This window comes from Micromonospora sp. NPDC005299 (assembly GCF_042872345.1).
In the GTDB taxonomy this organism is placed as follows: domain Bacteria; phylum Actinomycetota; class Actinomycetes; order Mycobacteriales; family Micromonosporaceae; genus Micromonospora.
In genome coordinates this window covers 794,065-848,497 of sequence record NZ_JBIAKG010000001.1, presented here as the reverse complement: position 1 = coordinate 848,497, position 54,433 = coordinate 794,065, and the positions used below count along the sequence as shown (strand labels likewise).

Genomic DNA, 54,433 nt, shown 5'->3' with positions numbered 1-54,433 from the left:
GGACGAGCCGGGTGGGCGGGGCGTCGAAGCCGGAGGTGATCGGGCGGGCGCCGGGAATGATCCGGACGGCGATCGGATCCCCGTTGGCGTCCCGGAGGCCGGGTGCGGGGTAACCGCGCAGCAGGTACGGGCGATTGCCGCAGTTGACCAGCTCCAGGCCCATCGCCCGCAGGCCCATGGCGGCGCTCACCCCGAGCTCGGTGATGCGGATTCCCTCGGGCGAGCAGGCCGGCGGGGGCGGTGACGTGCTGGCGGCCGGCGTCGGCCGGGCCGGCGTGACAGGCTGGCCGGACGCGCTCTCGGGCGTCGGCGCGGTGGCGCAGGCGGCGAGCAACGCCACGCCCGTGAGGGCTCCGATCCGTGCCGCCGCCGTCCGCATCCGGCGATCATTCCAGCCCGTGGTCGTCCCGCGCTGCCCGTGACCGGGGGGTCAGGCGCGGGCCGGTGCGGCGAGGACCGCGTCGAGCAGCCCCGGGTAGAGGCGCTCCAGCTCTTCGCGGCGGAGCCGCACGTAGCGGCTGGTGCCGGCGACCCGGGTCCGGGTGAGGCCGGCCTCGCGCAGCACCTTGAGGTGGTGGCTGCGGGTCGCCTTGGACACGCCGAACTCGAAGGTGCCGCAGGCGTACTCGCCGCCCCCGGCCAGGGCGCGCACGATCTGCAGCCGGACGTCGTCGGCCAGGGCGGCCAGCACGGCGGTGACGGGCACCTCGCGCAGCTCGGGTTCGTGCAGCTCCATGTGACCAGCGTAACCCATGTTCGACATCCGTCGAACTACCTCCTAGAGTCGGCTCCGTTGGTTCGACGATACTCGAACATTGGAGCCGCGATGCGTTCCCGTCACGCCGCCTTCCCGCTCTTCGCCGTGTTGAGCTGGGGCGTCATGTTCCCCGTGCTGGCCAGCGCGCTCACCCGGGTGGACGCGCTCAACCTGACCACCGTCCGGTACCTGCTCGCCACCGCCGTGCTGCTCGCCCTGCTGCTGGTCCGCGAGGGCTGGGCCGCCCTGCGGACGCAGCGCCGCGCGACCGAGGTGGTGCTGCTCGGGGTGTTCGGGTTCGCCGGCTTCAACGTGCTGACCAACCTGGCCCTCGGCCACGCCACCCCGCAGCAGATCGCCCTCTTCGCCTCCGGCACCCCGCTGGTCACCCAGCTCGTCCGCTGGGCGCGGGACGGCGTACGGCCGCGGCCGGCGCTGCTCGGCCTCTCCCTGGTCGCCCTGCTCGGTGTCGCGCTGGTGATCACCCGGGGCCGGCTCGACGGGCTGAACCAGTTCGGCGTCGGCGGCCTGCTCATGATCGGCGCGGTGCTCGGCTGGGCCGTCTACACGCACGGCGCGAGCCGGTTCACCGGGTGGTCGCCGCTGCGCTACACCACGCTGACCTCCGTCGCCGGCCTGCTCGCCATGCTCGCCGTCAGCGCCGTCGCCGACCTCACCGGCCTCCAGCACGCGCCAGCCGCCGCCGACCTCGTGGCGGTCGCCCCGCAACTGGCGTACGCCGTGGTGGTCGCCGCCGTCCTCGCGGTGCTCGCCTGGAACACCGGGGTCCGCCGGCTGGGTGTGGCCGACGCGGCGCTGTTCATGAACCTGGTCCCGGTGACCACGTTCGCGGTGCAGATCCTGCGCGGCTACCGGCCCGGCGCGGTGGAACTGGTCGGGGCCGCGCTGACCATCGCCGCCCTGGTGGCCGCGAACCTGGCCACCCGTACCCGGAAGGCGCCCGCCACCTCGGCGGCAGTCGCCGTGACCGACCACCCTGCGGTGATCGAGCCGGTCGCGGTCGTCGCGCGCTGACCCGGGGCAGCGGCTCACACCGTGGGAACCGGGCTCGGCAGCGCCCCGGCGCCCGCATAGACTCGGCGGCACAACTGCATACCTCATCCAGAGGGGCTGAGGGATACGGCCCGATGACGCCCCGGCAACCACCCGCGTGCTCGACGACGAGCGATGCGGGCAGGTGCCAATTCCGTCCCCGCCGCACCCGGCGATGCGGGGAAAGATGAGAGGACACCCTCGACATGACGTCGACGCTCCCCGCCGCCTCCGGCATCGACACCACCCTCAGCCCGGCCCGCGCCCTGGTCTGTCGCGCCTGTTCCGCGCGCTACCCGCTGGCCGCCCAGCACGCCTGCTACGAGTGCTTCGGCCCGCTGGAGGTCGACTACGACACCACCGCCCTGGCCGCCGTCACCCGCGAGCAGATCGAGGCCGGCCCGAAGAACCTGTGGCGGTACGCCGCACTGCTCCCCGCCGGCCAGGACCCGGCCACCCGGGTCACCCTCGACCCGGGGCTGACCCCGCTGGTCGCCGCCCCGCACCTCGCCGCCGAGCTGGGCGTCACCGCCCCGCTCTGGGTCAAGGATGACAGCGGCAACCCGACCCACTCGTTCAAGGACCGGGTGGTGTCGGTGGCGCTGACCGCGGCCCGGGCGCTCGGCTTCACCCGTTACGCCTGCGCCTCCACCGGCAACCTGGCCAACTCGGTGGCCGCCCACGCGGCCCGGGCCGGGGTGCCCTCGGTGGTCTTCATCCCCAGTGACCTGGAGCAGGGCAAGGTCGTGACCACCGCCGTCTACGGCGGTGATCTGGTCGCCATCGACGGCTCGTACGACGACGTGAACCGGCTCTGCGGCGAGCTGGTGGAGACCGACGAGTTCGAGGACACCGCGTTCGTCAACGTGAACGTGCGGCCCTACTACGCGGAGGGCTCGAAGACCCTCGGCTACGAGGTCGCCGAGCAGCTCGGCTGGCGGATCCCGGCCCAGGTGGTGATCCCGATGGCCAGCGGCGAGCTGCTCACGAAGATCGACAAGGCGTTCCAGGAGCTGGTCGAGATCGGGCTCGTCGACGCGCCGGCCGGCGGCTGGAAGGTGTTCGGCGCGCAGTCCGCCGGCTGCAACCCGATCGCCACCGCGCTGCACGCCGACAGCGACACCATCGTCCCGGTCAAGCCGACCGGCATCGCCAAGTCGTTGAACATCGGCGACCCGGCCGCCGGCCTCTACGCGCTGGAGGCGGTGCGCCGCACCGGCGGCTGGATGGAGTACGCCGACGACGACGAGATCCGCGCCGGCATCCGGCTGCTCGCCCGCACCACCGGCGTCTTCGCCGAGACGGCCGGCGGCGTCACCGTGGCGGTGCTGCGCAAGCTGGTCGAGTCCGGCCGGCTCGACCCGGCGGCGGAGACGGTCGTCTTCAACACCGGCGAGGGCCTCAAGACCCTCGACGCGGTCGCCCCCGAGGTCGGGCCCACCCACCGGATCAGGCCCAGCCTCCGCGCCGCCCGCGCCGCCGGCCTGCTGTCCTGACCCCGCCCCCGGACTCATCCGGGCGGGGGATGGCGGATCGCCCGGGCGGGGGATTGGGGTGATCCGTTGGGTAACTGGCTTTTCGCTGTGAGTGTGGAAAACGCGCCGACAAGGACTTGACGGCAGGAATTGGACGGCGCAAGATGCTCCGTGCGGGAGGGCATCCGCCGGAGACTTTTCAAGTTCTTGCGACCCAACGCCGGAGGCGTTGTGCGGACGTCCCTCCCGACCAACGTCCGAAGGGGCCGGCGGAAAACCGCTGGCCCCTTCGCTGTGCCGTGGGCCACGCTCGCGGGCATGGGCATCTCGGTCTCCCCTCTCGATCGCGCCGACCAGGCGACCCTCGACGCGGTGTACCGGACGGCGGTCGCGGCCCAGGCCGTGGACGAACCGGACCTCCCGCCGCTGTGCCGGCGGCGGTTCGAGGCGCCGTTGCGCAACCCGATGCCCGGCGTCGACACGCGCTGGTGGGTGGCGCGCCTCGACGGGGTGCTCGCCGGCTGGCTCCGGCTGCACCTCCACACCCTCGACAACACCGACAACGCCAGCGTGGAGCTGGTGGTGGACCCGGCGTACCGGAGGCGCGGGGTGGGGCGCGCGCTGCACGAGCACGGGCTGCGGCTGCTGCGCGAGCGCGGCGGCAAGCGGCTGGTCGGTTCGACCGTCACGCCGCTGCCGGGGGAGGAGGCCCGGGAACTGCCCGGGGCGGCCTTCGCCGCCGCCGTCGGCGCGAAGCCCGCGCTCGCCGCCGTGCGCCGCCGGCTGGACGTCACCGCGCTCGACCGGCCCCGCCTGGCCGCCCTGCTCGCCGGGGCCCGCACGGCCGCCGCCGGCTACCGCACGGTCCGCTGGTCGAACCACCCGCCGGAGGAGTACGTCGCCGACGTCGCCTACCTGGAGGGGCGGCTGCTGGTGGACGCGCCCCTCGGTGACCTCGTATGGGAGCAGGAGCAGGTCGACGCCGAGCGGATCCGGGGCATCGAGGGGGCGCTCGACGCGCGCGGGGTCCGCCGGTACAGCGTCGGGGCGGTGCGCGAGGCGTCCGGCCGGCTGGTCGCGTGGAGCATGGTCAGCCTTGCCGCCAACACCACCCGGCACGCGTGGCAGCAGATCACCATCGTCGACCCGGCACACCGCGGCCACCGGCTCGGCCTGCTCGCCAAGATCGAGAATCTCGACCACGCCCTGGCGCACGAGCCGGAGCTGCGGGTGATCGACACGTACAACGCGGCCGCGAACACCCACATGATCGCGATCAACGAGCAACTCGGCTACCGACCGGCGGCCGGTTCGACCGACTGGCAGCTGACGATCTGACTTGTGACACGCCACTACTGATCTGGTGGCTCGCTGTTGCATGATGGCGGGCATGACGGAGACCCCGCACCCCCTGTACGACAGGCACGCCGAGACCCTCAACCGGGCGCTGACCGCGATTACGGAGCGCGGGTACTGGTCCGCCTATCCCGAGTCGCCCAGCCCCCGCGTGTACGGCGAGAACGCCGCGGCCGACGGCAAGGCCGCCTTCGAGGCGTACCTGGGCGGCGACTTCCCGCTCGACCAGCCGGGCGACGGCGGCACGGTCGCCACCGAGGTCAGCCCGTTCGGCGTGGCGCTCGACGTGCGCTACCCGCACGCCACCCCCGACCAGCTCGTGGCCGCCGCCACCGCCGCCCTGCCGGCCTGGCGCGACGCCGGCCCGCAGGCCCGGGTTGGGGTCTGCCTGGAGATCCTCGACCGGCTGCACAAGAACGTCTTCGAGCTGGCCAACGCGGTGCAGTTCACCAGCGGCCAGGCCTTCGTGATGGCCTTCCAGGCCGGCGGGGCGCACGCCCTGGACCGGGCGCTGGAGGCGGTCGCCTACGCGTACGCCGAGATGACCCGCCACCCGGGCACGGCCGGCTGGGAGAAGGCCGCCGGCAAGGGCGACCCGCTGCGGATGAGCAAGACCTTCCACGTGGTGCCCCGCGGCGTGGCGCTGGTCATCGGCTGCAACACCTTCCCGACCTGGAACTCGTACCCGGGGCTGTTCGCCTCGCTGGCCACCGGCAACCCGGTGGTCGTCAAGCCGCACCCGCGCGCGGTGCTGCCGCTCGCCATCACCGTGAAGTACGCCCGCCAGGTGCTCGCCGAGGCCGGCTTCGACCCCAACCTGGTGCAGCTCGCCCCCGAGGCGGCCGGCGAGAAGCTCGCCTCGACCCTGGCCCTGCACCCGGCCGTCAAGATCGTCGACTTCACCGGCTCCACCGAGTACGGCGACTGGCTGGAGACGAACGCCCGGCAGGCCGCCGTCTACACCGAGAAGGCCGGCCTGAACACGGTGGTGATCGACTCCACCGACGACTTCGCCGGGCTCTGCCGCAACCTGGGCTTCACGCTCACCCTGTACAGCGGCCAGATGTGCACCACCTCGCAGAACCTGCTGATCCCCCGGGACGGCATCGAGACCGACCAGGGGCACAAGAGCTTCGACGAGGTGGCCGCCGGCATCGCCGGTGCGGTCGCCAAGCTCACCGCCGACCCGGCCCGGGGCGTCGAGCTGACCGGCGCGATCGTCAACGACGGCGTGCTGGAGCGGCTGGAGGAGGTCACCAAGGTCGGCGAGCCGGTGCTGGAGTCGCGGACCGTCGCGCACCCGTCCTTCCCCGACGCGGTGGTGCGGACGCCCACCGTCGTCAAGCTCGACGCGGCCGACACGGCGACCTACTCCCGCGAGTGGTTCGGCCCGATCTCGTTCGCCATCGCGACCGACTCGACCGAGCACAGCCTGGAGATCCTCCGGTCCACCGTCGGCGAGAAGGGCGCCCTGACCGCCGGCGTCTACTCCATCGACGAGGCGGTGCTGGACGCGGCCGAGGCGGCGGCGATCGACGCCGGGGTGCACCTGTCCTGCAACCTGACCGGCGGGGTGTTCGTCAACCAGTCGGCGGCGTTCTCCGACTTCCACGGCTCGGGGGCGAACCCGGCGGCGAACTCGGCGCTGACCGACGGGGCGTACGTGGCGAACCGGTTCCGCATCGTGCAGAGCCGCCGGCACGTCTGAGGCTGGCCGCGTTCGGGTGCGTCTGTCGTTGCCGGCGCGACAACAGGCGCACCCGGACCCGTCAGGCGGGGCGGCGCATCTGGAGTTCGTGGAGGGTGGGGATCCGGGGGTGCGGGACGCGCGCCCCGGTGTCCACGAAGCCCAACTTCTCGTACGCCCGGCAGGCACGGTCGTTGCCGACCACCACCTCCAGCATCAGCTCCGGCCGGCCGCACGCCCGGGACCAGGCGGCCACCTCGTCCACCAGCGCCCCGAGCAGCCCGCTGCCCCGCCAGGCGGGTGTGACGTAGACGGCGTAGATGACGGTCAGCCCCGGCTCGTCCGGGGCGACCGTGCCGCCGGCGTGGCCGACGAGCCGACCGCCCGGGTCGGCCACGAACTGGGCGTTGTGCTCGCCGTGCGAGACCGCGGCGATCCGGGCCGCGTACTCGGCGTGCGGCCGGGCGGCGGCCTCGGCCACGGTCTCCAGGAACGCCAGCGGGGAGTCGGCCAGCATCTCCAGCCGGAGCGCCCGCATCCGGGCGGCGTCCGCCGCGCGGACCCGGCGGACGGTCGTGGTCGTGGTGGGCGCGCTGGTCATCTCGCATGCATACCGGAAGGGCCGCCACCCGCGCCCGGCCGGGCCCGGACTGCGCCCGGAATATGCCCGATTTGTGGTCGTGCGCGGTCGTCACGCCTCGTGTAGCGTGCGATTTCGGTCACTCGATTCAGCGGTCGTCGCCGATCGCCGAACCGGTGGCTCGCCGGTGCCGGTCCGCCGGTTTCCGGGCTCGTGGAACGCCGCGCAGAGTGAGGAAGTGCACCGTGGCACAGGGCACCGTGAAGTGGTTCAACTCCGAAAAGGGCTACGGCTTCATCGCCGTCGACGGCGGGCAGGACGTCTTCGTCCACTTCTCCGCGATCGAGATGGACGGCTACAAGGCGTTGGACGACGGCCAGCGGGTCGAGTTCGAGATCGCCCAGGGCCAGAAGGGTCCGCAGGCCGAGCGGGTCCGCCTCATCGCCTGATCCTCCGTGGCCGCCGCCCGATCGGCGGTCGCGTCACCCTGACGAGGGGGCTGCGGCGCGGGCCCGCGCCGTGGAAGATCATGAGCCGTTCCAGCCATCGCTGCTGAGGAGGGTTCATGTCCGACCTGCCCCCGTCGGGTTCCGCCGAGCCGGTGCCCCCGGCGTCGCCCGGTGTCCCGGTCGACCCGACCCGGCCCACGCCGCCGGCCCCGGCTCCGGGGCATGCGGTCGATTCCACCGCGCCCGGGTCACCCACCCCGACCGGCCCGGCCCGGCCCGCGACCCCGGCTGACCTGATCCGGCCCGCCGCCCCGGCCGGCGCCGCCGTGCCGTCGCAACCCGGCCCCGCCGACGGGCCTACTTCGCCGACGCAGGGCGGCCCGTCCGGCCCTGCCGCTCCGGCGCAACCCGGCCCGGCCACCGATCCCGCCGCGCCCGCCCAGCCCGCCTCACCGGCCAGCCCCGGCGGGTTCGCCGTTCCGGGGCAGCCGGGGCCCGAGGCGTGGGGCGGCTTCGCCGGCCAGCCCGGAGCCGGCGGCCAGCCCTGGGGCCCGTACCCGGCCGGGCCGCCGCAGGGTTGGGCCTGGCCGGCCGGTGGCGCTCCGCTGCCCCGTGCGGCCCACCCCGGCTATCCGCTGCCCGGCCTGCCGTACGGCTGGCACCCGGGTCTCGACCCGCAGGACCCGCTGGTCACCCCGCCGCACGCGGGCGTGGGCGGCTGGCTCAGCCGGTGTGGGGGCGCGCTGCGGCGCGGCTGGCGGCAGCTCCTGCCGATCATGCTGCTCACCCAGACGGTCCCGGCGGCGGTGATCGCGGTCCTCTCCCTCGCCTTCGCTCCGACCGACCAGCCGGTCACCGGCCCGGACGGCGCCCCGGTGCTGCCCAGCGGCTACTTCGAGCACATTTTCGCCTTCTACGGCGTGGTGCTCCTCGCCGCCCTGATCTTCGGCCCGCTGCAGAGCGCCGGCTGGGCCGCCGGCACCTGGGTGGTCGCCCGTCAGGCGGCCGGTGAGCCGGTCGGGGTCGGGGCGGCGCTCCGCTACGGCCTGCGCCGCGCCCTCGGCCTCTGGGGCTGGACCATCGTGGCCTCGCTGCTGATCACGGTCGGCGCCTGCTTCTGCCTGCTGCCCGGCCTCTACGCCGCCTTCGCGTTCGCCCTTTTCGGCCCGATCTACCTGTTCGAGCGGCAGGAGCCGATCGGCCGCGCCTGGCGGATGTTCCACCAGCGGTTCGGCATGGTGCTGGGCCGGGTGGCGCTGGTCATCTGCGCGCTGATCGCCGCCGCGGTGCTGGACGGGGCGCTCGGGCTGGTCAACCAGCTCGTCTTCGGGGTGGACCCGATGGCCGCACCGGGCACCGCCGCCGGCGCCGTGGCGCTGGCCGTGGTGGGCGCGGTGCTGGCCACCCCGGCCTACCTGGCGCAGCTCGTCGGGCTGGTCGCCGCGTACGCCGAGCAGCGGGCGCAGGAAGGCCCGGTGAACTCGGCCCGGCTGGCCGCGGAACTCGGCTGAGCGGGGGCAGCGTGCTTGCACTCGGCTAGGGAGAGTGCTAAACAAGTCATTGGCACTCGCGTACGGTGAGTGCCAATGGTCGGGGCGGTAGGGCCACGGCCGCGCCGGTGCCGAAATGGTGCCGGAGCGGCACGGGGCCGGTCGTCGCGGGCTGTCCGGCCCGACCGAGGAGACGTCGTCGTCGCCAGGTGGCGACGTCCCAAGGTGCGTACACCAGACGGCCCATCCGGGAACCCTCGGGTGGCCCGTGAGTGTCCAGGAGGACAACGCCGTATGGCCAAGATGATCGCGTTCGACGAAGAGGCGCGCCGCGGCCTCGAGCGGGGCATGAACCAGCTCGCCGACGCCGTGAAGGTGACGCTCGGCCCCAAGGGCCGCAACGTCGTGCTCGAGAAGAAGTGGGGTGCCCCCACCATCACCAACGATGGTGTGAGCATCGCCAAGGAGATCGAGCTCGAGGACCCCTACGAGAAGATCGGCGCCGAGCTGGTCAAGGAGGTCGCGAAGAAGACCGACGACGTGGCCGGTGACGGCACGACGACGGCGACCGTCCTGGCCCAGGCCCTGGTCCGTGAGGGCCTGCGCAACGTGGCCGCCGGCGCCAACCCGATGGCCCTGAAGCGGGGCATCGAGGCCGCCGTGGCCAACGTCTCGGAGGAGCTGCTGAAGCTCGCCAAGGACGTGGAGACCAAGGAGCAGATCGCCTCCACCGCCTCCATCTCCGCCGCTGACCCCAGCGTCGGTGAGATCATCGCCGAGGCGATGGACAAGGTCGGCAAGGAAGGCGTCATCACCGTCGAGGAGAGCAACACCTTCGGCCTCGAGCTCGAGCTCACCGAGGGCATGCGCTTCGACAAGGGCTACATCTCCGCCTACTTCATGACCGACCCGGAGCGTATGGAGGCCGTCTTCGACGACCCGTACCTCCTGATCGTCAACAGCAAGATCTCGTCGGTGAAGGACCTGCTCCCGATCCTCGAGAAGGTCATGCAGTCGGGCAAGCCGCTGCTGATCATCTCCGAGGACATCGAGGGCGAGGCCCTGGCGACCCTGGTGGTCAACAAGGTCCGCGGCACCTTCAAGTCGGTCGCCGTCAAGGCGCCGGGCTTCGGTGACCGCCGCAAGGCCATGCTGGCCGACATCGCCATCCTCACCGGTGGTCAGGTCATCAGCGAGGAGGTCGGCCTCAAGCTCGACGCCGTCAGCCTCGACATGCTGGGCCGCGCCCGCAAGGTCGTGGTGACCAAGGACGAGACCACCATCGTCGACGGTGCCGGCGACGCCGACCAGATCCAGGGCCGGGTCAACCAGATCCGGGCCGAGATCGAGAAGAGCGACTCCGACTACGACCGCGAGAAGCTGCAGGAGCGTCTGGCCAAGCTGGCCGGCGGTGTTGCGGTGATCAAGGTCGGCGCGGCCACCGAGGTCGAGCTGAAGGAGCGCAAGCACCGCATCGAGGACGCCGTTCGCAACGCGAAGGCCGCCGTCGAGGAGGGCATCGTCCCGGGTGGTGGCGTCGCGCTGGTGCAGGCCGGCAAGACCGCCTTCGACAAGCTGGACCTGGCCGGCGACGAGGCGACCGGCGCGCAGATCGTCAAGATCGCGCTGGACGCCCCGCTGCGGCAGATCGCCGTCAACGCCGGCCTCGAGGGTGGCGTCGTCGTCGAGCGCGTCCGCAACCTCGACCCGGGTCACGGCCTCAACGCCGCGACCGGCGAGTACGTGGACCTGCTGGCCGCGGGCATCATCGACCCGGCCAAGGTGACGCGTTCCGCGCTGCAGAACGCCGCCTCGATCGCCGCGCTGTTCCTCACCACCGAGGCCGTCGTGGCGGACAAGCCGGAGAAGACCCCGGCCGCCCCGGCTGGCCCGGGTGGCGGGGAGATGGACTTCTGAGTCCAGCTCCATCAGCACGCCGAAAGGGGGCGGGCCGCGTCAGCGGTCCGCCCCCTTTCCGTATGTCTCAGGTCGGCAGTCGACGTTGGTTGCGTCGCTTGTGCGTCCGGTCGTAGGGCGGCGTGAGCCGGATCGGTTCGTCCACCGGTTGCATCGGTTCCTCGGCGGATGGTCCGTCGGCCCCGGTCATCTCCGCGAGCTGTTCGGCGTCGCCGAAGTCGAGCCGGTCGAACGGCAGTTGGCCGGGAAGCTCGCCGACCGGTCGCCAGCTCGCCGGCTGGTCGTCGGTCCGTTCGTCGTCCGTGGTCATGCCCGCCTCCTCTAATTCCCGACCGTAGGGGCCGGTCGATGGCCGAGGAGGCCGAACGGCGTTATTGCCGTCTATGTAACTTTAGTTACTTCTGTCCGTTCAATGCCTTCCGGTACAGGAAGAACACCCGCTCGATCCGTGCGCCCGCCGCCCCCGAGTAGAACGGCACCGGGCCCACCCAGCCGATCTGCGCCGCCTCGAATCCGGCCGCCGCCTGGTCGCGCAGGCAGCGCCGGAGCAGCACCCCGCCGATCCCCGAACCCTCGGCCGCCGGCGCGGTCCCCATCGGCCCGAACCAGCTCGGCCGCGACGACCCGTACGCGGCGAAGCCGAGAATCTCACCGTCCCGCTCGGCCAGGTGCGCGCCCGCGTCCGATCGCCCGACCGAGCCGGCCAGCTCACCGTCCCAGGCGCCGCCGAAGGTGGCCCGGGCGAACTCGGCCAGCGCCGGCAGGTCGGCCGGCTCGGCCCGACGTACCGTCACGCCCCGCCCGGCCAGCCGCCGCTCGGAGGCCTCGGTGGAGCGCAGCGCCGCCGAGCCCTCGGTCAGGTCGGCGGTCATGTTCCAGGCCGTCCGGTCCTGCCGGTAGCCGAGTCGCAGCGCGGCGCAGACCGCCGGGGTGTAGCGCACGTCGATGCCCGGCCACGCGTAGTGCGGCGGGTTCCCGGCCAGCAGCAGCTCGGCCGCGCCGAGCCCGGCGAGCCGGACCTCCGCCTCGGCCAGCAGCGACCCGCCGACCCCCTGGCGGCGCTCCTCCGGCGCCACCGCCACCAGGTCGACGTGACCGAGCCGCGGATCCCGCGCGGACAGCGAGCCGACCAGCACCCCGACCAGCGCGCCGCCGCGGACCGCGCCGAGCCGCAGCACCGGCCGGTCGGCCGCCGCGCGGTCGGCGAGGGTGGCCACGATCGCCGGCGCCTCGGCGGCGTCCTCCGGCAGGTCCAGGGCGCGCCGGCAGAGGTCGATGACCTCGGGCAGGCGGTCCGGGCCCAGCTCGATGATCTCCACGTCCATGGACGCCGACCCTAAGTCATCCGCCGGGCAATGGACAGGGTTGTTAACCGAGGCCGGCCGCCCGCGCGGCGCGGACCGCCCCGTACGCGTCGACCAGGCCGGCGCCGACCAGGTTCCGGACGCCGCCGCAGGGCGCGTCGGTGGGCACCCCGGCCGGGGTGGCCGTCTCGGCCAGGATGCGCCGGGTCCGGTCCAGGTCGCCGACCAGCGCCGGGTTGGCCGACCACATCAGCGCCACCACGCCGGCCACCTGCGGGGTCGCCATCGAGGTGCCGTCCAGGGTGGCGTAACCGCCCCCGGGGTACGCCGACGGCACCCCGGCGCCGGGCGCCACGAGGTCCGGCTTGGCAGCGCCCCCGGCCGCCGGCCCCCGGCTGGAGAACTGGGTGAGCCGGCGGGCCCGGTCGACCGCACCGACCGTGAGCACGTCCGGGTACGGCGCCGGCGGGTCGGCGATGGAGCCGCAGTACGGGCCGGTGTTGCCGGCGGCGGCCACCACCAGGATGCCGGCCGCGGCCAGCGCGGCGGTCGCCGGGCGCAGCGCCCCCGGGTCGCAGCCCTCGACCGGCGGGCAGCCCCACGAGTTGGTCAGCACGTCCGGCGCCCGCTGGGGCCGCCCGTCGGTGAGCGGATCCCCGCCGGGCGGGAACGGGGCCAGCATGAACTGGAGGCAGTCCAGGTAGCGCGCCGGGCTGCCCAGGTTGCGGTCGAGGTTGACGCAGCCGACCCAGCTCGCGCCGGGAGCCACCCCGATCCCGTTCCGGCCCACCGCGCTGCCCACCGTGTGCGTGCCGTGGCCGCCCCGGTCGGCCGGCGTCGAGCGGTGCTCCCAGGGGTCGTACCAGGAGTCGTCGCCGCCCCGGAAGCCGGCGGCCAGGGCCGGGTGTCGGCCGTCCACTCCGGAGTCCGAGCTGCCCACCACCACGCCGGCCCCGGTCACGCCCAGCTCCGACCAGACCCGATCCGCGCCGACCAGCGAGACGTTCCAGGTCGGGCCGGTCGGCGCCGGCACGTCGCCGCGGGTCGGGGGCGCCGCCGCGGGCAGCGGGCGCAGCCGCTGGCTGACCAGCACCCGGGCCACCTCCGGTCGACCGGCCAACCAGGCCCGGACCGCCGGCCCGCCGTCCGTCTCGATGGCGTTGACCAGGTAGTACGGCGTCGGGTGCAGGCGCAGCCGCTTCAGCTCGCGGCGCAGGTCGCCCTGGCTGCGCTCGGCCGTGGCCACCAGCCGCCGGTAGACCTCGGCCGCCCGGGCGTCCCGTCCGGCCCGACCGGGCGCCCCTGCCGGGATGCCGGTCAGGTCGGCCTGCTCGCGGAGCACCACGAGCAGCCGTTCCCCGTGCAGGCCGGGCTGGCCGGGGACGGCGTAGACCACGACGACGGCGGCGAGCAGGGCCGCGGCGGCCAGCCCGGCCAGGCCGCGCCGGGGCGCGCGGGCGCGGGGCCGGGCGAGCAGGACGCCGTACCCGACGGCGAGCAGGACCGCGACGGCGAACGCGGCGCCGGTCGCCACCGCGACCCAGAACGGGACGTCGCGGGTGGTCGCCAGCAGGACGGTGACCTCCTCCGGGTCGGTGAACGCCAGCGGCCCGAGCAGCGCGAGACCGACCAGCCAGCGCACCGGCCTGCGCCCGGCCGGCCCGCCCGCGTGCCGGGCCGCCGCCTCCAGCGCGCCGAGCACGAAGCCGAGCGGCGGCAGCAGGAGCAGTCCCGGCAGCTGCGCCCCGGACTGGCCGGCCCCGGCGCCCAGCAGCGCCAGGGTCACCCCGGCGACCAGCCCGCCGACCAGCACCAGCCGGGCCGGCCGGGGCGGCGTGCCGACCGCGAACGCCGCCCAGAACGCGGGGCCGAGGAGCACCCCGGCGAGCGCGCCGAGCGCGGCGGCGGCGAGCCCGGCGAGCAGGGTCTCCAGCGCGCCACCCAGCGCGCCCACCCAGGCCCACGGCAGCAGCGACGCCAGCCCGGCGGCCACCGCCAGCAGCCGCACCGGCCCGAACCGCCCAACCCGGCCGCCGGGACCGGCACCGTCGCCCGGACCGCCCGGCGCGCCGCCCGGAGCCGGCGGGGCGGACGGGCGACGGCGGGCGAGCTGGTCGAGGGCCAAGGCGAGCAGCGCGGCGGTCCCGGCCAGCGCGGCCAGGTACGCCTCGTGGTGCACCGGCGGCAGCGCCCGGAGCAGGGTCAGCGCGCCGAGCGCGAGCGTGCCGGCCAGCCAGGCGCGGCCGGTCGCCCGGATCGCCGGGGAGCGGGGGAACAGGGCGAGCGCCAACGTGGGCGCGCCCACCAGCAGCACGGTGACCAGCGCGACCACCGGCCAGACGGCCACCCTGCGGTCCAGGCCGGCGACCAGCACCAGCTGATCGACCACCCAGCCGACGAGCTGGGCCGGCACCGTGATCAGCACGGCCCAGACGCCGGTGACCGCCGCGGCGACGACCGGCCAGGCACTGGTGGCGCGAGGGCCGGGAACCGATGGGAAAGGCGGCGGGGGAGGGTCGACCTGCATGCTGAGCACAGTACGAGCCGACGAGGAGTGGTTGACCAGAGAAATGACAACGAAGAGCGCCGAGACCGCAGCGACTTACAATTTAGGTTACTCGTAATCTGTAAGTGCGAGGGTTAGGGTGCACACATGGTCCAGTTCACCCCAGGAGCAGACCTCGTCGAGGCGCGAGAGCGCCTCCGCGCCGTGGTGCACGACGTGGTCGAGAAGCTCCGTTCGGGAATCCTGCCCTCAGCCGCGGAGTGCGAAAAGGTGGACTGCAAGGAGGAGGCCGGACGGCGGGGACGCGGCGGCATTCTCCTCAAGGGTGAGCCGCATAACCAGGAGGCCGCCAGGCAGCTTGCCAACGAGGTGACATGCATGGCCAACACCCCCGGCGGGGGAGCCCTGCTGGTCGGTGTCGAGGACCGGACCGGCCAGCTGCTGGGTGCGGCACTTAGTGTCGACTGGCTGCGTCAACGGGTCTACCAACTCGTCGGCGTCGCTCCCGCCGTCGAGGAGATGCGGGTCGACGGGGTCCGACTGTTGGTGTTGTACGTGGCCGAAGCGCGTGAGCCGGTGGAGAACCTTGACGGCCAGATTCGTTGGCGGACAGGTGGACACTGTGTGGCCGTGGATCGTGCGGAGTGGTGGCTGCATCGGCAGCTGAGTTCCGGACACGACCCGATGGCCCAGGTCACGGAGCGCACTGAGAGCGACGTGTCGCCCGGCGCTCTCGTGGTGGCTCGTCGGTATCTGGCCGCCTGGGAGAAGGAGAGCGGTGCGGCCGAACCGCTGGCCGGCCACAACGCTCGCGAACTGCTGACCTCGCTGGGAGTGCTCCGCCCCGACGGCCGGTTGACAGCAGCCGGGGCGCTAGCCTTCTGTGCCGCCGATCGCAACTACATCACGCTGTCCGTCATCGACGTGGAGGGTGGGGAACTGCTGGCCGGCCCCCGGGACATGGCGGGGCTGAGTCTGCTCGAGCAGATCGCGCTGGTGGATGAGCGGCTCGACGCCTTGAACACACAGGTGCGGGTGGCGGCCTCCGGGTTCGCTCAGCCGTACGTGCGACGGCTTCCACCCGGTGCTCTCCGGGAGGCGGTCTTCAACGGAGTGGTCCATCGGGACTGGATGCAGCCGGAGCCGGTGACCGTGACCTGGATCGATGCGGATTCTGCGGTGCGGGTGGTGAGCCCGGGAGGATTCAACGGAGGCGTCACCGCTGAGACTGCGCTGAACCAGAATTTCGCCCGGTATCCAGCGCTCGCCGACCTGTTCCGGGCGCTGCACCTTGTCGAGAAGCAGGGTCTGGGCGTCGACCGGATGTACCGGGAGATGGTCGCGCTGGGCCATCGTCCTCCCTTACTCGTCGAGGAACCCGGCCCACGTGTACGGGTGCGGCTCGTCGGCGGGTCACCCGTAGTGCCGGTGATGAACCTCATGGCGGCCATCCGGCCGGCGGTACGGCAGCGGGACGTCAAGATTGCACTAATCGTGCACACCCTTCTTCACGAGGCGTTCACCACTCCGCGTCGCCTGACGAAGGTGCTGCAGATCGGTGAGGCAGAGGCGGAGGAGGCGCTGGAGACTGCGGCGGAATGCGTCATCGGCGACGCGGCACTGATCACCCGCTACAAGGATGTCTGGACGCTCAGCCGGGATGCGGTGTCTGTTGTGAGGAGGGACGCGCAGGAAGAGACGCTTCGTCGGCGTGGCGTCCTGCGGTACGTCAAGCCCGATGGGGCGGGGGCCGAGGAAGTCGTCCGGCGGTGGTTCGCAGATCACGACCGGTACTCCTCGGGTGATCACTCCGCGCTTACCGGCCTGACCTACAACGGTGCGCGTGGACAGCTCGAACGGCTGGAGCAGGCAGGGGTGCTGCGGCGCGGGGAAGGCAGCGGTCGCAGTGCGCACTTTGTCGCGGGCCCGTCGTTGAGGTAGGAGCGGGCCGTGGCCGGTGCGTGCCGCCGGTTACGGTGGACAGGTGCGCGACCCCAATGTGTCCCGATCCGCGGCCGGTCAGCTCTCCGCCGAGCGCCGCGCCGACGACCTGCGCCGACTCCGCGCCGAGCGGTTCGACGTGCTGGTCATCGGCGGTGGCGTGACCGGTGCGGGCGCCGCGCTCGACGCCGCGTCGCGCGGCCTCAAGGTGGCCCTGGTGGAGGCGCGCGACCACGCCGCCGGCACCTCCAGCCGGTCCAGCAAGCTGATCCACGGCGGCCTCCGCTACCTGGAACAGCTGGAGTTCCACCTGGTGCACGAGGCGCTGACCGAGCGCGGGCTGCTCGCCACCCGGCTCGCCCCGCACCTGGTGCGCCCGGTGCCGATCCTGGTCCCGCTCCCCGCCGAGGGCGGGGCGCGCGACCTGCCCCGCCGGTTCTTCCGCCGCTCCTACTATGGCGCCGGCGTGGCCGCCTACGACGTCTTCGCCGGGCTGTTCGGCGGCGGGCGCGGCATGCCGCTGCACCGGCACCTGACCCGGGAGGGCGCCCACCGGATCTTCCCGAGCCTGCGGCCCGACAAGCTGGCCGGGGCGATCCGCTACTACGACGGCCAGGTCGACGACGCCCGCCTGGTGGTGACCCTGGCGCGCACCGCGGCCAGTCTCGGCGCGACCGTGGTGACCAGCGCCCGGGCGGTCGGCCTGATCCGGCAGGCCCGGGAGGTCACCGGGGTCCGGGTCCGCGACCTGGAGGCGCCCGCCGGCTCGCCGGATGCCGAGTTCGAGGTACGCGCCCGCACCGTGATCGCCGCGACCGGCGTGTGGAGCGACGACATGTCCCGGATGCTCAACGACGTCGGGCTGCGCCCCGGCTTCCGGGTCCGGGCCTCCAAGGGTGTGCACCTGGTGGTGCCCCGCTCGGCGATCACCGGCGAGGCCGGGCTCATCCTGCGCACCGCCACCAGCGTGCTGTTCGTCATCCCGTGGGGCGGCCACTGGATCATCGGCACCACCGACACCGACTGGCGGCTGGACCGGTCCCACCCGGCGGCCACCGCCAAGGACATCGACTACCTGCTGGAGCAGGTCAACGCGGTGCTGGACCGTCCGCTCACCACCGACGACATCGAGGGCGTCTACGCGGGGCTGCGCCCGCTGCTGGCCGGCGAGGCGGACTCCACCTCCAAGCTCTCCCGCGAACACGCGGTCGTCGAGCCGATGCTCGGGCTGCTGCTGGTGGCCGGCGGCAAGTACACGACGTACCGGGTGATGGCCTCCGACGTGGTCGACCGGGCGGTGCACCGGCTCGGCTGGACCCGGCCGTCACGCACCGCCGACCTGCCGCTGCTCGGCGCCGACGGATACGCGGCCATGTGGCGGGACCGGGCCGACCTGGCCCGCCGGCACGGGGTGCCGGTCGGGGTGGTCGAGCACCTGCTGGAGCGCTACGGCACCCTCACCCTCGACCTGCTCGCCCTGGTCGACGCCGATCCGCTGCTCGGCTCCCCGCTGGCCGGCGCCCCGGAATACCTGGCCGCCGAGGTGACGTACGCGGCCCGCGCCGAGGGGGCGCTGCACCTGGAGGACGTGCTGACCCGGCGTACCCGGATCTCCATCGAGACCAGTCACCGCGGCCTGGAGTCGGCGGAGCACGCCGCGGAGCTGATGGGTGCGGTGCTGGGCTGGGACGAGGCGACCCGGTCGCGCGAGGTGGCCCACTACCGGGCCCGGGTGGAGGCCGAGCGGCAGTCGCAGCTGATGGCGGACGACGTGGCGGCCGACGCGGCCCGGCTGGGCGCGCCGGACGTCCGCGGCTTCGCGGCGGACCGGGGTGGCGAGGGCGACAGCGTCGAACTGCCGTCGCGGTGACCGGCCGGTAACGTCGTTCCGGAGGGTACCGGCCTTACCTACGGAAGTGTAGGTTTCCCCGCGTGGTTCGCCCATCCTGGTCGCGCGTCCGTGCTTTGTCCGTCGGCGTCCTGCTGGCGGTCGCCCTGTCCGGCTGCTCGCTCTTCGGTCGGGCCGAGGGCGCCACCACGCCGGGCGAGGCGGGCGCCCCCTCGCCGACGCCGGACGGGCGGCGGGTCTCCCTGGTGCAGCAGGTCGGGTCGGGCGGGCCGCCGCGCACGCTGGAGGTGGACGCGGTCGGGCGGTGGCAGTGCCGCGACTGCGCGGGCGACGGGGTCGACTCGACCGGGGCGTTCACCCCGGAGCAGACGCAGCGGTTGCAGGGGATGCTCGCCGACCCGGCCCTGGCGCAGGAGACCGACGAGGCCCGGCACTACAAGCAGGGCTGCATCGACGCGCTGACCTCGACGTTGCTGATCCCGCCGGGGCTGACCATCACCATCCAGGACTGCCCGGGCGAGCCGAAGCCGCCGGTGGCCTATCAGGTTCTGCTGCTGATCACCCAGGCCACCCCGGCCGAGGACAAGGGCTGAGCGTCAGCAGACCTTGCCGGGGTTGAACAGCCCCGCCGGGTCCAGCGCGCCCTTGATCGCCTGGTGCACCCGGACGCCGACCGGGCCGATCTCGCGGGCCAGCCAGTCCCGCTTGAGCAGGCCGACGCCGTGTTCGCCGGTGCAGGTGCCGCCCAGCTCCAACCCGAGCCGCATGATCTCGTCGAAGGCCCGCCGCCCGCGCGCCAGGCTGGCCGGGTCGGCCCGGTCGACCACGATGTTCGGGTGCATGTTGCCGTCGCCGGCGTGCCCCACCACGCCGATCGGCACGGCGCACTCCTCGGCGATCCGGGCCACCCCGTCCAGCAGCGCCGCCAGCGCGCCCCGCGGCACCGCCACGTCGTCGATGACCAGGCCGCCGTTGCCGCCGGGGAAGGCGTCCGCGGCGAACTTCTCCATGGCCGGGTGGGCCAGCCGTCGGGCCTGGAGCAGGGCGGCCGCCTCGGCCGCGTCGGTGGCGGCGTAGACCTCGTCGGCCCCGGCCGCCGTGCACACCTCGGCGAGCCGGGCCAGGTCGTCGGCGGCCCGGGAGCCGGTGTCCACGGCCGCCAGCAGCAGCGCCTGCGCGTCGGTCCGCAGCCCCATCGGCCGGTACGCCTCGATGGCCCGCAGGTGGGTGCGGTCCAGCAGTTCCAGCAGGCTCGGGGTGAGCCCGCGCGCGGCGATCCCGGCAACGGCGGTGCCGGCCGCCGCCGTGGTGGGGAACACCGCGACCAGGGTCAGCGACTCCTCGGGCGCCGGGCGCAGCGCCACGGTCACCTCGGTGATCACGCCGAGGGTGCCCTCCGAGCCGACGAAGAGCCGGGTCAGGTCGTAACCGGCGACGCCCTTGGCGGTGCGCCGGCCGGTGCGCAGCACCTCGCCGGAGGCGAGCACCACCTCCAGCCCGAGCACGTACTCGGTGGTCACGCCGTACTTCACGCAGCACATGCCGCCGGCGTTGGTGGCCACGTTGCCGCCGATGGTGGACGACTCCCAGGAGCCGGGGTCGGGCGGATACCAGAGGCCGTGCTCGCGGACCGCCCCGGCCAGCGTCGCGTTGACCACGCCGGGCTGCACCACGGCGATCCGGCTGACCGGGTCGACCTCCAGGATCCGGTCCATCGCCACGGTGCTCAGCACCACCGCGCCGTCCACCGCGTTCGCCGCGCCGGCCAGCCCGGTCCGCGCCCCCTGTGGCACCACGGGTACGCCGTGCCGGGCCGCCGCGCGGACCACCGCCACCACCCCCGCGGTGTCGCGCGGGCGGACCACCACCAGCGGGGTGCCCGCCGCGCACAGGTCGGCCTCGTCCCGCGCGTGCGTCGCCAGCAGGTCGGGGTCGGTCAGCACGGCCGCGTCGCCGAGGGCGGTCCGCAGGTCGTCGAGCAGGGGATGGGCGGCCATGCCGGGAAGGCTAGGTCGTGCCGGCGGGGATGACCAACCGGGCGTACCGTTGGTCGCCATGCTCTACCTGGACCCGCCCGCGGTGCCCTGGCGGGGGCGGCTCTGGTCGCACCTGGTCAGCGATGTCTCGTACGCCGAACTGCACGCCTTCGCCGAGGCGCTGGGGGTGCCCCGGCGCGGCTTCGACCGGGACCACTACGACCTTCCGGCCGAACGCGTCCCGATGGCCGTCTGGCTGGGGGCCCGGCTCGTCCCGTCCCGGGAGATCGTCCGCCTCCTCCGTGCCGCCGACCTGCGCCGCCCCAAGCCCCGCGCGGTCCCCGCTCCCGGCGCTCCGGCGGCGCGGCGGGGCTCCGGGATCAGCGCAGGGTCGCGAGTTCCCGGGTGAGGTTGGCGCGGGCGCTGGGCTCCCAGCGGGTGTGCGGCTCGGGCAGCCGGTAGAGCGCGGGCAGGGCCAGCAGGCCGGTCAGCACGGCGGCCCGGCCGGCGCGGAAGTCCGGGTCGGGGACGTGGGCGTACTCGCGGCGGACCGCGGCGGCGTAGCGGTCGTAGTCGGCGGGCGGGGCGGCCAGGACCGCCAGGTCGGCGTCGCAGAGCAGGACCCCGTCCGGGTCGTCCGGCCCGACCGCGTGGCCGGCCGTGAGCAGCACCAGCCGGCGTACCCCGGTCACCGCGTCCGCCGGCAGCCCGGCGGCGGTGAGCAGGTCCCCGGCCAGGTCGGCGCTGGCCCGCTCGTTGGCGTCACCGCCGGCCCGCGGGTCGTAGACCGCGTCGTGGCACCACGCCGCCAGCCGGACCAGGTCCGGGCGGCGGGCCGACCCGGAGTACGCGTCGACCACGTCGAGCACCGCCCGCAGGTGTGCCACCGTGTGGTAGTGCCGGTGCGGCTCCCGCCAGCCGGCCAGCAGCCGTGCCCCGGCCCGCTCGACGCCGGCCGGGTCGGTCGACCCCGCCGCCCGGGCCGCGTCCCGCCACCGTTCGATCAGCTCGTCCACCCGGTGCAGTCTGCCCCACGGCGGCCGGGGTGCAGGATTCACCGGGGGCGGGACGGGTAGTCCCGGCCATGGCCGTGGCCCGGGACCGACGACCGCATTTCTTCCGGCGTACCGCGCTGCGCCAGGGACTGGTCGATGTCGACGGGGCTCGGATCTCCGAGGCCGTGGAGCAGCTCCGGCACCGGAGCAGGGCCACCCTGCACGACCGGCTGCACCGGGTGCGCACGGCGGGCGGCCTGGCGGTCCAGGCGGGTCTCGCGGCCGGGCTGGCCTACCTGGTCTCCCATGTGCTGCTGAAGAATCCGCAGCCGGTGTTCGCGCCGATCTCGGCGGTGGGCACCCTGGCCGCCTCGGTCGGCCAGCGGTTTCGCCGGACCGTCGAGCTGATCCTCGGGGTGGCGGTCGGGGTCTTCGTCGGCGACCTGCTCATCTACTTCCTCGGCACCGGCGCCTGGCAGCTCGGCCTGGTGGTCACGGCGGCGATCCTGCTGACCGTCTTCGCCGGGGCGAGCGTCGCCATCGTGATCCAGGCGGCGGCCACCGCGGTGCTGATCGTGACGCTGAGCCCGTCGACGCAGAACCTGGAGATACCCCGCTTCGTCGACGCCTTCATCGGCGGCGGCATCGCGCTGCTGGTCACCGCGATCCTGCTGCCACTCAACCCGCTCCGCGTGATCAACCGGGCGGCCCGGCCGGCGCTGGACCTGCTCGCCGGGCAGCTGGACATCTGCGCGGAGGCGCTGCGCAGCAGGGACCGGGGCACGGCCCAGCAGGCGCTGTTCCGGCTCCGGGAGAACAAGGAGGAGCTGGCCGCGCTCTCCGAGGCCATCGAGGGCGCCAAGGAGACCGCCACCATCTCGCCGGCCCGCTGGCACCGGCGGGACGAGCTGACCCACTACGCCGAGGCGGCGGAGCCGATCGACCGGGCGATGCGGAACAGCGGCACGCTGATCCGTCGCTCGGTCACCATGATCGAGGACGAGGAACCCGTGCCGGAGCCGATGCCCGACTCGATCGCGCACCTGGCCGAGTCGGTACGCCTGCTGCGGCACGAGTTCGCCGTCGGGGAGGAGCCGGAGAAGGCCCGGGAGCGGTCACTGCGCGCGGTCAGCGAGGCCGGCCGGGCGTACGCCGAGGGGGTGGGTTTCTCCGGCAGCGTGGTGATCGCCCAGGTGCGGACCACGGCGAGCGACCTCCTGGTGGCCTCCGGCATCGACCAGGACGAGGCGAACCGCCTGGTCCGCCAGGCGTTCGGCGAACGGGAGCAGCGCTCCGGCGAGACCACCGAGCAGAGCCCCGCCCCCAAGGCCCCCACGGCACCCCCGGTCGGCTGACCCCAACTCAGAGGGCGGCCAGGGCGGTCAGGAGGGCGTCGACCTCGGACCTCGTGGTGCCCAGGCCGAGGCTGGCGCGGAGAGCGGTGGCGGGCAGGTCCCGGCGGCCGCTCCGGGTCGCCGCCTCGGTGAGCAGCCGACGGGCGAGGGGATGGGCGCAGAACAGGCCGTCCCGGACACCGATCCGGTGCGCGGTCGCCAGGTGGGCGGCCACGTCGGCGGAGTCCCGGCCGGCTACGACGAAGCTGACGATGCCCACCCGTGGCGCGTCCGGCCCGAAGGTGCGCAGCTCCACCACGTGCGGCAGGGCGGCGATTCCCGCCCGGAGGCGGGCCAGCAGTGCCTGCTCCCGGGCGTGCAGCGCGTCCCGATCGGCGTCGGCCAGCGCCGCGCAGACCGCCGCCAGGGCCACCGCGCCGAGCAGGTTCGGGGTGCCCGCCTCGTGCCGGGCCGGGCCGGTGGCCCAGCGCACCTCGTGGGTGGCCGCCCCGACGTGGCTGGTGGCCCCGCCGCCGGCCAGGTACGGCGCAGCCGCGTCCAGCCAGTCGGCACGCCCGACCAGCACGCCCGCGCCGAACGGGGCGTACAGCTTGTGGCCGGAGAGCGCCAGGTAGTCGACGTCCAGCGCGGCCAGGTCCACCGGGGCGTGCGGGGCGAGCTGCGCGGCGTCGACCAGGATCCGGGCGCTGTGCCGGCGGGCCACCCGGGCCAGGTCGGCCAGCGGCCAGCGCTCGCCGGTCACGTTGCTCGCGCCGGTCACCGCGACCAGCACCGGCAGCCCGGGCCGGGCGTCGCGGGACAGTTCGGCCAGGGCGGCGTCGAGGGAGCGGACCGCGCCGCCCGGGCCGTCCGGCACCGGAAGCCGGACCGAGCCGCGCGGCCAGGGGAGCAGGTTCGCGTGGTGCTCGCCGGCGAAGGTGACCACCGTGGTGCCGGCGGGCAGCGCCCGGGCCAGCAGGTTCAGCGCGTCGGTGGTGTTCCGGGTGAAGATCACATGGTCGTCGGGGCGGGCGCCGAGGAAGTCGCCGACCGTCTGGCGCGCCCGCTCGTAGGCCAGCGTGCAGCGCCGCGACAGCGCGCCGGCGCCGCGGTGCACGCTGGCGTACCAGGGCAGCAGCTCGGCCACCGCGTCGGCCGCGGCCCGCGCGCACGGCGCGCTGGCCGCGTGGTCCAGGTTGATCTCCCCCGGTACGCCGAGCACGCCGAGCGGGTCGGGCCGGCTCGGGGTGGACAGCGTGGGCAGCGAGGGTGCGAGGGTGACGGTCATGGCGGAGCCTCCCGGGTCCAGGGGACCCCGGGTGGGTGGGCACCGGGACGGGGTCCGCGCTTGCCCAGCACGAGGTTCGGGCTGGGCCCGGTCATCACCCGGGGCACCCCACCGCGAACTCGACGAGGGTTGCCGGCCAGCAAGCCGGGGCTTGACGCTGGCACTCGTGACCTGTCCCGGAGCATAGCGGCCGCGATGCGACCGGACCAGTGGGTCGCGGGTGACTACGCTGACCGCATGGCCGTCACCCCGCCCGGCGGAGCCCTGCCGCCGCCGCCGACCGCGCCCGCCGTCCCGCCGGGGTCGCCGGCCCCCCGGATGCCGCTGCGCCGGCTCGGCTGGCGGCGGTTCCTGGCGCTGGCCGGGGTGGTGCTGCTGATCGCCGCGGGCGCGGTCTTCATGGTCTTCACGCTGGGCGAGAGCCTCGGCGCGGAGGCGCTGCTGGTCGGCGTGATCGCGGCGATCCTGCCGGTGCCGGTGCTGGTCTCCTGCTTCCTCTGGCTCGACCGGTACGAGCCGGAGCCGCTGAAGTATCTGATCTTCTGCTTCGCCTGGGGCGCGTTCGTCTCCACCGCCATCTCGCTGCTGGTCAACGAGACCGGCGCCCGGCTGTTCGATGACTGGGGGCTGCCGGCGGCGCTGACCGCCGTGCTGGTCGCCCCGTTCATCGAGGAGCTGACCAAGGCCGCCGGCCCACTGCTGCTGCTGATCTTCCGCCGCCGGGAGTTCTCCGGGGTCACCGACGGCCTGGTCTACTGCGGGCTCTCCGCGGTGGGCTTCGCCATGGTGGAGAACATCCTCTACCTGGGCGGCTACGGCTACCGCACCGGCGTCGAGGAGTACGGCCCGGCGACCGGCGCGCGCCAGGTGATCGCCATCTTCATCGTGCGGATCCTGCTGTTCGGCTTCGCCCACCCGCTGTTCACCTCGATGACCGGTGTGGGGCTGGGCGTCGCCGCGCGGACCGCCGACCGGCGGGTGCGCTTCCTCGCCCCGATCGCCGGCCTGCTGCTGGCCATGATGCTGCACGGCACCTGGAACCTGCTGCCCTCGCTGGCCGCCGCCACCGGGCAGCCGCTGATCGCGCTCTACGGCTACATCGGCGTGATGGTGCCGATCTTCTTCGGCATGGTGGGGCTGGCCGTCTGGCTGCGCGCCTGGGAGGGGCGGCTCACCGAGCGCACCCTGCCGGACTACGTCCGGGCCGGCTGGCTCACCCCGCCCGAGGTGGCCGCGCTGGGCAGCCTCGGCCGGCGGCACGCAGCCCGGACCTGGGCCCGGCGGGTGGCCGGTGACGGCGGGGTGCGGGCGATGCGCGGCTACCAGTTCGCCGCCACCCGGCTGGCCCTGCTGCGCGACGGGATGCGCCGCGGCCTGGACCGCAAGCCCGCCGAGCGGGATCGGACGGCGCGGGAGGAACGGGAGCTGCTCGACGCGATCGGGGCGTACCGGGCGTTCTTCGTGGGCCGGGACCCGCAGACGCCGGTCGGGGTCTGGGACGGGCAGCGCTACCACCTGCGCTTCCCGGACGGGTCTCAGCGCCCGGTCGAGGCACCGGACGAGCCGGTGGTGCCGATCCCGGTGGTGCTGGCCCCGCCGCCGCCCCCGGCCTTCCCACCCGGTTACGGCCCGGCCGGCTGGCACGGCGGCCCCCGCCCGGCCGCCCCCTGGCCCCCGGCCTGATCCCGGCGGGGAGGAGAGCGGGTCAGGTCATCAGGCCGGTGAGGAAGTCGCCGAGGCCCTGGGCGATGGCCATCAGGGCCACCCCGATCCCCTTGAACAGCTGGGCCGCCCCGTCCGGCCGGAACGCCATGAAGTAGATCAGGAACGCGAGGAATCCCCAGGCAAGTATCTTCTTGATGACTACCGGCATGATCCCTCCCCAGGGCGCTGTCGTGCCTGGGGCTTCCCGCCGGGCAGCGGTGCAAACGGCGGCCGCGACGCGGGCGGCGCCTACAGGTAGAGGCCGGTCGAGCCGGTCGGCTCGTTCTCCACCCGTTCGGCCGCCACGGCGTGCACGTCCCGCTCGCGCAGCAGGACGTACGCCCGGCCGTGCAGCTCGACCTCGGAGCGCTCGTCGGGGTCGAAGAGCACCCGGTCTCCGGAGGCGATGGAGCGGACGTGCGGGCCGACGCCCACCGCGGTGGCCCAGGCCAGCCGCTTGCCGACCGCCGCGGTGGCCGGGATCACGATGCCGGCGGTGGAACGGCGTTCCCCCTCGCCGTTCTCGGTACGCACCAGCACGCGGTCGTGCAGCAGGCGGATCGGCAGGCCGGCGTCGAGGTTCTGGTCGGCGGTCACGCGAAGACGCTACCGCGTGCCCGCCGGGCGCTCCCGGTGTGGTTGGGCGGTGCGGCAGGGGGGCAATGTGTGGCGGAGTCGCCCTAGGGTGGGGCGGACGGACGTATCCTGGCCACCCTGCTTCCTGGGTGGACCGAAGTTGCGGGAGGTGCGCTTGAGCCGCTTCGAGCGGATGCGTGGACGGCTCCGCCGCGCGTACGAGTCCGGCCGCGAGTCGGCGCGGGCCCGGCGGGCGGATCCGGACCGGTCGGCGGACGAGTCGCGCCTGGCCTCGCCCTCCTCGCCCGGTCCGGCGGCGCCCGCGGCGGCGACCGTGGTGGGCGCGGAGCCCTCGCCGTCCGTGCACGCCTCGACGAGCAGCCAGGACGACGTGGAGGTGCCGCACGCGCTGCGGATCGCCGCGGCCTGGTGCTGGCGGCTCATCGTCGTCGGCATCGTCACCTGGTCGCTGCTCAAGATCGTCGGCACGATCCGCATCGTGATCATCCCGCTGGCGGTCGCGCTGCTGCTCTCCGCGCTGCTCGCCCCGGCGGTCGGCTGGCTGCTCCGGGCCCGCCTGCCCCGCTCGCTGGCCACCGGCGTGGTGCTGGTCGGCGGCCTGGCCGCGGTGATCGGCACGCTGACCCTGGTGGTGAACGAGTTCATCCAGGGCGTGCCGGAGCTGAGCGAGAAGTCGTCCGAGGGCGTCCGGCAGATCCAGAACTGGCTCAAGACCGGCCCGTTGCACCTCTCCGACAGCCAGCTCAACCGCTACATCGACGAGGCGCAGAGCTGGATCAACGACAACACCGAGAAGTTCACCAGCGGGGCGCTCAACACCGCGGCCACCCTGGCCGAGGTGCTCACCGGCACCGTCCTGGTGCTCTTCGCGACCTTCTTCTTCCTCCGGGACGGCAGCAAGATCTGGCGGTTCCTGGTCCGGCTGCTGCCGGTGAACGCCCGCTGGAAGGTCGACGACGCCGGCCGGGCCTCCTGGTCGACGCTCGGCGCCTACGTGCGGGCCACCGTGCTGGTCGCCTTCATCGACGCCGTGGGCATCGGCATCTTCCTGGTCATCTTCGACATCCCGTTCGCGTTCCCGCTGGCCGCGCTGGTCTTCCTGGGCGCGTTCATCCCGATCGTCGGCGCCTTCCTGTCCGGCGTGGTGGCCGTGCTGGTGGCGCTGGTCGACAGCGGCCCGGTGACCGCGCTGATCATCCTGGGCGTGGTGATCGGTGTGCAGCAGGTCGAGGGGCACGTGCTCCAGCCACTGATCATGGGCCGGGCGGTGGCCATCCACCCGCTGGCCGTGATCATCGGCATCGCCGCCGGGGTGGTGCTGGCCGGCATCGCGGGCGCGCTGGTCGCGGTGCCGCTCATCGCCGTGCTCAACACCGCGGTCCGCCGGCTGGCCGCGCGGACCGTGCCGGACACCCCGCCCGACGCCGTGGTGGTCGCCTCCCAGGCCCCCTGACCGGCCGAGCCCTGGACGCCCGCGTCGCCCCCGCCCGGGGGAGGCGCGGGCGTCAGCTCTTTCCGAGCCGCTCCAGCGCGCCCCGGGCCACGTCGGGGCGGGTGGTGTACCAGAACGGGGGCAGTGAGCGGCGCAGGAACGGGCCGTAGCCCCGGGCGGTCTCCAGCCGGGAGTCGAGCACCGCCACCACGCCCCGGTCGCCGGTGGCCCGGATCAGCCGGCCGACCCCCTGGGCCAGCCGGACCGCCGCGATCGGCACGCTCACCGCCGCGAAACCGGAGCCGCCGCCGGCGTCCACGGCCGCCGCCCGGGCCGCCGCGAGCGGCTCGTCGGGCCGGGGGAAGGGCAGCCGGTCGATCACCACGAGCTGGCAGGAGTCGCCCGGCACGTCCACCCCCTGCCAGAGCGACATCACGCCGAACAGGCAGCTCTCCCGCTCCTCGCGGAACCGGCGGACCAGCAGCGGCAGCGACTCCTCGCCCTGGAGCAGCACCGGCAGGTCGGTGCGCGCGCGGAGCAGCTCCGCCGCCTGCTGCGCCGCCCGCCGGGAGGAAAAAAGCCCGAGGGTACGGCCACCGAGCGCCCCGACCAGCGCCAGCAGCTCCTCGCCGGCCGCCTCCGGCAGCCCGGAGACGCTGGGCCGGGGCAGGTGCGCGGCGACGTACAGGATGCCCTGCCGGGCGTAGTCGAAGGGCGAGCCGACGTCGAGCGACGTCCAGCCGGGCCCCTCGGTGGCCGGGACGGTGCCGATCGCCGCCCGGCTGCCGTCGGTGCTCGCCACCGGGGGCGTGGTGCCGGCGCGGCCGGCGGCGGCCGCGGTGGCCAGCGCGGCGGCGGCCGGGGACGGCGGGGCGGGCGGCGGCGCGTCCAGCCCCAGCGCCCGGGCCACCGTGTCGAACCGGCCGCCCAGCGCCAGGGTGGCCGAGGTGGCGACCACGGTGCGTTCGTCGTAGAGGTGGGTGGCGAGGGTGCCGGCGACCGAGAGCGGCGCCACCACGAGCGCCCGGCGGCTGCCGTTCTCCGGCTTCTCCACCCAGGCCACGTCGTGGTCGGCCTCCTCCAGCAGCCGCTGGGCCGTGGTGAAGAGCTCGTCCAGCACGGACTTGGCCTGCTGCTTGCGCACCGGGTCCGGGTCGTCGGCCTTGATGTCGCCGATCGCCTCCAGCGCGGCCCGGGTGGCCGCGTCGAGCAGGGTGCACGCCTCGCGCAGCGCGGGCGGCAGGCCGGCGGTGAGCCGCCCGGCCGGCGCCTCGGCCAGCCCCACGGCGAGCGCGTCGCCGGCCTCGGTGAGGCGTTCGGCCACCTCGGGGCGGAGCAGCGGCCGGGCCCGGCGGGCGGACCGGTCGATGAGCTGGGGTTCCAGCTCGGCCTGCGCCGCCGAGGAGACCCGGTCGGCCAGCTCGTGCGCCTCGTCGACCACGAGCAGCTTGTGCGGCGGCACGATGTGCCGGCCGGCGAGCATGTCGACGGCGAGCAGGCTGTGGTTGGTCACCACGATGTCGGCTTCGCGGGCGCGCGCGCGGGACGCCTCCGCGAAGCACTCCTGCCCGAACGGGCAGCGGGTGGCGCCCACGCACTCCCGGGCCGGCATCGAGATGCTCCGCCACACCTGGTCGTCCACGCCCGGGTCCAGCTCGTCCCGGTCGCCGGTGGCGGTCTCCTCCGCCCAGTCGCGCAGCCGCTGCATCTGCTTGCCCAGCCGGCCCGCCTCGCCGAGCCACTTCGTGCCGCCGGCGGGGCGGGGCGCGTCGAAGAGGGTGTCCTCCGGCTCCTCCTCGACCGAGCTGTCCAGCCGCGCCAGGCAGAGGTAGTGGTGCCGCCCCTTGAGCACGGCGAAGGTGGGGCGGCGGCCGAGCACCGGCTCGACCGCGTCGGCCAGCCGGGGCAGGTCGTGGTCGACCAGCTGGGACTGCAACGCCAGGGTGGCGGTGGAGACCACCACCGGGCCGTCCACGGTCAGCGACGGGGCCAGGTAGGCCAGCGACTTGCCGGTGCCGGTGCCGGCCTGCACCAGCAGGTGCTCGCCGGAGGCGATGCTCCGCTCGATCGCCTCGGCCATCTGCTGCTGGCCCGGGCGGGTCGCGCCGCCGGGGACCGCGCCGACCGCGGCGGCCAGCAGCTCGCCGCCGCCAGGCCGGCTGCCCCGGCGCTTCTTGGGGACGGCGGGGCCGGTGGCGGTGCGGGGCGCGGTCACCGTGCGACCGTACCCGCCTCCGCCGACAGGGGGCGGGTCGCTCCGCCGCGTGGCGTGGCCGGCAGGTCGCGTCCGGTTACCTGCCGATCGCGTCGCGTGGCCGGAATCGGTTAGGGTGCCAGTCATGCCGAGCGACGTGGTCCGCGTGATCTACCGCAAGTACGACGGCAGCGCCCACCGCGACTACCCGGCCCGCCGCCTCGCCGAGGACGACCTCGGTGTCTGGCTGGGCGTGCCGGCCGGCACCGAGTCGGTCTACCACGGCCGGCCCTCCGTGGAGCGGATTCCGTTCGTCCTGCTGGTGCCCCGCCAGGCCTGGTGGACCGGCATGTTCAACCCGCCCCCGCGCACGAGCGAGGTCTACTGCGACATCGCCACCCCGGCCAGCTGGGAGGGTGAGGAGACGGTCCACCTGGTCGACCTCGACCTGGACGTGGTGCGCCGGCGGGAGACCGGCCTGGTCGAGCTGCGCGACGAGGACGAGTTCGCCGAGCACCGCGCCCGCTGGGGTTACCCCGACGACGTGGTGGCCGAGGCCGAGGCCGCGGCCCGCTGGCTGCTCGGCGCGCTCGACGACGGCACCGAGCCGTTCGCCACCTCCTACCGGAAGTGGCTGGCCCTGGTGGTCTGAGCCGGCCTCAGTAGCGCGGCGGCCAGTCCTCGTCGGCCCCCACCCCGTCCAGGTGGGCGACCTTCTCGGGGTTGAGCTGGTTGAACACGCCGGTGATCCGCCCCTCGTGCACGGCGAACGAGGTGATTATCCGCAGCGGCCGCCCGTCCCGGAACGCCGTCTCCGCCTGCCAGCCCAGCGCGCCGTCGACCAGCACCGGGCGGGCGTGCAGCGGGCCGCCCCAGCGGGCGGCCTGACCGAAGAGGCCGAGGATGAACCGGCCCGCCAGCTCGGCGCCGACCACCGGCCGGCGGGCGGCCGGGAAGTGCCCGCCGCTGTCGCCGATCACCACGACGTCCGGGGCGAGCACCTCGACCAGCCGGTCCAGCTCGCCGGACTCGACCGCCGCCACGAACGCGGCGAGCACCTTGTGCTGCTCGGCCAGGTCGGCCGTGTGCCGGGGGACGTCCGGCGCCGTGATCGCGCGGCGACCGCGCGAGGCGAGCTGCCGGGCCGCCGCCGGAGTGGTGCCGAGCACCTCGGCGACCGTGGCGAACGGCACGGCGAAGACGTCGTGCAGCACGAACGCCACCCGCTGCTCTGGGGTCAGCCGCTCCAGCACCACCAGCAGGGCGGTGCCGAGCTGGTCGGCCCGGACCGCCCGCTCGGCCGGGTCGGGGGCGAACCCGTCCGCCGTCGGCGCCGCGCTCACCACCGGCTCCGGCAGCCACTGACCGGGGTACGCCTCGCGGCGCACCCGGGCCGACCGGAGCACGTCCAGGCAGATCCGCGAGCAGGTGGTGGTGAGCCAGCCGCGCAGGTCACGGATCTGTTCGCGGGCGGCCGGGGCGCCGAGCGCGCCCGCGTAGCGCAGCCAGGTCTCCTGGACCGCGTCCTCGGCCTCGCTCCGGCTGCCCAGCATCCGCTGCGCGACCGCCAGCAGGTGCCCGCGTTCCGCCTCGAACTCCGCCGCCCGCTCGTGCACGTCGCGCTCCTCCCGCCCGGGGCTCCATTCTCCCCGTACCTGTGGATGCTCCGCCGCCCCCCGCCGTGACATCGCTCGGGAGGCGGGGGCGGGCGGGGTGGGTGAGGATCGTGGGATGAGCGGTGTCGACGACGTGGTGCGGCCCGAGGGCGGGTCGATGCGGGAACTGCTCCGGGCCGGCCCCGGCGCGGTGGACCTGGCGGCGGTGGATCCCCGGTCGACCCCGGGGCTGCCCGCGGCGGCCGGGCACGGCAAGGGGCGCAAGCAGTGGGCGCGCGGGCAGGTCGAGCTGCTCGGCGCGGAGCTCGGCCGGCAGCAGGAGATGCTGTACGCGTCCGCGAAGGGCGCCGCCGGCCCGGACAGCGCGACCAGCGCCCCCACCCAGGCCGGCGCCCACCTGGCCGGGGATCGGCCGCGCCGGGTGCTGCTGGTGCTCCAGGCCATGGACTGCGGTGGCAAGGACGGCACGGTCAAGCGGGTGGCCGGCGCCATGAACCCGCTCGGCCTGCACATCCGCTCGTTCGGCCCGCCGACCGAGGAGGAGCGGCGACACGACTTCCTCTGGCGGATCCGCCGCGCCCTCCCGCCCCCCGGCTACGTGGGCGTCTTCAACCGCTCGCACTACGAGGACGTGCTGATCGCCCGGGTCGAGGGCCTGGTCGACGAGGCGACCTGGCGGGGCCGCTACGACCTGATCAACGACTTCGAGCGGGAGCTGGCCGGCAACGGGATCACCGTGGTCAAGGTCATGCTGCACATCTCGCGTGCCGAGCAGGGCGAGCGGCTGATGGAGCGGCTCACCGACCCGACGAAATACTGGAAGTACAACCCGAGCGACCTGGACACCCGGGCCCGCTGGGACGACTACCAGGCCGCGTACGCCGAGGCTATCGAGCGGTGCGGCCCGGACGTCGCGCCCTGGTTCGTGGTGCCGGCGGACCGGAAGTGGTACCGCGACTGGGCGGTGGCGCACCTGCTCCGGGAGACGTTCGACGGGTTGGATCTCGGGTATCCGCCTGCCGATTTCGACATCGCGCGGGAGCGGGACCGGCTGCGGAGCGAGGGCGGGACGGGCAAGGTGAACGGCAGGTGAACGAGCGGTGAATCGGGCCTGACCAGGGGTGGGCCGGCGACTGCCCGGTTCCACGGGGTACCTAGCATGCGCAGAGCAGACGCCTTCCGGGGCGACGGCCACCCTTCCACCGACACGACGAGGTCCGTGCTGTGAAGTTTTCCTTCCGTCCCACCGAGGGCGCCTTCTACGAGCTCTTCACCAGGGCCGCGCAGAACCTGGTGAAGGGGACCGAGCTGCTCAACGAGCTGGGCCTGCCGGATGTTGAGATCCAGTCGGTGAGCGAGCGGCTCACCGAGGTCGAGCACGACAGCGACCAGATCACCCACGCGCTCTACAAGAAGATCAACTCTACCTTCATCACCCCGTTCGACCGGGAGGACATCTACCGTCTGGGCTCGCTGCTCGACGACGTGATGGACCACCTGGAGGCGGTCGGCAACCTGCTCTACCTCTACGGCCTGACGAAGCTGCCGTCGCTGCCGCGCGAGATGCACGAGCTGGTGAACGTCCTCGACCAGCAGGCCAAGCTGACCGCCGAGGCGATGCCCCGGCTGAAGTCGATGAAGGATCTCGAGGACTACTGGATCGAGTGCAACCGCCTCGAGAACGACGGTGACCAGGCGTACCGGATGCTGCTGGTCCGCCTCTTCAGCGGTGAGTACGACGCGCTCACGGTGCTGAAGATGAAGGAGGTGGCCGACGAGCTGGAGGCCGCCTGCGACGCCTTCGAGCACGTCGCCAACACCGTCGAGACCATCGCGGTCAAGGAGTCCTGATCCCGTGACCCCCGAACTCATCGCCGTGCTGGCGGTGATCGTGGTCGCCATGGCGTTCGACTACACGAACGGTTTCCATGACGCGGCGAACGCGATCGCCACCAGCGTGTCCACCCGGGCGCTGACCCCCCGGATCGCCCTCGCGCTGGCCGCCGTCGGCAACTTCGTCGGCGCGCACTTCGGCGCCGGGGTGGCCAAGACGGTCGGCGACGGCCTGGTCACCCTGCCGCCCGGGGTGGCCAGCCTGGGGGTGGTCTTCGCCGGCGTGCTCGGCGCGATCGCCTGGAACCTGATCACCTGGTACTTCGGCCTGCCGTCCTCCTCCTCGCACGCCCTCTTCGGCGGCCTCGTCGGGGCGACCCTCTTCGCTGCCGACGGCGTCGTGCAGTGGGGCAACATCGTCGAGAAGGTCCTCATCCCGATGGTGCTGTCGCCGGTGGTCGGCCTGATCCTCGGCTTCCTGGTGATGCTGGGCATCCTGTGGCTGTTCCGGAAGGGGCAGCCCGGCAAGCTCAACCGGGGCTTCCGCTGGGCGCAGACCGCCTCCGCCGCCGCCATGTCGGTCGGCCACGGCATGCAGGACGCCGCGAAGACCATGGGCATCATCGTGCTGGCCCTCTACACGGGCGGCTACCAGGACAACAAGACCCACATCCCGCAGTGGGTGTTCTGGACCTCGGCGGCCATGCTGGCGGCCGGCACCTACGCGGGCGGCTGGCGGATCATCCGGACCCTGGGCCGGAAGATCATCGACTTGGGCCCGCCCGAGGGCTTCGCCGCCGAGACCGTGGCCAGCGCCGTGCTCTACTTCAACGCCCTGGTGCTGAAGGCCCCGATCTCCACCACCCACACGATCACCTCGGCGATCATGGGTGTCGGCGCGACCAAGCGGCTCTCCGCGGTCCGCTGGAACGTGGCCGGCAACATCGTGATCGCCTGGATCATCACGTTCCCGGCCTCCGCGGCCATCGCCTGCCTGGCGTACCTGCTGGTCCGCCCCCTGTTCTGAGCGACTGACGTCGAAGGGTCCCCCGCCGTGGCGGGGGACCCCTCACGCGTAGGTGACGCCGATCCGGTCCTTGATGTCGTCCAGCAGGCCCATCACCTCAAGGGTGGCGGCGTGCGGCACCAGCGGGCTCTCGATCAGCCCGGCCGCCAGGCAGCGCTGCACCTCGATCGCCTCGTACTGGTAGCCGCCGCCGGTCAGGTCGGCGGGGACGGTCTCCGGCTCCGCGCCAAGCCGGTGCAGCACGGCGGCGCCGGGCCGGTAGAACGGCTCCGGCAGGTCGATCCGGCCGGTCGTGCCGGTGATCGCGGCGGTGATCGCGGTGGCCCCGACCATCCCGCAGCTCAGCGTGGCCACCGCCCCGGAATCCCAGCCGAGGACGATGCCGGTGTTCTCGTCCACGTCCTCCGGGCTCAGCTTCGCCCAGGCGTGCACCTGCTGCGGCACGCCGAGCAGCAGGTGGGCCAGGCTCAGCGGGTAGACCCCGAGGTCGAGAAGGGCGCCGCCACCCAGCGTCCGGGCCCGCATCCGGTGCTCCGGCGGGAACGGCCCGGCCGCGCCGAAGTCCGCCCGGACGTGGGTCACCTCGCCGATCGCGCCCTCCGCGATCAACTCCAGCACACGCCGGATCAGCGGGTTGGTCCGCATCCACATGGCCTCCATGAGGAAGAGGCCGCGGGCGCGGGCCGTCTCCACCAGCTCCGTGGTGGTGGCCAGGTCGAGCGTGCAGGGCTTCTCCACCAGCACGGCCTTGTCGCCGGCCAGGCAGGTGAGGGCCGCCTCGTGGTGCGCGGCGTGCGGGGTGGCGACGTAGACGACGTCCACGTCCGGGTCCGTGGCCAGTTCCGCCCAGGAGGCGTACGCCCGGGGGATGTCGTGCCGCCGGGCGAACAGCTCGGCGCTCTCCCGGGTACGCGAGCCGACCGCCACCAACTCGGCCCCCGGCACCAGCCGCAGGTCCTCGGCGAAGCGGGCGGCGATGTTTCCGGTGGCCAGGATTCCCCAACGCGTCATGCCGGCACGCTATCCCGGACCGTCGGACCATCGGGACGAAGATCCACCCGCCGGGAAAGCTCAGTGCTGTGCGCCGGCGGTGGCTGCTCTGGCGGCCCGCTCGATCGTCGCGCGCCGCGCCGCCCAGGTCGCCCTGTCGGGTTCCAGGTGCGCGTATTCGGCCGCCGCCCCCGTGGAGCCGTCGAGCTGTTCACGCAGGATGTCGGCGTGTCCGGCGTGCCGGCTCGTCTCGGTGAGCATGTGAACCAGAATGTTGAACAGCTTCACGTCGGGGCGTGGCCACCAGGGCACATGGCCGGGCGAGTCGATGGCCAGGGCGCCGATCGTCGCGTCCGAGTGCTCCCACACACGCCGGTAGCGGTCGATGATCTCCTCGCGCGTCTCGTGCTCGCTCGCCCACATGTCGGTGTCCTCTTCGGCGGGGTCGTCCCACCGGGGCAGGGGCTCGGGGAACGGCCGGTCGAAGACCTCGCCGAAGTACCTGGCCTCACAGATCGACAGGTGCTTGACCAGGCCGAGAAGGTTGGTTCCCGTCGCGGTCAGGGGGCGGCGTACGTCGTACTCGGGCAACCCGTCAAGCTTCCACAGCATCGTCTCGCGGATCTGGCGCAGGTCGTGGTGCAGATACTCTTTCGCGAACTCATCGATCATGGGCCACGACCCTGCCATGCGACGCCGGTGGGCGCAGCCCCGTCAGCCCGCTCTCCGCGGGTGCCCCGCACCGCCCCGCCGGCGAGATCTTGGACATTTTCCGTTCGTGGCGAACGACAACTGTCCAAGATCGGAGGCGCCTGTCGACGGCATCCGGTTGCGGGAAGGGTGGGTCCGCAGCGGCCGGATCGGGCGCCGGCGCCGCGCTGCCGAAAGCATGATCCACCGGGCGGGAACTAGGCTCGGGTCATGACGATCGACGGCTTCGCCGCACCCCCCGCCCTGGTGGAGCACGCCCGCCGGTTCCGCACCGAGGGCGGTGTGCCGGCGGTGCCCCGAGTCGCCGCCACCGTGCTGCTGCTCCGCCCGGCCGGCGCCGACTTCGAGGTGTACCTGATCCGCCGGGTGGCCGCGATGACGTTCGGCGGGATGTACGCCTTCCCCGGCGGCGGCGTGGACCGCTCCGACTCGCAGGCCCACCTGGACTGGGCCGGCCCGACGCCCGCCGGATGGGGCGAGCGGCTCCGCCTCGACCCGGCCGCCGCGCAGGCGGTGGTCTGCGCCGCCGCCCGGGAGGTCTTCGAGGAGGCGGGCGTGCTGCTGGCCGGCCCGGACGGTGCGACCGTGGTGGGCGACGTGAGCGGGGACGGCTGGGAGGCGGCCCGGCAGGACCTGGTGGCCCGGCGGACCGGCTTCGCCGACCTGCTGGCCGGGAAAGGCCTCACCCTCCGGTCCGACCTGCTGCTGCCGTGGAGCCGGTGGATCACCCCGGAGTTCGAGCCGCGCCGCTTCGACACGTACTTCTTCGTCGCCCTGCTGCCGGAGGGGCAGCGGACCCGGGACGTCTCCGGCGAGGCCGACCACACGCTGTGGCTGCGCCCCGCGGACGCCCTGGCCCGGGCGGAGGCCGGTGAGCTGACCATGCTCCCGCCCACCCTGGTCACCCTCGCCGAGGTGGCCGCCGCGGGTCCGCTGGCCGAGGTGGCCGGCGCGGCGGCGAAGCGCGACCCCGGCACCCCGGTCACCCCCCGTCTCGACCTCTCCGACGCCGACGAACCCCGCTTCCGCCTCTCCTGAGGGTCAGCCGGCGGCGCGGAGGTAGCGGGCCGCGAGGGTACGCAGGAGGTCGGCCAGTTCGGGCGGGTCCTCGACGGTGAAGTCGAGGTCGAGCAGGCCGAGCCAGACCGCGATGGTCTCCAGCCGGTCGGCGCCGGTGTGCAGGAGGCAGGTCGCGTCGCCGGCCGGCTCGACGATGCCGACGGCCGGGTTGATCCGGTCGGCCACCACCTCGGCGGGGGCGTGCACCCGGACCCGCGCCCGGTGCCGCCAGGCGGCCGAGGAGACCCCGTGCCGGACCCGGTCCACCACGTCACCGGGCAGCTCGCGGGCCGCGAACCGGGGGCCGCTCGGGGTACGCGGGCTGATCCGGTCCACCCGGAAGGTGCGCCAGTCGTCCCGGGACGGGTCGAAGGCCACCAGGTACCAGCGTCGACCCCAGTTGACCAGCCGGTACGGCTCGACGTCCCGCCGGTCCGCGGTCCCGTCGTGCCGGACGTAGTCGAACCGCAGCCGCTCCCGGTCCCGGCAGGCGGCACCGATCACGCTGAGCGTCCCGGGGTCCACGGTCGGGCCGGGCTGGTCGTGCGGCACCCGGACGGTGTGCGTGTGCAGGGCGGTGACCCGGCGGCGGAGCCGATGGGGGAGAACCTGCTCCAGCTTGGCCAGCGCCCGCAGCGAGGTCTCCTCGATGCCGGCGACGCTGCCGCCCGCTGCCGTGCGCAGCCCGACCGTCACCGCCACCGCCTCCTCGTCGTCGAGGAGCAGCGGGGGCAGGGCCGCGCCGGCGCCCAGCCGGTAGCCGCCGACCGCGCCCCGGGTGCCGTGCACCGGGTAGCCGAGCTCGCGCAGCCGCTCCACGTCGTTGCGCACGGTGCGGGTGCTCACCGCGAGGCGCTCGGCGAGTTCGGCGCCGGTCCAGTCGCGCGGGGTCTGCAACAGCGACAGCAGGCGCAGCAGCCGCGCCGAGGTCTCCAACATTTCCTGGATTCTGCCAGCGGATTAGGAACGGACCGTTCCTAATCACTTCCTACGCTCAGGGGCATGGCAGACAACACCGCGATCGTCCCGTTCCGTATCGACATCCCGCAGGCCGACCTGGACGACCTCGCCGACCGGCTGGCCCGGACCCGCTGGGCCGAGGAGCTGCCCGCCGACCCCGACCCGGCCGCCCCCGCCGGCCCGATCCCGCCCGGCTGGGAGTACGGCGTCCCGCTGAGCTACGTGCGGCGGCTGGCCGAGCGCTGGCGCACCGCCTACGACTGGCGGGAGTGGGAGGCGCGGCTCAACGCGTACCCGCAGTTCACCACCGAGATCGACGGGCAGCGGGTGCATTTCCTGCACGTCCGCTCGCCCGAGCCGGACGCCACCCCGCTGATCCTCACCCACGGCTGGCCGGGCACCGTCGCGGAATGGCTGGACGTGATCGGTCCGCTGACCGACCCGCGGGCGCACGGCGGTGACCCGGCCGACGCCTTCCACCTGGTCATCCCGTCGGTGCCCGGGTTCGGCTTCTCCGGGCCGACCCGGGAGCGTGGCTGGAACCGTTACCGGGTGGCCCGCGCCTGGGCCGAGCTGATGCGCCGCCTCGGCTACGAGCGGTACGGCGCGGCCGGCAACGACCTCGGCGCGTTCGTCTCGCCGGAGGTGGGCCGGGCCGACCCGGAGCACGTCCTGGGGGTGCACGTCACGCAGATCTTCTCCCTGCCGTCCGGTGACCCCGCCGAGCTTGCCGCGCTCAGCGAGGAGGAGCGGGGCAAGGTGGCGTTCGCCGACTGGTTCGTGCAGCGGCGGGGCGGCTACGACAAGCTGCACTCGACCGAGCCGCAGAACGTCGCGCACGCGCTGGCCGACTCGCCGGTGGGCCTGCTCGGCTGGCTGGGCCAGCTCATGGGGGATCAGATCGACGTCGACCACGTGCTCACCAACACGACCATCTACTGGCTGACCAACACGGCCGCCTCGGCGGCCCGCTACTACTACGAGGACGCCGAGGCGGTGCACCCGACGCAGAAGGTCAACGGGCGGGGCGCGGCGGTGCCGGAGCCGAGCACGGTGCCGCTCGGCCTGGCCAACTTCGCCTGGGACTTCCAGTCGATCCGCACGCTCGCCGAGCGCGACCACAAGAACATCGTCTCCTGGCACACGTACGAGCGGGGCGGGCACTTCGCCGCCCACCAGGTACCCGACCTGCTGGTGGCGGACCTCCGGGAACTCTTCGCCGCGCTCCGCTGAGCGGAGCCGGTGTGCGGACACGCCGAGGGCCCCGGTCGGGATCGACCGGGGCCCTCGCGGACCGGGACGGCAGCGGCTCAGCCGAAGCGGCCGGTGATGTAGTCCTCGGTCTTCTTCTGGCTCGGGTTGCTGAAGATCTTCTGGGTGTTGTCGTACTCGATCAGCCGGCCCGGGTCGCCGGTCTTCTCGATGGAGAAGAAGGCGGTCCGGTCCGACACCCGGGCGGCCTGCTGCATGTTGTGCGTGACGATGATGATGGTGAACTTGTCCTTGAGCTGGAACATCAGGTCCTCGATGGCCAGCGTGGAGATCGGGTCCAGCGCCGAGCAGGGCTCGTCCATCAGCACCACCTGCGGCTCGACGGCGATGGTGCGGGCGATGCAGAGCCGCTGCTGCTGACCGCCGGAGAGGCCGGCACCCGGCTTGCCGAGCCGGTCCTTCACCTCGTCCCAGAGGTTCGCCGAGCGGAGCGCCTTCTCGGCGGCCTCCTCCAGGATCGACTTGCGCCGCACGCCGTTGAGCCGCAGGCCGGCCACCACGTTCTCGAAGATGCTCATGGTGGGGAACGGGTTCGGCCGCTGGAAGACCATGCCGATCATCCGGCGGACCGCGGTGACGTCGACGTCCCGGTCGTAGATGTCCTGGTTGTCGATGGTCAGGCTGCCCTCGACCCGGGCACCGGGGAGCACCTCGTGCATCCGGTTGACCGACCGCAGGAAGGTGGACTTGCCGCAGCCGGACGGGCCGATCAGGGCGGTGACCGTCTTCGGCTCGACGGTCAGGTTGATGTTCTCGATCGCCTTGAACCCGCCGTAGTAGGCGGAGACGTCGGTGGCTTCGATGCGCTTGGCCATGGTGGTGGTACCTCCGGGGTTCATCGGCCGAGCCGGTTGCGACGGGCCAGCAACTTCGCCGCGACGGTCAGGAGGAGGACGAGGGCGACCAGGGTCAGCGCCGCGGTCCACGCCCGTGCCGGCGAGTACTTCGAGGCCTCGCCGGCCTGCTGGTAGACGAAGAGGGCCAGCGACGACTGGTTGTTCTCGAACGGGTTGAAGTTGATCGCGGCGCCGCCGCCGGCCACGAGCAGCACCGGCGCCGTCTCGCCGGCCGCCCGCGCGATGGCGAGCATGATGCCGGTGACGATGCCGGACAGCGCGGTCGGCAGCACGACCCGCAGGATGGTCTTCCACTTCGGTACGCCGAGGGCGTAGGCGCCCTCGCGCAGTGGGGCCGGCACGAGGCGGAGCATCTCCTCGGTGGACCGGACCACGGTCGGCAGCATGAGCACGCTCAGGGCCAGCGCGGCGGCGAAGCCGGAGAAGCCGGGCCGGCCGTCGTTGAACCACGGCGACACGATCAGCACCCAGAAGGCCAGCACGAACAGGCCCGTGACGATCGACGGGATGCCGGTCATCACGTCCACGAAGAAGCGGATGGTGAAGGCGAACCGGCCTCGGCCGTACTCCACCACGTAGATCGCGCAGAGCACGCCGAGCGGGACGGTGATCAGCGTGGCGATGCCGACCTGCTCCAGGGTCCCGATGATCGCGTGGTACGCGCCGCCGTTGGCGTCCCGGGCCCCGATGTTGTTCATCGAGGTGCCGAAGAAGTTGCCGTCGAGCCGCTCGGAGCCCTTGCTGATGAGGGTCCAGACCACCGAGGCCAGCGGCAGCACCGCCAGCACGAAGGCGGAGTGGATGAGCGCGCTCCAGGTCCGGTTGCGGGCGGACCGGCGGCCCTCCACCGCGTTCGCGGCGGCGTACAGGCCGGCCAGGTAGAGCAGCGCGCCGACGACCACGACCAGGACGGGACCGCCGATGCCGGCGCCGTAGACGATGCCGGCCGAGACCAGCAGGGCCACGACGGCGATGACGGGCGCGGCGTACGCCGGAAGTCGCCGGGCCCGCAGCGTGAGCGGCTGGGCCGGCGGTTGCGGGCGGTGGGAGGTGACGGTGGAGGTCATGCTGGGCTTCCTTCAGTTCGCGACTGCGGGGCTCGCGACCCCGGCTCACTCCTCGCGCTCACGCCGCAGACTCCGTGAACTCGCGGCGGCGGTAGATGATCGCCCGCGCGGTGATGTTGACGATCAGCGTGATCGCGAAGAGCACCAGGCCGGAGGCGATCAGCGCGCCCCGGCCGGTGTCGTTCGCCTCGGCGAACCGGTTCGCGATGTTCGCGGCGATCGAGTTCCCGCCGCTCTGCAGGACGTTGAACGAGATGGCGTACGTGGAGCCGAGGGTCAGCGCCAGGGCGATGGTCTCGCCGAGCGCCCGGCCGAGGCCCAGCATCACCGCGGCGATCACGCCCGGCCGGCCGTAGGGCAGGACGGCGGTGCGGACCATCTCCCAGCGGGTGGCGCCCAGTGCGAGGGCGGCCTCCTCGTTGGCGGTCGGGGTCTGCCGGAACACCTCGCGGGAGAGCGAGGTGACGATGGGCAGCACCATGATCGCCAGCACCACCGAGCCGAGCAGGATCGAGTTCCCGTACGGGCCCTCGCCGAAGATCGGGATCCAGCCGAAGTACCGGTGCAGCCAGGCCGACAGGTCGGCGACCGGCTGGGCGAAGTAGTCGCGGCCCCAGAGCCCGAAGACCACGCTGGGCACGGCGGCCAGCAGGTCGATCAGGAAGCCGAGGGCGTTGCCCAGCCGGCGCGGGGCGTAGTGCGACAGGTAGAGGGCGATGCCCAGCGCCACCGGCACCGCCATGAGCAGGGCGAGCAGCGCGGTGAGCACGGTGCCGAAGGCGAGCGCGCCGATGCCGAACTTCGGCGGGTCGTCGTTCGGGAACCAGCCCTCGAAGGTCCAGAAGGACTCGGTGTTGTCCCGGAGGGCCGGCACGGCCTTGGCGATCAGGAAGATCGCGATGGCCGCGATGACCACCAGGACGGTGGTGCCGGCGGCCAGGGTCAGGCCGCGGAACGCCCGTTCCGCGCCGAAGGCCCGGGCCCGGGGCAGCCCGCCGCCGCCACCCAGACCGTTGTCGGGCATGCCAGGGATGCCGGAGGGCTCGGCCACACGCGCCGAGGCACCGGCGGGCCACTCGTGGCTCGTGGCCACGCGGGTCCCGCCGGTGCCGGCGTGCGCCGAGCGGTGAGGGGTGTCACCCATCTGCTCGCTCGCTTCGGTAGAGGAGGTGTGTGGTCAGTGCGTCAGGAGAGGCTCTTGACCGCGGTCTCGACCTTGGCGCGGACCGAGTCGGGCAGCGGGGCGTAGCCCAGCTCGACCAGGTCCTGCTGGCCCTCGGCGCTGGCGGCGTGGGTCAGCAGACCCTTGACCAGCGGCAGCTTGTCGGCCGCGAGGCCCTTGCTGCAGACGATCTCGTAGGTCACCAGGACGATCGGGTAGGCCCCGGCCTGCGTGGTGTTGTAGTCGATCGACATCTTGAGGTCGTTGCCCTGGCCCTCGATCTTGGCCCCGGCGATGGTCTTGCCGGCCGACTCGGCGGTCAGCTCGGCGAACTCACCGGCACCGTTCTTGACCTTGGCCATCTTCAGGCCGGCGTTCTCGGCGTATGACCACTCGACGTAGCTGATGGTGCCGTCGGTGCTCTTGACCTTGCTGGCCACACCGTCGGACTTGGCCGCGCCGACGCCGCCCGGGGCCTTCCAGGCCTTGGCGTTGCCGAGGGTCCAGTCCGACTCGGCGGTCTTCGACAGGTACTTGGTGAAGTTGTCGGTGGTGCCCGACTCGTCGGAGCGGTGCACCGCCTGGATCGCGGTCGACGGCAGCTTGGCGTCCGGGTTGTCGGCCTTGATCGCCGGGTCGTCCCACTTGGTCACCTTGCCGGCGAAGACCTTCGCCAGGGTGGCCGGGGTGAACTGGAGGTTGTCCGCGCCGGAGACGTTGTAGACGACCGCCACCGGGCCGATCACCATCGGCAGGTTGAGGGCCTGGCCGCCGCTGCACTTGGCGTCCGCCTGCGGCTGCTCCTCCGGCTTGAGCGCGGAGTCGGAGCCGGCGAAGTCGGCGGTGCCGGCGGTGAAGGCCTGGATGCCGGCGCCCGAGCCGCTGGGCTCGTAGTTGATCGTCGTGCCGGCGCACTTCTGCTGGTACGCCTTGATCCACTCGGACATGGCGTTCTTCTGCGCGGAGGAGCCCTGCGCGTTCAGCGTGCCCTTGCCGCAGTCGACCGCGGCGGCGGAGCCGGAGGCGGAGGTGCCGGTCGGCTCGTTGTTGTCCGAGCCACAGGCGCTGAGACCGAGCACCGCGGTAAGAGCGAGGCAGGCAATGGCGCCGTGCCGCTGGAGCTTCACCTGAGGGGTTTCCCTTCACGTCTTTGGTCAGGTCGCCCGGTTCTCCCGGGTGCCGGCGCTGACCGGCTGAAAGGAAAGGTAGAAGTGCCAGGTAGACGGTTCGCCGGTCGGAAATGAACGGAAGATGAACAGGCGCGGCCGGCCGGGTGGCCGTGGCCTGAGGGCCCGTTGTCCAATTCGTGAACTCGCAGCCCACTATCGCTAATAGTACGACTTTTCCAGGCACCCGTTATCCGGCCGAGTCCACCGCGTGACGCGGCCGTGACCGCCGTCCGAGGGTGGAGAGGTGCGGCCGGGCGTCAGCCGAGGTGGTAGTTGACGTGCGCCGACCAGCGGGCGAAGCCGAGGCGCTCGTAGAGGGCCACCGCGCCGGCGTTGGACTCGTCCACGTAGAGCATCACCCGGTCCAGCCCCTGCCGGTCGCGCAGGTAGGACAGGCCGGCCATGGTGAGCGCCCGGCCGAGGCCGCCGCGGTGCGCGGACGGATCCACCCCGAGGACGTACACCTCGCCGATCCGGGCCGAGCCCGGGCGCTCGTGCACCTTGGTCCAGTGGAAGCCGAGCAGCCGGCCGGTGGCCGAGTCCTCCGCGAGCAGGAAACCGGCCGGGTCGAACCACGGCTCGGCGAGGCGCACCCGCAGGTCGTCGGGGGTCCACCGGCCCTGCTCGGGGTGCTGGGCGAAGGCGGCGTTGTTGACCGCCAGCCAGGCGTCGTCGTCCTCGCCCGGGCGGAACGCGCGCAGCCGCACCCCCTCGGGCAGGGCGGGCTCGGGCAGGGCGGCGGTCAGCGGGCGGCGCAGCTGCCAGAGCACCCGGGCACGGGTGAAGCCCAGGTCGACCGCGAGCGCGGCGGCCGACGGGTGATCGCCGTGCGCCCAGGCCCGCAGCGGTCCGGAGGCGGCGGCCAGCACGCCCCGGGCGAGGGCCCGGCCGGTGCCGCGCCGCCGGTACGCCGGATGCACCACCAGCTCCACCCCGATCCCCTCCGCGGGGTCGGTGGTGTCGAGGTGGGCGTACCCGGTCAGGGTGTCGTCGGCGGCCCGGGCGGTGAGGTGCACGGCGGGCGCCTCCGGGTCGCGCAGCCGGAGCAGCACGTGCTCGTCGAGCGGGCCCGCGCCGTCCGCGTCGCCGGCGGTGCGGGCCAGCGCCAGCACCTCGGCGACCTCGACCGGCTCCAGCCGGTCGGCGCGGGCGACCCGGTCGGCGGTCGGCGTGGTGCTGCTCATCCCGCCACCGTAGCGGCCGGCGGGCCGCCGATCATGCCGGACGCGGGCGGCGGGCGGTGGCGGTGGTCACGTGGTGCCGGTGGGCAGCGCCTCGAGCTGGAAACGGTGCAGCAGTTCGGGGAGCAGGCGCTGCAACGCCTCGACCGTGCCGGAGCGGTCGCCGCCCGCGTCGTGCATGAGCACGATCGAGCCCGGCCTGGTCTGGGCCAGCACCGCCTGGGAGATCTTGTCGGCCCCGGGCGCCTGCCAGTCCGTCGGGTCCACCGCCCAGTGCAGCGGCGTCATGCCCAGTTCCTCGCAGACCGACACCACCGGATACGTCCAGGCGCCGCCCGGCTGCCGGAAGTACGCGATCCGCGCATCCGGCGCCGCCGCCCGGATCGCGTCGTTGGTGCGTACCAGGTCGTCCCGGATCGCCTCCGGCGTGCGGTCGCCCAGGGTGATGTCGTGGTTCCAGGAGTGGTTGCAGAGGCTGTGCCCGTCGGCCACGATCGACCGGACCAGGTCGGGGTGGTTCTCCGCGTTCTCGCCGACCACGCAGAAGGTGGCCCGCACGCCGTACTCCTTGAGCAGGGCGAGCACCTGCGGTGTCCACTGTGGGTCAGGGCCGTCGTCGAAGGTCAGCGCGATCCGGGCCGAGCCGGTGCTGACCTCCGCGCCGTACGGGCCCTCGCTGTCGTCCGCCTGGCCGCCGTTGGCCGAGGCGCTCGGGCTGGCGTCGGGGCTCGGCGCCCCGTGGTCGCCGGCCGGTGGGCCGGGGAACTCGGTGCTGGGCGGCTGGTCGCCGTAGTGCGGGGCGTGGACGCTGGCCGCCACGCCGCTGCCCTGGTGCGGGTGCTCGGGCATCAGGCTGCGCCCGAGCGCGAACGCGGAGCCGAGCAGCGCGGCCACCACCACCGTCACCATCCCGGCCGCGCGTAGCGTCGACGCCGACATCAGTCGGCCCGGCCGTTCTTCGCCCCCGTGGTCACCCGCACCGTCGCCCCCTTCGCCCGGCAGATCCGGCAGTCAGAGTAGGTCTGACTGAGTGGGCAAAAAGGGCGAACAGGAGGAAGCTTCCCTGATGGGGGACGCCGCGAGAGTTCTCGGGTCAGACGGGCAGCGGGGCGGGCTCGGACTCCGGCAGCGAGCGCGACGGCGGCACGACGAACTTGTAGCCCACCTGGCGCACCGTGCCGATCATCGACTCGTACTCCGAGCCGAGCTTGGCGCGCAGCCGCCGGACGTGCACGTCGACCGTGCGGGTGCCGCCGAAGTAGTCGTAGCCCCAGACCTCGCGCAGCAACTGGTCCCGGGTGAACACCCGGCCCGGGTGCTGGGCGAGGAACTTCAGCAGCTCGAACTCCTTGTAGGTGAGGTCGAGCGGGCGGCCCTTCAGCTTGGCCGCGTACGTGTCCGGGTCGATGGTCAGCTCGCCGGCCCGGATCGAACCGCCGGCGCCCGCCGTCGTGTTGCTCAGCCGGCCGACCGCGAGCCGCAGCCGGGCCTCCACCTCCGCGGGACCCGCGCCGGCCAGGATCACGTCGTCCACGCCCCAGTCGGCGTTGAGCGCGATCAGCCCGGCCTCGGTGACGACCGCGACCAGCGGGACGCCCAGCCCGGTGGCGTGCAGCATCCGGCAGGTCGCGCGGGCCTCGCTCAGCTCGGCGCGGGCGTCCACCAGGACGGCGTCCGGGGTCGGGCCGGAGACCAGCGTGCGTACGTCGCGCGGCGCGGTGCGGACCGAGTGCGGCAGCAGGTCCAGCGCCGGCAGCACCGCGGATGGTTCACCTGCGCGCGCGGTCACCAGCAGCAGGAGCTCCACACGATCACCTCCGTCCCGGCGGCCTTCCGGCCGCGCGCGACCAGCGGCACTCCTTCAGGGGGTGGCGCTGAGAATTTGCGTGGGTCCCGGCGTCGCTGACGGGCGGGTAACGGCTTGAGCGTAACCGATCGCCCGGCCGTCACCTCCGTACCCTTTCCTGTTTGTCTGGTCTGCCCCCGATCGCGGCGCAGGTTTTAACGTTGCCGAAACCGTGACTCCGCCCGGCCGGCCGGGTCTGGCACGATCGGGGCGTGTTTCCCTCCACCTCGCCCGACACCGGCCGTGAACCGTGGTCCGACGACGCCGCTTCCAGGCCCGCCGGCCCCGCCCGTGGCTACCCGCCCGCCCCACGCACCGGTCCCGCCGACGAGGGCGGCGGCGGGCGGGAGCGGAAGGGCCCCCGTCGGCTCCGCAAGAGCGGGCCGGGTCGCCGCCCGGACGACGAGCCCGACGAGGTGCCCGAGGAGGAGGTGCCTCCGGTCCCGGTGCGCCGCCCGCTCGCGCTGACCGTCGCGGGCTTCGCCGCGCTGCTCGGTGTGGGCCTGGTGCTCGGCGCGCAGACCGCCGGCCCGGGGCACCGGCTGCCCTTCGCGTTCATCATCTTCGGCGTCCAGCTGCTCTTCGTGCTGGCCTGGACGATGGCCATGCGGCCGCCCGCGCTGCTGGTCGTCGCGCTGGTCAGCGCCGCTGCGGCCGGGATCGCCGACGCCGCCGCGGTGCAGTCGGACATCGCCGGCCTGGCCCCCCTCGGCTACGCGGCGGCCGCCGGCCTGGTGCTCGCCGTGCTCGGCCAGCTCTTCCGCCGGGTGGACCGGGTCCGGGTGACCGACTCGCTGGGCGGCACCCTGCTGATCGTCGTGGGGGTGGTCGCCTTCGCCACGCTGATCGTGCTCAGCCGGATCCCGAAGGGCACCCAGGCGATCACCGTCTGCCTCACCGCCACGGGGGTGGCCCTGCTGGTGGCCCGGCTGACCGACGCGGTGGCCCCCTGGCCGCGGCTCGCCCCGCAGGTGCCGCGGGGCGCCGCCGGCGTGGTCGCCGGCGCCATGCTCGGCACCCTGACCAGCGCCGTGCTCGGCAGCTACCTGGTCGGCTTCACCCCGACCAGCGCCGCGCTGGTCGGCCTGGTCACCGCGGGCACCGCCGTCCTGGCCGACCTCGCCGTGGGGTACGCCGAGGCGGGCCGGTTGATGGCCGGCGAGCCGCCGACCATGTGGGTGGCCCGGCACATGCAGGGCCCGCTCGGCGGCTTCGCGCTCGCCGCGCCGGCCGCGTACGCCATGTGCGTGCTCTTCCTCTGAGCGCGCGCGGTTGGGAAAACGGCGCCTCGGGTAAGTACGGTTGCGGCGCGAGGCGCGGCGATCGGGCGAGGGCAGGAGGCGGCGTGGCAGAGGCGTACCCGGCGAACGAGGGCCGACCCCGGCGGCGGGGCCGGAAGGTGCTGGTCGGTTTCGTCGTCCTGCTGCTGGTCCTGGCCGGGCTCCTGGTCGTCGCCGACCGGGTGGCCGCCGGCGTCGCCGAGCGCGCCATCGCCGACCAGGTGAAGAAAGAGGTCGCCAAGCAGGACGCGCAGTCCGCGGCGCCCCAGGTCGAGGTCGGTGGCTTCCCGTTTCTCACCCAGGTGCTCGCCGGGAAGTACGAACACATCTCGATCGTGCTGACCGACGTGCAGGGCAACGTGCAGGGCGGCGCCGTCAGCGTGCCGCGGCTGGACGTGGACGCCCACGACGTCAAGGCGTCGCTGGACACCCTCCGCTCCGGCCAGGGTGACGTGGTGGCCGAGACCGTCGACGGCCGGGGCACGGTGACCTACGACAGCCTGGCGAAGCTGCTCAACCGCCCCGGGCTCACCCTCGGCGAGCGGAACGGCAAGCTCGCGGTCACCGCGCCGGTGGACATCCTCGGCGTCAAGCTCACCGTCAACGGCACCGCCGACGTGACGGTCGCCAACGGCAAGGTGGCGCTGCGGTTCAACGACGTGACCGCCGAGGGCCTGCCCAACCTGCCGCTCGCGAAGACGCTGCTGGCCAACTACGCCAAGGGCATCTCGGTCGACGTGCCCCTGCCGGAGCTGCCCTTCCAGCTCAACGTGCGCAAGGTGGAGCCGAGGCCGGAGGGTCTGGTGGTCACCGCCGACGCGCGGAACGTGCCGATCAACTCCGCCGGCTGAGGCCCCGCCCGCCGGCCCCGCCGTGTCCCGGATGCTGGTCGGCCCGGTGGCGCCGACCGGGCCGGCTGGTAGTCTCCCTCTCCATGGGGACGCTCCTCACCAAACGGCGCGCGGTCGACCTGTGCCGCGTGGCCACCTGCCTGTGTCGCCCCGTCATCTGACGGCGGGGCTGTCCTCGGCCGCTTAGCGGCCACCGGCACGCAGGGTCCGCGTACCCTCCGGTTTTCCCCTGATCGCCCGGCAGCGGCGCCGTCGCACGTACCCGTGATCCGTTCCTAGCTCTGGGTCCCGCGCGTGGTGCGACAATCACCAGCTTCGATCTCCGCGCGCTGGCTCACCATCCATCCTCACAGGGAGTGATCTGATGAGTCGCGACACCGCACTCGTCTCGGCCGAGTGGGCCGAGAAGAACATCGACGCCCCGGGCGTCGTCTTCGTCGAGGTCGACGAGGACACCTCGGCCTACGACACCGGCCACATCGCGGGCGCCGTCAAGCTCGACTGGCGCACCGACCTCCAGGACCCGGTGCGCCGGGACTTCGTCAACCAGGACCAGTTCGCGGCGCTGCTCTCCGAGCGGGGCATCGGCAACGACGACACCGTCATCCTCTACGGCGGCAACAACAACTGGTTCGCCGCGTACGCGTACTGGTACTTCAAGCTCTACGGCCACCGCGACGTCAAGCTGCTCGACGGCGGCCGCAAGAAGTGGGAGCTGGACGCCCGCCCGCTGGTCACCGACAAGGTGGAACGCCCCGCCACGCAGTACGTCGCACAGGCGCCGGACACCTCGATCCGCGCCTTCCGCGACGAGGTGGTCGCGGCGATCGGCACCAAGAACCTGGTCGACGTGCGCAGCCCCGACGAGTACGCCGGCCGGCTGCTCGCCCCGGCCCACCTCCCGCAGGAGCAGGCCCAGCGGGCCGGCCACGTGCCGACCGCGATCAGCGTCCCGTGGTCCAAGGCGGCCAACGAGGACGGCACGTTCAAGTCCGACGACGAGCTGCGCAGGATCTACGCCGACGCCGGGCTGGACGACAGCCGGGAGACCATCGCCTACTGCCGGATCGGCGAGCGCTCCTCGCACACCTGGTTCGTGCTCCAGGAGCTGCTCGGGCACCGCGACGTGAAGAACTACGACGGCTCCTGGACCGAGTACGGCTCGCTGGTCGGCGTGCCGGTCGCGCTCGGCGACGAGCCCGGGGAGGCCTGATCCTCATGACCGCTCCCACCGCCGCGGGCTGCGCCGCGCCGGACCAGGCCGCCCCCCTCCCGGCCAGCCTGGACCTGGAGAAGGAAACCGTCATCACCGGCCTGGTCAAGGCCGAGTCCGGCGAGGCCGTGCCGGGCGCGTACGTCCGGCTGCTCGACTCGACGGGCGAGTTCACCGCCGAGGTGGTGACCTCCCCGGCCGGCCAGTTCCGGTTCTTCGCCGCGCCGGGCAGCTGGACCCTGCGGGCGCTCTCCCGGCACGGCAACGGCGACACCGCCGTCACCGCCGCCCGCGGGATCAACGAGGTGACCGTCACGGTCGCCGCCTGACCCACGCTCTGACTGTGGCCCGCCGCCCCACCAAGGGCGGCGGGCCACGAGCCGTTCCGTCGCCCGCCGCCCTGCTCTGCCGAGCGCCGAGGGGCGGCGGGCCACGAGCCGTTCTGGAGCCGCTGCGCCCCTTCCGCGCTGTTCCGGCGGGCCGCGACGGGCTGATTGCCGGGTGTGCCGAGGCGCGGGCCGGCCGGTCGTCACGGCGTGACACCATGGCCCGGTGAGTGGTGCCGTCCAGGCGGGATACGCCCCGCCGACCCGTCCCGACCAGCCGGACCGCGGCCGGCGTCGGCTGCGCTGGCTGGTGGCCGCCACGGTGGCGTGGACGGTGCTGCTCGCCGGTCTCACCTGGTGGTCGGTGCGGCACGACCCGCCGACCGTCAAGGAGCAGCGCTCGCTGGACCAGGCCGGCCCCGTGGTGGACCGCGCGCTCGGCCGGCTGACCGCCGCGGTCGGGCGGGACGGGGTGCCCGCGCTCCTGCCCGACCGGATCGAGCGGGGCTGCCGGGTCACGCCGCTGGACGACGGCGCCGAGCTGAAGCGCGGGGTGGAGGTCGTGCTGGCCGGCGACGACGCCCGCGAGCTGCTCCAGCGGATCGCCGACCGGCTGCCGCCGGACTGGCGGGCGGGCGTCTCGACGTTCGACGGCGAGCCGCGGCTGCGCGCCGACGCCGGGGAGTTCGTCGCGGTCGAGGGCCGGTCCGGCGGGCCCGGGCGGGTGCTGCTGACCGCCGCCACCGGCTGCCGACACGTGGGGGCGGGCTACCGGCCTCCGGCCGCCGACGCCGCCGCCGAGACCGCGGAGGCGGACCGGGCCGTGCGCCGCTGGGGCGGCGCGGCCGGGCCCGTCCAGGTCCTCGCGGCGCCGTGCCCCGGGGGTGGCACGGCCCGCACGGCGCGGGCCGAGACGGCCGGCGGGCCGGCCGGGTCCCCGCTCGCGGCGGCCTTCCGGGACGCCGCCGACGGCTCCCCGGTGCTCCGCGACTCCGCCGAGGAGTACGCCCTGCGAGGCAGCTTCGCGGTGCTGGCCGAGCGGGTCGACGACCGGGTCCGGGTGGCCGTCACCACCACCTGCCGGAGCTGAGCCGGCCGGTCAGTGCCTGTGGCGCTCGTCGTGCGGACGGCGACTGCGCCCCAGGGCGTCCACCCGGCCCCACCGGCCGGGGATGTCCAGCAGCTCCACCCGACCCATCCCGCCCGGAACGGCGGGATCGATGATCAGGTGCTCGCCCTGCGGCTCCAGGCCGAGCATCACCCGCAGCAGCAGCAGCGGGGTGCCCGCCGACCAGGCCTGCGGGCTGCACGCGGTGGGGTACTGCACGGGATAGTCGGTGAGGTCGCGCTCGTAGCCGGCGAACGCCTCGGGGAGCCGCCCGTCGAAGTACCGGGACGCGCTCAGCATCGCGTCGCAGATCTGCCCGGCCTCGTCCCGGAAGCCGTACTTCCACAGGCCCCAGGCGATGATCGAGTTGTCGAACGGCCAGACCGTGCCGACGTGGTAGCCGATCGGGTTGTAGCGGCCCTGGTCGTCGGCGAGGGTCCGCACGCCCCAGCCGGAGAAGAGCCGCGGCCCGAGCAGGTGCCCGGCGATGACGGCCGCGCGGGACTCGTCGACGATGCCGCTCCAGAGCAGGTGGCCGATGTTGGAGGAGAGCGCGTCCACGTGCCGCCCGTCCGGGTCCAGGGCGAGCGCGTAGTACTCCCGCCCGGGAATCCAGAAGTCCCGGTTGAACCGCTCCTTCAGCGCCGCCGCCTCGCGCTCCAGCTGGTCGGCGTACGCCGGGTCGTTCCAGTAGGTCCGGGCCAGCCGGGCGCCCCGCAGCTTGGCGTCGTACGCGTAGCCCTGGAGTTCGCAGGTGGCCCGGGGGAAGGGCGGCAGCCGGCCGTCGGAGTAGGAGATCGAGTCCCAGGAGTCCTTCCAGCACTGGTTCGCCAGGCCGGTCTCCGGGTTGCGGGTCATGTACCAGACGTAGCCCGTGCCGAGCAGGTCCCCGTACGTGTCGAGCCAGGCCAGCGCGGCCCGCGTCTCGTGCTCCAGCTGCTTGACCAGCTTCGTGTCCCCGGTCCACCGCTCGTACTCGTCGAGCAGGATCACGAAGAGCGCCGTGGTGTCGGCCGAGCCGAAGTATGGCGAGTGCGGCTGCTCCTCGAAGCCGGCCGTCTCGCCGTAGCGCAGCTCGTGCAGGATCTTGCCGGGCTCCTCGTCCCGGAAGTCGTCCACCCGGCTGCCCTGGAGGCCGGCCAGCATGAGGATGGTCGGCGGGACCAGTTCCGGCAGGAACGGCAGCACCTGGAGCGAGGTGAAGATGCTGTCCCGCCCGAACAGGGTCATGAACCAGGGCAGGCCGGCGGCGAGCAGCCGCACGCCCAGCGCGATCGACTCGTAGCGGAGGGCGGCCAGGTCGTTCAGGCTGCGCCGGTACGCTCCGGCCAGCGGCTGGCAGTCGCAGCCCAGCTTCGGGGCCCGCTCGATCAGCTCGTTCTGTTCGGCGTGGATGGCCTCCACCGAACGCTGCCCGCCGAGCGGCAGGGTGGCCCGGATGTCCTCCCCCCGGGCCCCGAAGATCTTCGTCGCCACGTGCAGCCGGTTGGTCCACTCGCCGTGCGGCCCGACCCGGAGCCGGAAGGTCATCCCCTCCCGGTCGACCTCGGCGGACGCGCTGCTGGCCACCACCGCCTCCCGGTGGAACCCCTCCCGCCGGTAGGTGAGCCGCAGCTGGTTCTCGCTGACCGTGGGGGTGGTGTGCCCCTTCTTCTGCCGCCGGTGCTTGATCTCGAACAGGTCGGCGAAGTCGGAGCCGATGTCCAGCCGGAGGATGAACTCCACCTCCTGCCCGGAGTGGTTGAGCAGGGTCAGCTCCTCGTCGAAGCTGCCGCCGATCGACCGGCTGCGGATCATCGACACCTTGGCGTCCAGATAGTGCGTCGGTTCCCCGGGGACCAGGAAGAACCGGGTCCGGTACGACAGCGAGTCGTCGATCGACAGCGCGTGCAGCCGCTGCCCGTTGAGGGTGAGCAGCCAGGTCGAGATGAACCGGGTGTCGAAGGAGAAGAGCCCGGTGGGGAAGTCGAACGACGGCTCGATGTCGCCGCGCCGGTCGCTGACCAGGAAGGTGTTGCCGTCCAGGATGCTGACGCGTTCCCTCATGTCGACCGCCGGACGTGTTCGCGGGCGGTCTCCCGGGGGTCCCGGACGCCGGGCGGATCGGGAAAGAACCGGCGGAACACCAGGAAGAGCACCACGTTGCCGCTGAAGGTGGCCTCGTTGCGCAGCACCGCCGCCATGGCGGCCTCCTGGCCCGTGACCAGCTCCTCGAACAGGTCGGCGCTGACCGTGAAGACGGCGTCGGCCGGCAGTTGCTCCCGGGACACCCGGATGGCCCCCGGCGACAACTCCAGGAACCAATGCTGGGTGCGGTTCCCGGTGGTCAGGTCCAGCTGGAGGCGGCCACGGGTGGGCCCGCGCAGCACCGCCGGGGCCCGCGCCGGCAGTGACGCGAAGAACCGCTCGGTCGCCTCACCCACATCAGGATCGTAGGCAGCGGTCGGACATGTCGGGTGAGGATCGGCAGTCCACGCGGAACGGACATTCGCCGTGGTGGGTCAGTAGACCAGGGCCTGGGCGCCCTCGGCCATCGCCTCCTCGACGAAGACGGCCGCCCCGGCGATCCGCACGCCGGGGATGACGTCGTCCTGGCCGATGTCGCGGCGGGCCGCGCACTGGGTGCAGGCGGTCACCCTGCCGGTGGTCAGGATGACGTGCAGCAGTTCGGCCAGCGGCGCGGAGTGCGGCAGGTCGAAGCCCTGCGCGCGCCCGGGCAGCGCGAACCAGGTCGACTCCCCGGTGAGCCAGAGCGAGACGTCGACCCCGGCGGCGGCCGCGGTGGCGGCCACGGTGAAGGCCTGTGCGCAACGCTCCGGGGCGTCGGCTCCGGCGGTGGCCTTGACGACGAGAGTGCGGGCCATGACGCCCAGCATAGGATGACCGGGATGGTTACCGAGATCGGGTTCGTCAGCCTGCTGGTCGCCGGCCTGGGCGCGCTCGCCGGTGGCCTCGTCTACCTCGCAGTCCGCATTTCGAGAGGAAAATGGTGAGTGAGAACCCGCTTCAGCCGCCGTGGCT

At 73.6% G+C, this 54,433-nt stretch carries 54 protein-coding genes and 2 riboswitches (2 of these 56 running past the window's edge); of the genes, 28 read left to right on the top strand and 26 right to left on the bottom strand.

The window, feature by feature from the left end; translation table 11 throughout:
• Positions 1-379: the 5' portion of a DUF4232 domain-containing protein gene (locus ACFYPD_RS04125; RefSeq protein WP_387108570.1), read on the bottom strand. It extends 272 nt beyond the left edge of the window; only the first 379 of its 651 coding nucleotides appear in the window; the start codon lies at positions 377-379; its stop codon lies beyond the left edge, outside the window.
• Between the two features lie 51 nt (positions 380-430).
• Positions 431-736 (bottom strand): ArsR/SmtB family transcription factor, encoded by a 306-nt coding sequence (locus ACFYPD_RS04120; protein WP_387108568.1) that lies wholly within the window; start codon positions 734-736, stop codon positions 431-433.
• Positions 737-826: 90 nt separating this feature from the next.
• On the opposite strand from ACFYPD_RS04120, the gene ACFYPD_RS04115 reads away from it, so the two are divergent.
• From ACFYPD_RS04115 to paaN, 4 genes are all read left to right on the top strand, one after another.
• Complete coding sequence (locus ACFYPD_RS04115; RefSeq protein ID WP_387108565.1) at positions 827-1,792, top strand: DMT family transporter; 966 nt, start codon at positions 827-829, stop codon at positions 1,790-1,792.
• 80 nt (positions 1,793-1,872) lie between these two features.
• A riboswitch (SAM riboswitch) is annotated at positions 1,873-2,004 on the top strand.
• A gap of 12 nt (positions 2,005-2,016) precedes the next feature.
• Positions 2,017-3,306 carry a threonine synthase gene (gene thrC / locus ACFYPD_RS04110; RefSeq protein WP_387108563.1) on the top strand — a complete coding sequence of 430 codons (1,290 nt, stop codon included), beginning with the start codon at positions 2,017-2,019 and terminating at the stop codon, positions 3,304-3,306.
• 297 nt (positions 3,307-3,603) lie between these two features.
• Positions 3,604-4,623: a GNAT family N-acetyltransferase gene (locus ACFYPD_RS04105; protein WP_387108560.1), complete on the top strand. Its 1,020-nt coding sequence runs from the start codon at positions 3,604-3,606 to the stop codon at positions 4,621-4,623.
• Positions 4,624-4,675: 52 nt separating this feature from the next.
• Positions 4,676-6,349 carry a phenylacetic acid degradation protein PaaN gene (gene paaN, locus ACFYPD_RS04100; RefSeq protein WP_387108557.1) on the top strand — a complete coding sequence of 558 codons (1,674 nt, stop codon included), beginning with the start codon at positions 4,676-4,678 and terminating at the stop codon, positions 6,347-6,349.
• 61 nt (positions 6,350-6,410) lie between these two features.
• Here the strand turns inward: paaN and ACFYPD_RS04095 are convergent, their stop codons facing one another.
• Entirely contained in the window at positions 6,411-6,929 is a 519-nt protein-coding gene (locus ACFYPD_RS04095) for a GNAT family N-acetyltransferase (RefSeq protein WP_387108555.1), read from the bottom strand.
• Between the two features lie 224 nt (positions 6,930-7,153).
• Between ACFYPD_RS04095 and ACFYPD_RS04090 the strand changes: the two genes are divergently transcribed.
• The 3 genes from ACFYPD_RS04090 to groL all read left to right on the top strand — a co-directional run bounded on the left by ACFYPD_RS04090 (position 7,154) and on the right by groL (position 10,764).
• Positions 7,154-7,357: a cold-shock protein gene (locus ACFYPD_RS04090; protein ID WP_132264918.1), complete on the top strand. Its 204-nt coding sequence runs from the start codon at positions 7,154-7,156 to the stop codon at positions 7,355-7,357.
• 116 nt (positions 7,358-7,473) lie between these two features.
• Positions 7,474-8,868: a hypothetical protein gene (locus ACFYPD_RS04085; RefSeq protein ID WP_387108552.1), complete on the top strand. Its 1,395-nt coding sequence runs from the start codon at positions 7,474-7,476 to the stop codon at positions 8,866-8,868.
• A gap of 273 nt (positions 8,869-9,141) precedes the next feature.
• Entirely contained in the window at positions 9,142-10,764 is a 1,623-nt protein-coding gene (gene groL / locus ACFYPD_RS04080) for a chaperonin GroEL (RefSeq protein ID WP_091317388.1), read from the top strand.
• 67 nt (positions 10,765-10,831) lie between these two features.
• Here the strand turns inward: groL and ACFYPD_RS04075 are convergent, their stop codons facing one another.
• From ACFYPD_RS04075 to ACFYPD_RS04065, 3 genes are all read right to left on the bottom strand, one after another.
• A complete protein-coding gene (locus ACFYPD_RS04075; protein WP_387108550.1) occupies positions 10,832-11,074 on the bottom strand; it encodes a hypothetical protein in 243 nt (80 codons plus the stop codon).
• Between the two features lie 85 nt (positions 11,075-11,159).
• Positions 11,160-12,089: a GNAT family N-acetyltransferase gene (locus ACFYPD_RS04070; RefSeq protein WP_387108548.1), complete on the bottom strand. Its 930-nt coding sequence runs from the start codon at positions 12,087-12,089 to the stop codon at positions 11,160-11,162.
• A gap of 43 nt (positions 12,090-12,132) precedes the next feature.
• The gene (locus ACFYPD_RS04065) at positions 12,133-14,595 is read right to left on the bottom strand and encodes a S8 family serine peptidase (RefSeq protein ID WP_387108545.1); all 2,463 of its coding nucleotides are present in this window, start codon (positions 14,593-14,595) and stop codon (positions 12,133-12,135) included.
• Between the two features lie 126 nt (positions 14,596-14,721).
• Here ACFYPD_RS04065 and ACFYPD_RS04060 point away from each other — a divergent pair, with 126 nt between their 5' ends.
• The 3 genes from ACFYPD_RS04060 (at position 14,722) to ACFYPD_RS04050 (ending at position 18,957) form a co-directional block, all read left to right on the top strand.
• Positions 14,722-16,515 (top strand): DUF5635 domain-containing protein, encoded by a 1,794-nt coding sequence (locus ACFYPD_RS04060; RefSeq protein WP_387108543.1) that lies wholly within the window; start codon positions 14,722-14,724, stop codon positions 16,513-16,515.
• A 43-nt stretch (positions 16,516-16,558) separates the two neighbouring features.
• Positions 16,559-18,385 carry a glycerol-3-phosphate dehydrogenase/oxidase gene (locus ACFYPD_RS04055; protein WP_387108541.1) on the top strand — a complete coding sequence of 609 codons (1,827 nt, stop codon included), beginning with the start codon at positions 16,559-16,561 and terminating at the stop codon, positions 18,383-18,385.
• A 62-nt stretch (positions 18,386-18,447) separates the two neighbouring features.
• Positions 18,448-18,957 (top strand): hypothetical protein, encoded by a 510-nt coding sequence (locus ACFYPD_RS04050; protein WP_387108539.1) that lies wholly within the window; start codon positions 18,448-18,450, stop codon positions 18,955-18,957.
• Positions 18,958-18,960: 3 nt separating this feature from the next.
• On the opposite strand, the gene ACFYPD_RS04045 is transcribed toward ACFYPD_RS04050, so the two are convergent.
• A complete protein-coding gene (locus tag ACFYPD_RS04045) occupies positions 18,961-20,361 on the bottom strand; it encodes an FAD-binding oxidoreductase (protein ID WP_387108536.1) in 1,401 nt (466 codons plus the stop codon).
• 58 nt (positions 20,362-20,419) lie between these two features.
• On the opposite strand from ACFYPD_RS04045, the gene ACFYPD_RS04040 reads away from it, so the two are divergent.
• Positions 20,420-20,749: a DUF4031 domain-containing protein gene (locus ACFYPD_RS04040; RefSeq protein ID WP_387108534.1), complete on the top strand. Its 330-nt coding sequence runs from the start codon at positions 20,420-20,422 to the stop codon at positions 20,747-20,749.
• On the opposite strand, the gene ACFYPD_RS04035 is transcribed toward ACFYPD_RS04040, so the two are convergent.
• Entirely contained in the window at positions 20,721-21,356 is a 636-nt protein-coding gene (locus ACFYPD_RS04035) for a metal-dependent phosphohydrolase (RefSeq protein WP_387108531.1), read from the bottom strand. The genes ACFYPD_RS04040 and ACFYPD_RS04035 overlap by 29 nt on opposite strands.
• Before the next feature lie 74 nt (positions 21,357-21,430).
• Here ACFYPD_RS04035 and ACFYPD_RS04030 point away from each other — a divergent pair, with 74 nt between their 5' ends.
• Entirely contained in the window at positions 21,431-22,690 is a 1,260-nt protein-coding gene (locus ACFYPD_RS04030) for an aromatic acid exporter family protein (RefSeq protein ID WP_387109176.1), read from the top strand.
• A 7-nt stretch (positions 22,691-22,697) separates the two neighbouring features.
• Here the strand turns inward: ACFYPD_RS04030 and ACFYPD_RS04025 are convergent, their stop codons facing one another.
• On the bottom strand, positions 22,698-23,957 hold the full coding sequence (locus tag ACFYPD_RS04025; RefSeq protein ID WP_387108529.1) for an aminotransferase class V-fold PLP-dependent enzyme: 1,260 nt from the start codon (positions 23,955-23,957) through the stop codon (positions 22,698-22,700).
• 51 nt (positions 23,958-24,008) lie between these two features.
• Positions 24,009-24,129: riboswitch (SAM riboswitch) on the bottom strand.
• A gap of 23 nt (positions 24,130-24,152) precedes the next feature.
• Between ACFYPD_RS04025 and ACFYPD_RS04020 the strand changes: the two genes are divergently transcribed.
• On the top strand, positions 24,153-25,640 hold the full coding sequence (locus ACFYPD_RS04020) for a PrsW family intramembrane metalloprotease (RefSeq protein ID WP_387108526.1): 1,488 nt from the start codon (positions 24,153-24,155) through the stop codon (positions 25,638-25,640).
• Positions 25,641-25,662: 22 nt separating this feature from the next.
• On the opposite strand, the gene ACFYPD_RS04015 is transcribed toward ACFYPD_RS04020, so the two are convergent.
• Positions 25,663-25,830, bottom strand: a complete 168-nt coding sequence (locus ACFYPD_RS04015) for a hypothetical protein (RefSeq protein ID WP_168215283.1) — start codon at positions 25,828-25,830, stop codon at positions 25,663-25,665.
• Between the two features lie 80 nt (positions 25,831-25,910).
• On the bottom strand, positions 25,911-26,258 hold the full coding sequence (locus tag ACFYPD_RS04010) for a GroES family chaperonin (RefSeq protein ID WP_387108523.1): 348 nt from the start codon (positions 26,256-26,258) through the stop codon (positions 25,911-25,913).
• 172 nt (positions 26,259-26,430) lie between these two features.
• On the opposite strand from ACFYPD_RS04010, the gene ACFYPD_RS04005 reads away from it, so the two are divergent.
• On the top strand, positions 26,431-27,711 hold the full coding sequence (locus ACFYPD_RS04005; protein ID WP_387109173.1) for an AI-2E family transporter: 1,281 nt from the start codon (positions 26,431-26,433) through the stop codon (positions 27,709-27,711).
• A 52-nt stretch (positions 27,712-27,763) separates the two neighbouring features.
• On the opposite strand, the gene ACFYPD_RS04000 is transcribed toward ACFYPD_RS04005, so the two are convergent.
• Positions 27,764-29,905 (bottom strand): ATP-dependent DNA helicase, encoded by a 2,142-nt coding sequence (locus ACFYPD_RS04000; RefSeq protein WP_387108521.1) that lies wholly within the window; start codon positions 29,903-29,905, stop codon positions 27,764-27,766.
• A 124-nt stretch (positions 29,906-30,029) separates the two neighbouring features.
• On the opposite strand from ACFYPD_RS04000, the gene ACFYPD_RS03995 reads away from it, so the two are divergent.
• Positions 30,030-30,536 (top strand): DUF402 domain-containing protein, encoded by a 507-nt coding sequence (locus ACFYPD_RS03995; protein ID WP_387108518.1) that lies wholly within the window; start codon positions 30,030-30,032, stop codon positions 30,534-30,536.
• A 7-nt stretch (positions 30,537-30,543) separates the two neighbouring features.
• Here ACFYPD_RS03995 and sigJ read toward each other — a convergent pair whose 3' ends face one another.
• Positions 30,544-31,500 (bottom strand): RNA polymerase sigma factor SigJ, encoded by a 957-nt coding sequence (sigJ, locus tag ACFYPD_RS03990; RefSeq protein ID WP_387108515.1) that lies wholly within the window; start codon positions 31,498-31,500, stop codon positions 30,544-30,546.
• 115 nt (positions 31,501-31,615) lie between these two features.
• Between sigJ and ACFYPD_RS03985 the strand changes: the two genes are divergently transcribed.
• The 3 genes from ACFYPD_RS03985 (at position 31,616) to ACFYPD_RS03975 (ending at position 34,360) form a co-directional block, all read left to right on the top strand.
• Positions 31,616-32,593 (top strand): PPK2 family polyphosphate kinase, encoded by a 978-nt coding sequence (locus tag ACFYPD_RS03985; protein ID WP_387108513.1) that lies wholly within the window; start codon positions 31,616-31,618, stop codon positions 32,591-32,593.
• A 131-nt stretch (positions 32,594-32,724) separates the two neighbouring features.
• Positions 32,725-33,351 (top strand): DUF47 domain-containing protein, encoded by a 627-nt coding sequence (locus ACFYPD_RS03980; RefSeq protein WP_387108511.1) that lies wholly within the window; start codon positions 32,725-32,727, stop codon positions 33,349-33,351.
• A 4-nt stretch (positions 33,352-33,355) separates the two neighbouring features.
• Complete coding sequence (locus ACFYPD_RS03975; protein ID WP_355664483.1) at positions 33,356-34,360, top strand: inorganic phosphate transporter; 1,005 nt, start codon at positions 33,356-33,358, stop codon at positions 34,358-34,360.
• 42 nt (positions 34,361-34,402) lie between these two features.
• On the opposite strand, the gene ACFYPD_RS03970 is transcribed toward ACFYPD_RS03975, so the two are convergent.
• Positions 34,403-35,371 (bottom strand): Gfo/Idh/MocA family protein, encoded by a 969-nt coding sequence (locus ACFYPD_RS03970; protein WP_387108509.1) that lies wholly within the window; start codon positions 35,369-35,371, stop codon positions 34,403-34,405.
• 60 nt (positions 35,372-35,431) lie between these two features.
• Positions 35,432-36,022 carry a DinB family protein gene (locus ACFYPD_RS03965; RefSeq protein ID WP_387108507.1) on the bottom strand — a complete coding sequence of 197 codons (591 nt, stop codon included), beginning with the start codon at positions 36,020-36,022 and terminating at the stop codon, positions 35,432-35,434.
• A 249-nt stretch (positions 36,023-36,271) separates the two neighbouring features.
• Between ACFYPD_RS03965 and ACFYPD_RS03960 the strand changes: the two genes are divergently transcribed.
• A complete protein-coding gene (locus tag ACFYPD_RS03960) occupies positions 36,272-37,099 on the top strand; it encodes an NUDIX hydrolase (protein WP_387108505.1) in 828 nt (275 codons plus the stop codon).
• Positions 37,100-37,102: 3 nt separating this feature from the next.
• On the opposite strand, the gene ACFYPD_RS03955 is transcribed toward ACFYPD_RS03960, so the two are convergent.
• On the bottom strand, positions 37,103-38,059 hold the full coding sequence (locus tag ACFYPD_RS03955) for a helix-turn-helix transcriptional regulator (RefSeq protein WP_387108503.1): 957 nt from the start codon (positions 38,057-38,059) through the stop codon (positions 37,103-37,105).
• Positions 38,060-38,122: 63 nt separating this feature from the next.
• Between ACFYPD_RS03955 and ACFYPD_RS03950 the strand changes: the two genes are divergently transcribed.
• Entirely contained in the window at positions 38,123-39,313 is a 1,191-nt protein-coding gene (locus tag ACFYPD_RS03950; RefSeq protein ID WP_387108500.1) for an epoxide hydrolase family protein, read from the top strand.
• A gap of 77 nt (positions 39,314-39,390) precedes the next feature.
• Here the strand turns inward: ACFYPD_RS03950 and pstB are convergent, their stop codons facing one another.
• The 7 genes from pstB to ACFYPD_RS03915 form a co-directional block, all read right to left on the bottom strand.
• Entirely contained in the window at positions 39,391-40,167 is a 777-nt protein-coding gene (gene pstB, locus ACFYPD_RS03945) for a phosphate ABC transporter ATP-binding protein PstB (protein WP_387108497.1), read from the bottom strand.
• A 20-nt stretch (positions 40,168-40,187) separates the two neighbouring features.
• Entirely contained in the window at positions 40,188-41,276 is a 1,089-nt protein-coding gene (pstA, locus tag ACFYPD_RS03940) for a phosphate ABC transporter permease PstA (RefSeq protein ID WP_387108494.1), read from the bottom strand.
• A gap of 58 nt (positions 41,277-41,334) precedes the next feature.
• The gene (gene pstC / locus ACFYPD_RS03935) at positions 41,335-42,420 is read right to left on the bottom strand and encodes a phosphate ABC transporter permease subunit PstC (RefSeq protein ID WP_387108491.1); all 1,086 of its coding nucleotides are present in this window, start codon (positions 42,418-42,420) and stop codon (positions 41,335-41,337) included.
• Between the two features lie 41 nt (positions 42,421-42,461).
• Positions 42,462-43,565 carry a phosphate ABC transporter substrate-binding protein PstS gene (pstS, locus tag ACFYPD_RS03930; RefSeq protein WP_387108488.1) on the bottom strand — a complete coding sequence of 368 codons (1,104 nt, stop codon included), beginning with the start codon at positions 43,563-43,565 and terminating at the stop codon, positions 42,462-42,464.
• A 299-nt stretch (positions 43,566-43,864) separates the two neighbouring features.
• A complete protein-coding gene (gene mshD / locus ACFYPD_RS03925; RefSeq protein WP_387108485.1) occupies positions 43,865-44,791 on the bottom strand; it encodes a mycothiol synthase in 927 nt (308 codons plus the stop codon).
• A 66-nt stretch (positions 44,792-44,857) separates the two neighbouring features.
• The gene (locus ACFYPD_RS03920; protein ID WP_387108483.1) at positions 44,858-45,727 is read right to left on the bottom strand and encodes a polysaccharide deacetylase family protein; all 870 of its coding nucleotides are present in this window, start codon (positions 45,725-45,727) and stop codon (positions 44,858-44,860) included.
• Positions 45,728-45,881: 154 nt separating this feature from the next.
• On the bottom strand, positions 45,882-46,595 hold the full coding sequence (locus ACFYPD_RS03915; protein ID WP_387108480.1) for a winged-helix domain-containing protein: 714 nt from the start codon (positions 46,593-46,595) through the stop codon (positions 45,882-45,884).
• Between the two features lie 251 nt (positions 46,596-46,846).
• On the opposite strand from ACFYPD_RS03915, the gene ACFYPD_RS03910 reads away from it, so the two are divergent.
• The 6 genes from ACFYPD_RS03910 to ACFYPD_RS03885 all read left to right on the top strand — a co-directional run bounded on the left by ACFYPD_RS03910 (position 46,847) and on the right by ACFYPD_RS03885 (position 51,394).
• Positions 46,847-47,896 (top strand): hypothetical protein, encoded by a 1,050-nt coding sequence (locus ACFYPD_RS03910; RefSeq protein ID WP_387108477.1) that lies wholly within the window; start codon positions 46,847-46,849, stop codon positions 47,894-47,896.
• Between the two features lie 83 nt (positions 47,897-47,979).
• Positions 47,980-48,765: a DUF2993 domain-containing protein gene (locus tag ACFYPD_RS03905; RefSeq protein WP_387108474.1), complete on the top strand. Its 786-nt coding sequence runs from the start codon at positions 47,980-47,982 to the stop codon at positions 48,763-48,765.
• 83 nt (positions 48,766-48,848) lie between these two features.
• The gene (locus ACFYPD_RS03900) at positions 48,849-48,926 is read left to right on the top strand and encodes an Ms5788A family Cys-rich leader peptide (RefSeq protein WP_311202345.1); all 78 of its coding nucleotides are present in this window, start codon (positions 48,849-48,851) and stop codon (positions 48,924-48,926) included.
• Between the two features lie 203 nt (positions 48,927-49,129).
• Entirely contained in the window at positions 49,130-49,978 is an 849-nt protein-coding gene (locus ACFYPD_RS03895) for a sulfurtransferase (RefSeq protein WP_387108471.1), read from the top strand.
• Between the two features lie 5 nt (positions 49,979-49,983).
• A complete protein-coding gene (locus ACFYPD_RS03890; RefSeq protein WP_262282858.1) occupies positions 49,984-50,307 on the top strand; it encodes a DUF1416 domain-containing protein in 324 nt (107 codons plus the stop codon).
• A gap of 223 nt (positions 50,308-50,530) precedes the next feature.
• A complete protein-coding gene (locus ACFYPD_RS03885) occupies positions 50,531-51,394 on the top strand; it encodes a hypothetical protein (RefSeq protein ID WP_387108469.1) in 864 nt (287 codons plus the stop codon).
• Positions 51,395-51,403: 9 nt separating this feature from the next.
• Here the strand turns inward: ACFYPD_RS03885 and ACFYPD_RS03880 are convergent, their stop codons facing one another.
• The 3 genes from ACFYPD_RS03880 to ACFYPD_RS03870 form a co-directional block, all read right to left on the bottom strand.
• Positions 51,404-53,458, bottom strand: coding sequence for a glycogen debranching N-terminal domain-containing protein (locus tag ACFYPD_RS03880; protein ID WP_387108467.1), 2,055 nt, complete (start codon positions 53,456-53,458; stop codon positions 51,404-51,406).
• The gene (locus ACFYPD_RS03875) at positions 53,455-53,835 is read right to left on the bottom strand and encodes an SCP2 sterol-binding domain-containing protein (RefSeq protein ID WP_387108465.1); all 381 of its coding nucleotides are present in this window, start codon (positions 53,833-53,835) and stop codon (positions 53,455-53,457) included. Before ACFYPD_RS03875 ends, ACFYPD_RS03880 begins: the two co-directional genes overlap by 4 nt.
• 78 nt (positions 53,836-53,913) lie before the next feature.
• Positions 53,914-54,288: a DsrE family protein gene (locus tag ACFYPD_RS03870; RefSeq protein ID WP_387108464.1), complete on the bottom strand. Its 375-nt coding sequence runs from the start codon at positions 54,286-54,288 to the stop codon at positions 53,914-53,916.
• A gap of 12 nt (positions 54,289-54,300) precedes the next feature.
• On the opposite strand from ACFYPD_RS03870, the gene mtfM reads away from it, so the two are divergent.
• The gene (mtfM, locus tag ACFYPD_RS03865) at positions 54,301-54,405 is read left to right on the top strand and encodes a small membrane protein MtfM (RefSeq protein ID WP_046570768.1); all 105 of its coding nucleotides are present in this window, start codon (positions 54,301-54,303) and stop codon (positions 54,403-54,405) included.
• Positions 54,399-54,433: the start of an FABP family protein gene (locus tag ACFYPD_RS03860; protein ID WP_091267494.1), read on the top strand. The gene runs 556 nt beyond the window's last position; 35 of the gene's 591 nt are visible here — the first part of the coding sequence; the start codon lies at positions 54,399-54,401; the stop codon falls past the right edge of the window. The genes mtfM and ACFYPD_RS03860 overlap by 7 nt, the downstream gene beginning before the upstream one ends.

Excerpts from the sequence above, each read along its gene's own strand:
- ACFYPD_RS04075 (WP_387108550.1), bottom strand. The coding sequence starts at position 11,074 with ATGACCACGGACGACGAACGGACCGACGACCAGCCGGCGAGCTGGCGA.
- ACFYPD_RS03895 (WP_387108471.1), top strand. The coding sequence starts at position 49,130 with ATGAGTCGCGACACCGCACTCGTCTCGGCCGAGTGGGCCGAGAAGAAC.
- ACFYPD_RS04115 (WP_387108565.1), top strand. The coding sequence starts at position 827 with ATGCGTTCCCGTCACGCCGCCTTCCCGCTCTTCGCCGTGTTGAGCTGG.
- pstB (WP_387108497.1), bottom strand. The coding sequence starts at position 40,167 with ATGGCCAAGCGCATCGAAGCCACCGACGTCTCCGCCTACTACGGCGGG.
- ACFYPD_RS03870 (WP_387108464.1), bottom strand. The coding sequence starts at position 54,288 with ATGCTGGGCGTCATGGCCCGCACTCTCGTCGTCAAGGCCACCGCCGGA.
- ACFYPD_RS04065 (WP_387108545.1), bottom strand. The coding sequence starts at position 14,595 with ATGCAGGTCGACCCTCCCCCGCCGCCTTTCCCATCGGTTCCCGGCCCT.
- ACFYPD_RS04095 (WP_387108555.1), bottom strand. The coding sequence starts at position 6,929 with ATGACCAGCGCGCCCACCACGACCACGACCGTCCGCCGGGTCCGCGCG.
- ACFYPD_RS03920 (WP_387108483.1), bottom strand. The coding sequence starts at position 45,727 with ATGTCGGCGTCGACGCTACGCGCGGCCGGGATGGTGACGGTGGTGGTG.
- ACFYPD_RS03950 (WP_387108500.1), top strand. The coding sequence starts at position 38,123 with ATGGCAGACAACACCGCGATCGTCCCGTTCCGTATCGACATCCCGCAG.
- ACFYPD_RS04015 (WP_168215283.1), bottom strand. The coding sequence starts at position 25,830 with ATGCCGGTAGTCATCAAGAAGATACTTGCCTGGGGATTCCTCGCGTTC.
- ACFYPD_RS04085 (WP_387108552.1), top strand. The coding sequence starts at position 7,474 with ATGTCCGACCTGCCCCCGTCGGGTTCCGCCGAGCCGGTGCCCCCGGCG.
- pstA (WP_387108494.1), bottom strand. The coding sequence starts at position 41,276 with ATGACCTCCACCGTCACCTCCCACCGCCCGCAACCGCCGGCCCAGCCG.
- groL (WP_091317388.1), top strand. The coding sequence starts at position 9,142 with ATGGCCAAGATGATCGCGTTCGACGAAGAGGCGCGCCGCGGCCTCGAG.
- ACFYPD_RS04040 (WP_387108534.1), top strand. The coding sequence starts at position 20,420 with ATGCTCTACCTGGACCCGCCCGCGGTGCCCTGGCGGGGGCGGCTCTGG.
- ACFYPD_RS04060 (WP_387108543.1), top strand. The coding sequence starts at position 14,722 with ATGGTCCAGTTCACCCCAGGAGCAGACCTCGTCGAGGCGCGAGAGCGC.
- ACFYPD_RS04120 (WP_387108568.1), bottom strand. The coding sequence starts at position 736 with ATGGAGCTGCACGAACCCGAGCTGCGCGAGGTGCCCGTCACCGCCGTG.
- pstC (WP_387108491.1), bottom strand. The coding sequence starts at position 42,420 with ATGGGTGACACCCCTCACCGCTCGGCGCACGCCGGCACCGGCGGGACC.
- paaN (WP_387108557.1), top strand. The coding sequence starts at position 4,676 with ATGACGGAGACCCCGCACCCCCTGTACGACAGGCACGCCGAGACCCTC.
- ACFYPD_RS03970 (WP_387108509.1), bottom strand. The coding sequence starts at position 35,371 with ATGACGCGTTGGGGAATCCTGGCCACCGGAAACATCGCCGCCCGCTTC.
- mshD (WP_387108485.1), bottom strand. The coding sequence starts at position 44,791 with ATGAGCAGCACCACGCCGACCGCCGACCGGGTCGCCCGCGCCGACCGG.
- ACFYPD_RS04045 (WP_387108536.1), bottom strand. The coding sequence starts at position 20,361 with ATGGCCGCCCATCCCCTGCTCGACGACCTGCGGACCGCCCTCGGCGAC.
- ACFYPD_RS03960 (WP_387108505.1), top strand. The coding sequence starts at position 36,272 with ATGACGATCGACGGCTTCGCCGCACCCCCCGCCCTGGTGGAGCACGCC.
- ACFYPD_RS03900 (WP_311202345.1), top strand. The coding sequence starts at position 48,849 with ATGGGGACGCTCCTCACCAAACGGCGCGCGGTCGACCTGTGCCGCGTG.
- ACFYPD_RS03880 (WP_387108467.1), bottom strand. The coding sequence starts at position 53,458 with ATGAGGGAACGCGTCAGCATCCTGGACGGCAACACCTTCCTGGTCAGC.
- ACFYPD_RS04005 (WP_387109173.1), top strand. The coding sequence starts at position 26,431 with ATGCGTGGACGGCTCCGCCGCGCGTACGAGTCCGGCCGCGAGTCGGCG.
- mtfM (WP_046570768.1), top strand. The coding sequence starts at position 54,301 with ATGGTTACCGAGATCGGGTTCGTCAGCCTGCTGGTCGCCGGCCTGGGC.
- ACFYPD_RS03890 (WP_262282858.1), top strand. The coding sequence starts at position 49,984 with ATGACCGCTCCCACCGCCGCGGGCTGCGCCGCGCCGGACCAGGCCGCC.
- ACFYPD_RS04020 (WP_387108526.1), top strand. The coding sequence starts at position 24,153 with ATGCGACCGGACCAGTGGGTCGCGGGTGACTACGCTGACCGCATGGCC.
- ACFYPD_RS04025 (WP_387108529.1), bottom strand. The coding sequence starts at position 23,957 with ATGACCGTCACCCTCGCACCCTCGCTGCCCACGCTGTCCACCCCGAGC.
- ACFYPD_RS03985 (WP_387108513.1), top strand. The coding sequence starts at position 31,616 with ATGAGCGGTGTCGACGACGTGGTGCGGCCCGAGGGCGGGTCGATGCGG.
- ACFYPD_RS04105 (WP_387108560.1), top strand. The coding sequence starts at position 3,604 with ATGGGCATCTCGGTCTCCCCTCTCGATCGCGCCGACCAGGCGACCCTC.
- ACFYPD_RS03955 (WP_387108503.1), bottom strand. The coding sequence starts at position 38,059 with ATGTTGGAGACCTCGGCGCGGCTGCTGCGCCTGCTGTCGCTGTTGCAG.
- ACFYPD_RS04070 (WP_387108548.1), bottom strand. The coding sequence starts at position 12,089 with ATGGACGTGGAGATCATCGAGCTGGGCCCGGACCGCCTGCCCGAGGTC.
- thrC (WP_387108563.1), top strand. The coding sequence starts at position 2,017 with ATGACGTCGACGCTCCCCGCCGCCTCCGGCATCGACACCACCCTCAGC.
- ACFYPD_RS03995 (WP_387108518.1), top strand. The coding sequence starts at position 30,030 with ATGCCGAGCGACGTGGTCCGCGTGATCTACCGCAAGTACGACGGCAGC.
- ACFYPD_RS03965 (WP_387108507.1), bottom strand. The coding sequence starts at position 36,022 with ATGATCGATGAGTTCGCGAAAGAGTATCTGCACCACGACCTGCGCCAG.